63 protein-coding genes and 1 pseudogene (1 of these 64 running past the window's edge) are annotated in these 53,846 nt (G+C 70.3%); 39 read left to right on the forward strand and 25 right to left on the reverse strand.

What is annotated here, in order from left to right:
* Positions 1-84: 84 nt before the first annotated feature.
* The 3 genes from modB to ADK57_RS31760 all read right to left on the reverse strand — a co-directional run bounded on the left by modB (position 85) and on the right by ADK57_RS31760 (position 2,321).
* Positions 85-933 (reverse strand): molybdate ABC transporter permease subunit, encoded by an 849-nt coding sequence (modB, locus tag ADK57_RS31750; RefSeq protein ID WP_053753082.1) that lies wholly within the window; start codon positions 931-933, stop codon positions 85-87.
* Positions 930-1,751 carry a molybdate ABC transporter substrate-binding protein gene (gene modA, locus ADK57_RS31755; protein WP_053753083.1) on the reverse strand — a complete coding sequence of 274 codons (822 nt, stop codon included), beginning with the start codon at positions 1,749-1,751 and terminating at the stop codon, positions 930-932. Before modA ends, modB begins: the two co-directional genes overlap by 4 nt.
* A 174-nt stretch (positions 1,752-1,925) precedes the next feature.
* Positions 1,926-2,321, reverse strand: coding sequence for a TOBE domain-containing protein (locus ADK57_RS31760; protein ID WP_053753084.1), 396 nt, complete (start codon positions 2,319-2,321; stop codon positions 1,926-1,928).
* Positions 2,322-2,424: 103 nt separating this feature from the next.
* Between ADK57_RS31760 and ADK57_RS31765 the strand changes: the two genes are divergently transcribed.
* The gene (locus tag ADK57_RS31765; RefSeq protein WP_053753085.1) at positions 2,425-3,030 is read left to right on the forward strand and encodes a DUF1707 SHOCT-like domain-containing protein; all 606 of its coding nucleotides are present in this window, start codon (positions 2,425-2,427) and stop codon (positions 3,028-3,030) included.
* Between the two features lie 27 nt (positions 3,031-3,057).
* Here the strand turns inward: ADK57_RS31765 and ADK57_RS31770 are convergent, their stop codons facing one another.
* Both ADK57_RS31770 and ADK57_RS52060 read right to left on the reverse strand, forming a co-directional pair.
* Positions 3,058-5,010, reverse strand: a complete 1,953-nt coding sequence (locus ADK57_RS31770) for an APC family permease (protein ID WP_053753086.1) — start codon at positions 5,008-5,010, stop codon at positions 3,058-3,060.
* 245 nt (positions 5,011-5,255) lie between these two features.
* The gene (locus ADK57_RS52060; RefSeq protein WP_267890789.1) at positions 5,256-5,387 is read right to left on the reverse strand and encodes a hypothetical protein; all 132 of its coding nucleotides are present in this window, start codon (positions 5,385-5,387) and stop codon (positions 5,256-5,258) included.
* Positions 5,388-5,538: 151 nt separating this feature from the next.
* Here ADK57_RS52060 and ADK57_RS31775 point away from each other — a divergent pair, with 151 nt between their 5' ends.
* From ADK57_RS31775 to ADK57_RS31795, 5 genes are all read left to right on the forward strand, one after another.
* Positions 5,539-7,044 carry a glycoside hydrolase family 43 protein gene (locus tag ADK57_RS31775; protein WP_078973450.1) on the forward strand — a complete coding sequence of 502 codons (1,506 nt, stop codon included), beginning with the start codon at positions 5,539-5,541 and terminating at the stop codon, positions 7,042-7,044.
* Positions 7,045-7,228: 184 nt separating this feature from the next.
* Positions 7,229-8,521 carry an extracellular solute-binding protein gene (locus ADK57_RS31780; RefSeq protein WP_053753087.1) on the forward strand — a complete coding sequence of 431 codons (1,293 nt, stop codon included), beginning with the start codon at positions 7,229-7,231 and terminating at the stop codon, positions 8,519-8,521.
* A gap of 6 nt (positions 8,522-8,527) precedes the next feature.
* Positions 8,528-9,526 (forward strand): carbohydrate ABC transporter permease, encoded by a 999-nt coding sequence (locus ADK57_RS31785; protein WP_053753088.1) that lies wholly within the window; start codon positions 8,528-8,530, stop codon positions 9,524-9,526.
* Between the two features lie 17 nt (positions 9,527-9,543).
* Entirely contained in the window at positions 9,544-10,395 is an 852-nt protein-coding gene (locus ADK57_RS31790) for a carbohydrate ABC transporter permease (RefSeq protein WP_053753152.1), read from the forward strand.
* Between the two features lie 58 nt (positions 10,396-10,453).
* Positions 10,454-11,521, forward strand: coding sequence for an endo-1,4-beta-xylanase (locus tag ADK57_RS31795; RefSeq protein ID WP_053753089.1), 1,068 nt, complete (start codon positions 10,454-10,456; stop codon positions 11,519-11,521).
* A gap of 808 nt (positions 11,522-12,329) precedes the next feature.
* Here the strand turns inward: ADK57_RS31795 and ADK57_RS31800 are convergent.
* The 3 genes from ADK57_RS31800 to ADK57_RS31810 form a co-directional block, all read right to left on the reverse strand.
* Complete coding sequence (locus ADK57_RS31800; protein WP_053753090.1) at positions 12,330-13,382, reverse strand: LacI family DNA-binding transcriptional regulator; 1,053 nt, start codon at positions 13,380-13,382, stop codon at positions 12,330-12,332.
* Between the two features lie 225 nt (positions 13,383-13,607).
* Positions 13,608-13,814 carry a DUF5999 family protein gene (locus ADK57_RS31805; RefSeq protein WP_030044060.1) on the reverse strand — a complete coding sequence of 69 codons (207 nt, stop codon included), beginning with the start codon at positions 13,812-13,814 and terminating at the stop codon, positions 13,608-13,610.
* A gap of 416 nt (positions 13,815-14,230) precedes the next feature.
* Positions 14,231-14,815, reverse strand: a complete 585-nt coding sequence (locus ADK57_RS31810; RefSeq protein ID WP_053753091.1) for a hypothetical protein — start codon at positions 14,813-14,815, stop codon at positions 14,231-14,233.
* Positions 14,816-15,374: 559 nt separating this feature from the next.
* Here ADK57_RS31810 and ADK57_RS31815 point away from each other — a divergent pair.
* Positions 15,375-16,892: a glutamate-cysteine ligase family protein gene (locus ADK57_RS31815; protein WP_053753092.1), complete on the forward strand. Its 1,518-nt coding sequence runs from the start codon at positions 15,375-15,377 to the stop codon at positions 16,890-16,892.
* Positions 16,893-16,904: 12 nt separating this feature from the next.
* Here ADK57_RS31815 and ADK57_RS31820 read toward each other — a convergent pair whose 3' ends face one another.
* The gene (locus tag ADK57_RS31820; protein WP_053753093.1) at positions 16,905-18,671 is read right to left on the reverse strand and encodes a substrate-binding and VWA domain-containing protein; all 1,767 of its coding nucleotides are present in this window, start codon (positions 18,669-18,671) and stop codon (positions 16,905-16,907) included.
* 185 nt (positions 18,672-18,856) lie between these two features.
* On the opposite strand from ADK57_RS31820, the gene ADK57_RS31825 reads away from it, so the two are divergent.
* The gene (locus tag ADK57_RS31825) at positions 18,857-19,657 is read left to right on the forward strand and encodes a CPBP family intramembrane glutamic endopeptidase (protein ID WP_053753094.1); all 801 of its coding nucleotides are present in this window, start codon (positions 18,857-18,859) and stop codon (positions 19,655-19,657) included.
* A gap of 37 nt (positions 19,658-19,694) precedes the next feature.
* Here ADK57_RS31825 and ADK57_RS31830 read toward each other — a convergent pair whose 3' ends face one another.
* Positions 19,695-20,504 (reverse strand): PhzF family phenazine biosynthesis protein, encoded by an 810-nt coding sequence (locus ADK57_RS31830; RefSeq protein ID WP_053753095.1) that lies wholly within the window; start codon positions 20,502-20,504, stop codon positions 19,695-19,697.
* A 295-nt stretch (positions 20,505-20,799) separates the two neighbouring features.
* On the opposite strand from ADK57_RS31830, the gene ADK57_RS31835 reads away from it, so the two are divergent.
* Positions 20,800-21,426 (forward strand): PadR family transcriptional regulator, encoded by a 627-nt coding sequence (locus ADK57_RS31835; protein WP_078973451.1) that lies wholly within the window; start codon positions 20,800-20,802, stop codon positions 21,424-21,426.
* 74 nt (positions 21,427-21,500) lie between these two features.
* Here ADK57_RS31835 and ADK57_RS31840 read toward each other — a convergent pair whose 3' ends face one another.
* A complete protein-coding gene (locus ADK57_RS31840) occupies positions 21,501-21,929 on the reverse strand; it encodes an SRPBCC family protein (RefSeq protein WP_053753097.1) in 429 nt (142 codons plus the stop codon).
* A 275-nt stretch (positions 21,930-22,204) separates the two neighbouring features.
* Between ADK57_RS31840 and ADK57_RS31845 the strand changes: the two genes are divergently transcribed.
* The 3 genes from ADK57_RS31845 (at position 22,205) to ADK57_RS31855 (ending at position 24,983) form a co-directional block, all read left to right on the forward strand.
* Positions 22,205-22,744: a Clp protease N-terminal domain-containing protein gene (locus ADK57_RS31845; RefSeq protein WP_107091692.1), complete on the forward strand. Its 540-nt coding sequence runs from the start codon at positions 22,205-22,207 to the stop codon at positions 22,742-22,744.
* A 75-nt stretch (positions 22,745-22,819) separates the two neighbouring features.
* Complete coding sequence (locus ADK57_RS31850; protein WP_053753099.1) at positions 22,820-23,824, forward strand: EamA family transporter; 1,005 nt, start codon at positions 22,820-22,822, stop codon at positions 23,822-23,824.
* Between the two features lie 211 nt (positions 23,825-24,035).
* Complete coding sequence (locus ADK57_RS31855) at positions 24,036-24,983, forward strand: DMT family transporter (RefSeq protein ID WP_053753100.1); 948 nt, start codon at positions 24,036-24,038, stop codon at positions 24,981-24,983.
* Positions 24,984-25,022: 39 nt separating this feature from the next.
* Here the strand turns inward: ADK57_RS31855 and ADK57_RS31860 are convergent, their stop codons facing one another.
* Positions 25,023-25,655, reverse strand: a complete 633-nt coding sequence (locus ADK57_RS31860; protein WP_053753101.1) for an FMN-binding negative transcriptional regulator — start codon at positions 25,653-25,655, stop codon at positions 25,023-25,025.
* Positions 25,655-26,338: a pyridoxamine 5'-phosphate oxidase family protein gene (locus ADK57_RS31865; RefSeq protein ID WP_053753102.1), complete on the reverse strand. Its 684-nt coding sequence runs from the start codon at positions 26,336-26,338 to the stop codon at positions 25,655-25,657. The genes ADK57_RS31860 and ADK57_RS31865 overlap by 1 nt, the downstream gene beginning before the upstream one ends.
* A 35-nt stretch (positions 26,339-26,373) precedes the next feature.
* Between ADK57_RS31865 and ADK57_RS31870 the strand changes: the two genes are divergently transcribed.
* Positions 26,374-27,705, forward strand: coding sequence for an aminotransferase class I/II-fold pyridoxal phosphate-dependent enzyme (locus ADK57_RS31870; protein ID WP_053753103.1), 1,332 nt, complete (start codon positions 26,374-26,376; stop codon positions 27,703-27,705).
* Positions 27,706-27,848: 143 nt separating this feature from the next.
* Here the strand turns inward: ADK57_RS31870 and ADK57_RS31875 are convergent, their stop codons facing one another.
* Positions 27,849-28,784, reverse strand: coding sequence for a DMT family transporter (locus ADK57_RS31875; protein ID WP_234390473.1), 936 nt, complete (start codon positions 28,782-28,784; stop codon positions 27,849-27,851).
* Positions 28,785-28,858: 74 nt separating this feature from the next.
* Here ADK57_RS31875 and ADK57_RS31880 point away from each other — a divergent pair, with 74 nt between their 5' ends.
* Entirely contained in the window at positions 28,859-29,761 is a 903-nt protein-coding gene (locus tag ADK57_RS31880; RefSeq protein WP_053753105.1) for a LysR family transcriptional regulator, read from the forward strand.
* 6 nt (positions 29,762-29,767) lie between these two features.
* Here the strand turns inward: ADK57_RS31880 and ADK57_RS31885 are convergent, their stop codons facing one another.
* Positions 29,768-30,229 (reverse strand): pyridoxamine 5'-phosphate oxidase family protein, encoded by a 462-nt coding sequence (locus ADK57_RS31885; protein ID WP_053753106.1) that lies wholly within the window; start codon positions 30,227-30,229, stop codon positions 29,768-29,770.
* 136 nt (positions 30,230-30,365) lie between these two features.
* Between ADK57_RS31885 and ADK57_RS31890 the strand changes: the two genes are divergently transcribed.
* On the forward strand, positions 30,366-31,016 hold the full coding sequence (locus ADK57_RS31890) for a cysteine hydrolase (RefSeq protein ID WP_053753107.1): 651 nt from the start codon (positions 30,366-30,368) through the stop codon (positions 31,014-31,016).
* Positions 31,017-31,020: 4 nt separating this feature from the next.
* Here ADK57_RS31890 and ADK57_RS31895 read toward each other — a convergent pair whose 3' ends face one another.
* Entirely contained in the window at positions 31,021-31,437 is a 417-nt protein-coding gene (locus ADK57_RS31895) for a Rieske (2Fe-2S) protein (protein ID WP_053753108.1), read from the reverse strand.
* A gap of 95 nt (positions 31,438-31,532) precedes the next feature.
* Here ADK57_RS31895 and ADK57_RS31900 point away from each other — a divergent pair, with 95 nt between their 5' ends.
* The 7 genes from ADK57_RS31900 (at position 31,533) to ADK57_RS31930 (ending at position 37,513) form a co-directional block, all read left to right on the forward strand.
* Positions 31,533-32,288: a HipA family kinase gene (locus ADK57_RS31900; RefSeq protein ID WP_053753109.1), complete on the forward strand. Its 756-nt coding sequence runs from the start codon at positions 31,533-31,535 to the stop codon at positions 32,286-32,288.
* Positions 32,285-32,668, forward strand: a complete 384-nt coding sequence (locus tag ADK57_RS31905) for a DUF3037 domain-containing protein (protein WP_053753110.1) — start codon at positions 32,285-32,287, stop codon at positions 32,666-32,668. Before ADK57_RS31900 ends, ADK57_RS31905 begins: the two co-directional genes overlap by 4 nt.
* A gap of 125 nt (positions 32,669-32,793) precedes the next feature.
* Complete coding sequence (fabG, locus tag ADK57_RS31910; RefSeq protein WP_030041431.1) at positions 32,794-33,555, forward strand: 3-oxoacyl-ACP reductase FabG; 762 nt, start codon at positions 32,794-32,796, stop codon at positions 33,553-33,555.
* A gap of 12 nt (positions 33,556-33,567) precedes the next feature.
* On the forward strand, positions 33,568-34,323 hold the full coding sequence (locus ADK57_RS31915; protein WP_053753111.1) for an SDR family oxidoreductase: 756 nt from the start codon (positions 33,568-33,570) through the stop codon (positions 34,321-34,323).
* Positions 34,324-34,516: 193 nt separating this feature from the next.
* Positions 34,517-36,097 carry an ABC transporter substrate-binding protein gene (locus ADK57_RS31920; protein ID WP_053753112.1) on the forward strand — a complete coding sequence of 527 codons (1,581 nt, stop codon included), beginning with the start codon at positions 34,517-34,519 and terminating at the stop codon, positions 36,095-36,097.
* A gap of 129 nt (positions 36,098-36,226) precedes the next feature.
* The gene (locus tag ADK57_RS31925) at positions 36,227-36,910 is read left to right on the forward strand and encodes a uracil-DNA glycosylase (RefSeq protein ID WP_053753113.1); all 684 of its coding nucleotides are present in this window, start codon (positions 36,227-36,229) and stop codon (positions 36,908-36,910) included.
* A gap of 111 nt (positions 36,911-37,021) precedes the next feature.
* Positions 37,022-37,513: a tetratricopeptide repeat protein gene (locus ADK57_RS31930; protein WP_053753114.1), complete on the forward strand. Its 492-nt coding sequence runs from the start codon at positions 37,022-37,024 to the stop codon at positions 37,511-37,513.
* Positions 37,514-37,556: 43 nt separating this feature from the next.
* Here ADK57_RS31930 and ADK57_RS31935 read toward each other — a convergent pair whose 3' ends face one another.
* Together ADK57_RS31935 and ADK57_RS31940 are read right to left on the reverse strand one after the other, a co-directional pair.
* Entirely contained in the window at positions 37,557-38,042 is a 486-nt protein-coding gene (locus tag ADK57_RS31935) for a hypothetical protein (RefSeq protein ID WP_053753115.1), read from the reverse strand.
* A 133-nt stretch (positions 38,043-38,175) separates the two neighbouring features.
* Complete coding sequence (locus tag ADK57_RS31940; RefSeq protein WP_053753153.1) at positions 38,176-38,688, reverse strand: DinB family protein; 513 nt, start codon at positions 38,686-38,688, stop codon at positions 38,176-38,178.
* Positions 38,689-38,817: 129 nt separating this feature from the next.
* Between ADK57_RS31940 and ADK57_RS31945 the strand changes: the two genes are divergently transcribed.
* Positions 38,818-39,723 (forward strand): Gfo/Idh/MocA family protein, encoded by a 906-nt coding sequence (locus ADK57_RS31945; protein WP_053753116.1) that lies wholly within the window; start codon positions 38,818-38,820, stop codon positions 39,721-39,723.
* On the opposite strand, the gene lnt is transcribed toward ADK57_RS31945, so the two are convergent.
* The 3 genes from lnt to ADK57_RS31960 all read right to left on the reverse strand — a co-directional run bounded on the left by lnt (position 39,647) and on the right by ADK57_RS31960 (position 43,097).
* Positions 39,647-41,212: an apolipoprotein N-acyltransferase gene (lnt, locus tag ADK57_RS31950; protein ID WP_053753117.1), complete on the reverse strand. Its 1,566-nt coding sequence runs from the start codon at positions 41,210-41,212 to the stop codon at positions 39,647-39,649. The two genes, ADK57_RS31945 and lnt, sit on opposite strands and share 77 nt — an antisense overlap.
* A gap of 71 nt (positions 41,213-41,283) precedes the next feature.
* Complete coding sequence (locus ADK57_RS31955; RefSeq protein ID WP_053753154.1) at positions 41,284-41,775, reverse strand: nuclear transport factor 2 family protein; 492 nt, start codon at positions 41,773-41,775, stop codon at positions 41,284-41,286.
* A gap of 146 nt (positions 41,776-41,921) precedes the next feature.
* Entirely contained in the window at positions 41,922-43,097 is a 1,176-nt protein-coding gene (locus ADK57_RS31960) for an FAD-dependent monooxygenase (RefSeq protein ID WP_053753118.1), read from the reverse strand.
* 242 nt (positions 43,098-43,339) lie between these two features.
* Between ADK57_RS31960 and ADK57_RS31965 the strand changes: the two genes are divergently transcribed.
* A complete protein-coding gene (locus ADK57_RS31965) occupies positions 43,340-44,455 on the forward strand; it encodes an AI-2E family transporter (protein ID WP_053753119.1) in 1,116 nt (371 codons plus the stop codon).
* Positions 44,456-44,578: 123 nt separating this feature from the next.
* On the opposite strand, the gene ADK57_RS31970 is transcribed toward ADK57_RS31965, so the two are convergent.
* The 4 genes and pseudogenes from ADK57_RS31970 to ADK57_RS31980 all read right to left on the reverse strand — a co-directional run bounded on the left by ADK57_RS31970 (position 44,579) and on the right by ADK57_RS31980 (position 47,158).
* The gene (locus ADK57_RS31970) at positions 44,579-44,758 is read right to left on the reverse strand and encodes a hypothetical protein (RefSeq protein ID WP_053753120.1); all 180 of its coding nucleotides are present in this window, start codon (positions 44,756-44,758) and stop codon (positions 44,579-44,581) included.
* Positions 44,759-44,839: 81 nt separating this feature from the next.
* Positions 44,840-44,974, reverse strand: a pseudogene (locus tag ADK57_RS48020) (undecaprenyl-diphosphatase); the annotation flags it as partial.
* A gap of 2 nt (positions 44,975-44,976) precedes the next feature.
* Positions 44,977-46,371, reverse strand: coding sequence for a hypothetical protein (locus ADK57_RS31975; RefSeq protein ID WP_053753121.1), 1,395 nt, complete (start codon positions 46,369-46,371; stop codon positions 44,977-44,979).
* Between the two features lie 418 nt (positions 46,372-46,789).
* Entirely contained in the window at positions 46,790-47,158 is a 369-nt protein-coding gene (locus ADK57_RS31980; RefSeq protein WP_053753122.1) for a hypothetical protein, read from the reverse strand.
* Positions 47,159-47,408: 250 nt separating this feature from the next.
* Here ADK57_RS31980 and ADK57_RS48025 point away from each other — a divergent pair, with 250 nt between their 5' ends.
* The 15 genes from ADK57_RS48025 to ADK57_RS32040 form a co-directional block, all read left to right on the forward strand.
* Entirely contained in the window at positions 47,409-47,654 is a 246-nt protein-coding gene (locus ADK57_RS48025) for a helix-turn-helix domain-containing protein (RefSeq protein WP_078973453.1), read from the forward strand.
* A gap of 2 nt (positions 47,655-47,656) precedes the next feature.
* Positions 47,657-47,938, forward strand: coding sequence for a hypothetical protein (locus tag ADK57_RS31985; protein WP_053753123.1), 282 nt, complete (start codon positions 47,657-47,659; stop codon positions 47,936-47,938).
* A 172-nt stretch (positions 47,939-48,110) separates the two neighbouring features.
* Positions 48,111-48,380: a hypothetical protein gene (locus ADK57_RS31990; protein ID WP_053753124.1), complete on the forward strand. Its 270-nt coding sequence runs from the start codon at positions 48,111-48,113 to the stop codon at positions 48,378-48,380.
* Positions 48,377-48,715 (forward strand): hypothetical protein, encoded by a 339-nt coding sequence (locus tag ADK57_RS31995; protein WP_053753125.1) that lies wholly within the window; start codon positions 48,377-48,379, stop codon positions 48,713-48,715. The genes ADK57_RS31990 and ADK57_RS31995 overlap by 4 nt, the downstream gene beginning before the upstream one ends.
* Complete coding sequence (locus tag ADK57_RS32000; protein ID WP_053753126.1) at positions 48,712-48,960, forward strand: hypothetical protein; 249 nt, start codon at positions 48,712-48,714, stop codon at positions 48,958-48,960. Before ADK57_RS31995 ends, ADK57_RS32000 begins: the two co-directional genes overlap by 4 nt.
* A complete protein-coding gene (locus ADK57_RS32005; protein WP_053753127.1) occupies positions 48,960-49,310 on the forward strand; it encodes a hypothetical protein in 351 nt (116 codons plus the stop codon). The genes ADK57_RS32000 and ADK57_RS32005 overlap by 1 nt, the downstream gene beginning before the upstream one ends.
* Positions 49,310-49,624, forward strand: a complete 315-nt coding sequence (locus tag ADK57_RS32010; RefSeq protein WP_053753128.1) for a hypothetical protein — start codon at positions 49,310-49,312, stop codon at positions 49,622-49,624. The genes ADK57_RS32005 and ADK57_RS32010 overlap by 1 nt, the downstream gene beginning before the upstream one ends.
* A gap of 115 nt (positions 49,625-49,739) precedes the next feature.
* Positions 49,740-50,105, forward strand: a complete 366-nt coding sequence (locus ADK57_RS32015) for a DUF6197 family protein (RefSeq protein ID WP_053753129.1) — start codon at positions 49,740-49,742, stop codon at positions 50,103-50,105.
* The gene (locus ADK57_RS32020; RefSeq protein ID WP_053753130.1) at positions 50,102-50,575 is read left to right on the forward strand and encodes a hypothetical protein; all 474 of its coding nucleotides are present in this window, start codon (positions 50,102-50,104) and stop codon (positions 50,573-50,575) included. The genes ADK57_RS32015 and ADK57_RS32020 overlap by 4 nt, the downstream gene beginning before the upstream one ends.
* Before the next feature lie 107 nt (positions 50,576-50,682).
* Positions 50,683-51,864: a hypothetical protein gene (locus ADK57_RS32025; RefSeq protein ID WP_053753131.1), complete on the forward strand. Its 1,182-nt coding sequence runs from the start codon at positions 50,683-50,685 to the stop codon at positions 51,862-51,864.
* Positions 51,861-52,016, forward strand: a complete 156-nt coding sequence (locus ADK57_RS50145) for a hypothetical protein (RefSeq protein WP_159050180.1) — start codon at positions 51,861-51,863, stop codon at positions 52,014-52,016. Before ADK57_RS32025 ends, ADK57_RS50145 begins: the two co-directional genes overlap by 4 nt.
* Before the next feature lie 125 nt (positions 52,017-52,141).
* On the forward strand, positions 52,142-52,294 hold the full coding sequence (locus ADK57_RS50150) for a hypothetical protein (protein ID WP_159050181.1): 153 nt from the start codon (positions 52,142-52,144) through the stop codon (positions 52,292-52,294).
* Complete coding sequence (locus tag ADK57_RS32030; protein ID WP_053753132.1) at positions 52,291-52,794, forward strand: hypothetical protein; 504 nt, start codon at positions 52,291-52,293, stop codon at positions 52,792-52,794. The genes ADK57_RS50150 and ADK57_RS32030 overlap by 4 nt, the downstream gene beginning before the upstream one ends.
* Complete coding sequence (locus ADK57_RS32035; protein ID WP_053753133.1) at positions 52,791-53,672, forward strand: PD-(D/E)XK nuclease-like domain-containing protein; 882 nt, start codon at positions 52,791-52,793, stop codon at positions 53,670-53,672. Before ADK57_RS32030 ends, ADK57_RS32035 begins: the two co-directional genes overlap by 4 nt.
* On the forward strand, positions 53,669-53,846 hold the start of the coding sequence (locus tag ADK57_RS32040) for a hypothetical protein (protein ID WP_053753134.1). 662 nt of this gene lie beyond the right edge of the window; only the first 178 of its 840 coding nucleotides appear in the window; its start codon is at positions 53,669-53,671; its stop codon lies off the right edge, out of view. Before ADK57_RS32035 ends, ADK57_RS32040 begins: the two co-directional genes overlap by 4 nt.

The following is a 53,846-nucleotide window of genomic DNA, read 5'->3' on the forward strand; positions in this document are numbered from 1 at the left end:
GGGTGGGGTGGGGTGGGTGTTTGTGGCTGGGTGGGCTTTGTGGGCTGGCGGTGTTTGTCGGCGGTGGGGTTGTACGGCGGTGCGTCATGACGCTGTCATCCAGCGGTCCCGCAGGCCCGCCAGGACCGCGATCGACACTGCCAGCAGGACCAGGCTGAGGGCGATCGCGGCTGCCGGGTCGTTCTGGAGGGCCAGGTAGACCGCGAGCGGCATGGTCTGGGTTCGGCCCGGGAAGTTGCCCGCGAAGGTGATCGTGGCTCCGAACTCGCCCAGGGCTCGGGCCCAGGCGAGGACGGAGCCCGCCGCGATGCCCGGCATGATCAGCGGCAGCGTGACCCGGCGGAACGCGGTGAAGCGGGAGGCGCCGAGGGTGGTGGCCGCCTCCTCGTAGCGCGGGTCGGCGGCGCGCAGGGTGCCCTCGACGCTGATGACCAGGAACGGCATCGCCACGAAGGTCTCCGCGAGGACCACGCCGGTCGTGGTGAACGGAAGCGTGATCCCGAACCAGGAGTCCAGCCACTGCCCGACCACGCCGTTGCGGCCGAGGGCGAGCAGCAGTGCCACGCCGCCGACCACCGGCGGCAGGACCAGGGGCAGGGTCACCAGAGCGCGGACCAGGCCGCGGCCAGGGAAGTCGGCGCGGGCCAGCAGCCAGGCCAGCGGTACGCCGAGGACCAGGCTCAGCGCGGTCGCCGCAGTGGCGCACACCAGGGACAGGCGGAGGGCCTCCCAGACCTCGGCGCTGGTCAGCTGCTCGGGGAGGCTGCGCCATGGAGCGCGTACGAGCAGGGCGACCAGCGGCAGGAGCAGGAATGCCAGGCCGACGAGGGCGGGGAGCAGGAGGGGCAGCGGCACACCTCGGCCGCCCCGGACACGCCGACGCGGCGGCCCACCCTCCAGGGCGACGGTGCCGGTCGTGTCGGGCCCGGTCATGGCTTGAGGAACCCGGCCCGGGTCAGGACCTTCTGGCCCTCGGCGGACTGCACCAGCTCGATGAATGCCTTGGCCGTGTCCGGGTTGGGGGCGTTCTTGAGGAGGGCGATCGGGTAGTCGTTGATGGCCTCGGCCGACTCGGGGAAGTCAACGCCCTCCACCTTGCCGCCCGCAGCCTTCACGTCCGTCTTGTAGACGACGGCGGCGTCGGCCTCCTTCAGCTCGACCTTCGTCAGGGCGCTCTTGACGTCCTGTTCGTAGGAGACCGGGGTGACCTTGAGGTTGCCGGCCTCCAGGGCCTTCTGGGCCGCGGAGCCGCACGGCACCGTCTTGTCGCACAGCACCACCTTCAGGCCGGACTTGGTGAGGTCCTTCAGGGAGGTGACCTTGTCGGGGTTGCCCGGCAGGGTGGCGATCTCCAGTTGGTTGCGGACGAAGGTGGCGGGCGTGCCGACCGCGTCCTTCTCCTTCGTCACGATCGCCATGGTCTTGGGGCTCGCGGCGGCGAACACGTCGGCCGGGGCGCCGCCCGTGATGTTCGCGGCGAGGGCGTCGCTGCCTGCGAAGCTGAAGGTGATCTTCGTGCCCGGGTGCTCCTTCTCGAACTCCTTGCCCAGGGTCGTGAAGCTCTCCTGGAGGGAGGCCGCGGCGAAGACGGTCACCGTGCCGGACGGTTTCGCCGATGAGCCGGACCCGGTGGCGCCGGAACCCGCGCCGGAGGAGCCGGACGAGGAGCACGCGCTCAGCGCCAGCAACGTGGCGGCTCCCCAGCAGCCCGCCTGCAGGGGCCGTCGGGTCCGGCGCACGGAACGCATCATCTCGGGTCCACTCCCTCGGTCTGCCTGGAGAAGAGCCCGTCGGACCCTTCCGATGCGCCGATCATACTTCCGCATGTGCGAGGTATAAGTCACCTGTCGCATCGCATGAGCCGGGGTGAATCGCGTGTGGAGTGGGCATGTGCGTTTCTGTGCGGGCCATGTCGGCGAGTGGTGTCAGACGCGGTCGATGTGCACGTTCGTCGACTTCACGCGGGCCGTCGCCTCCATGCCCACCTCCAGGCCGAGCTCCTCGACGGCTTCGCGGGTCAGCAGGGAGACGAGCCGGTGCGGGCCGGCCTGGATCTCGACCTGGGCGGCGACGTCGCCCAGCTTGATCGCGGTGACGATGCCGGGGAAGGCGTTGCGGGCGGAGGTGTACGGCGTGTCCTCGTCGGTGTTGCCGGCTTTGGCCAGCTCCACCGAGAACGCGGCCAGATCCCGCCCGTCGACGAGCCGTCGTCCGCTGTCGTCGCGGTGGGTCGCCACCCTGCCCGCGTCCGCCCAGCGGCGCGCGGTGTCGGGGCTCACGCCGAGCAGCCTTGCTGCCTGGCCGATTGTGTAGGACTGCATGCGGGTCACGATAGGGCCGCGAACAGGCAGCCGCGGATGTGGGGTTGGCCCGGAAGTGTGACGCGATATAGCGTTAGTCGTCGCCGTGGATCGGAGTGAGGGTATGTCGGACGAGCTCTCGCGTACCGGTGCGTCGTCGCCCGAGCTGAGGGCCTCGCACGCGGAGCGGGACCGGGTGGTGGACGTACTGCGCATCGCCGCGGGGGACGGCCGGCTGACCGCCGAGGAGCTCGACGAGCGCCTGGAGGCCGCCCTGACCGCGCGCACGATGGGCGAGCTGGCCGTGCTCACGACGGACTTGCCGACGGCCCTCGAAGAGGGCCCGGCGGGCGGGGCCGCGATCGAGGCCAAGGAGGTCGTCCGGATCGAGCAGGAGGGTGCCTCGGCTCGGCGCGACGCGGGCTGGGTGGTGCCGCGGCGGATGGAGATCCACTCCGAGTGGGGCGAGGTGACGCTCGACTTCACCGAGGCCGTGATCACGTACGACACCCTGCGCATCGACCTCGACATGCGGGGCGGCGCTCTGAGACTCGTGACCCGGCCGGGTGTCGTGGTGGACACCGACTCCCTGGTGACGCACTACGGCAAGGTGAAGACGCGGCGGCCGGCCGACTCGGATGCCCCGGTGGTGCTGCGCGTGGAGGTGACCGGAGAGCTGCGTTTCGGGCAGGTCGTGGTGCGCCCGCCGCGGCGCCTGTTCGGCAGGTAGCCGCGTCCGGAACCGGCCCCTCGGAGCTCAGCCGGTGTGGACGCGCGGTCGGCGGGGCCGGTCCGGTTCCGCCTCGCGCAGGACCTCTCGGGTGACCGGGGCGACCTCGCCCTGGCCGAAGAGGAAGAAGCGCAGGAAGTTGGCGAAGGGGTTGCCCTCGGTCCACTCGAAGTAGATGTGCGGGGTGCAGCCGGTCGAGTCGCGGACGTACAGGAGCAGGGCGGCCAGGGCGTTCGGAATGGAGGAGGACTCCAGGGTCAGGACGCGGTAGCGGTTGTGCAGGACCTCGCCGCGTACGGTCAGACTCGCCTCGAACTCGGAGGGGTCGAGGACCGTGACCTCGACGAAGACGAAGTCCTCGCCGGGGATGTCGTTGTCCTCCCGGATCTGTGCGATCTTGTCGCTGTACTCCGCCTTGTCCCGCTGGTCGGGCTCGTTGGCGATGAACCGGATCTTGCGGCTGGCCATGTCTCGGATGAAACGTTCCGCCATGTCGTCCAGCGTCACGCTGGTCACGCGCAGCTCGAAGGCGCGGGCCAGCCGGGACAGCAGCGAGACCAGGATGATGCCGGCGATGAAGCAGGCGCCGATCTTCACGCCGTCGGGGCGTTCGATGACGTTCAGGACGGTCGTGTAGAGGAAGACGGCCGAGATGACCGCGAAGGTGATCGTCCAGTTCCGCTGGCCGGCCTTGCGGGCGGCGATCGTCACGGCGATGGCCGCCGAGGAGATGAGAACCAGGACACCGGTGGCGTAGGCACCGCCCTGCGCGTCGACGTCGGCGTCGAAGATCCACGTGACCAGGAAGCCGATCAGGGTGAAGACGATGACCATCGGGCGTACCGCGCGGGCCCAGTGCGGGGCCATGCCGTAGCGGGGGAGGTAGCGGGGCATCAGGTTGAGCAGGCCGGCCATCGCGGAGGCGCCGGCGAACCAGAGGATGGCGATGGTCGAGACGTCGTAGACCGTGCCGAAGGCGCTACCCAGATAGTCGTGTGCGAGAAACGCCAGTGCGCGTCCGTTCGCCTGGCCGCCCGACTCGAACTCCTTCTCCGGTATCAGCAGGGTGGTGATGAAGCTGGTGGCGATCAGGAAGACGCTCATGATCAGGGCGGCGGTGGTGAGCAGCTTCTTCGTGTCGCGGATCCGGCCGGTCGGCCGCTCGTCCGTGTCGTCGGGGTCGCCCTGGACGTGCGGCATGACCGCGACACCGGTCTCGAAGCCGGAGAGGCCGAGGGCCAGCTTGGGGAAGACCAGCAGGGCCACGCCGACCATGGCGAAGACGTTGCCGTGTTCGGCGGTCAGGGCGCTGGACCAGTCGGTGATCACGTGGCCGGCCGTGATGACGTGCCACAGGCCGACGATCACGACGACGAGGTTCAGCGTGAGGTAGATGCCGACCAGGACGACCGCGACGCCGATCGCCTCCAGGAAGCCCTTCAGGAACACCGCGCCGAGCAGCGCCACGAGGATCAGAGTGACGATCATCTGCTTGTCGTGCAGCGCGCCGGTGAGGTGCGGGTTCTCGATCAGGTGGGTCGAGGCGTCCGCCGCCGACAGGGTGATGGTGATCAGGAAGTCGGTGGCGGCGAAGCCGAGCAGGGTCAGGACGAACAGCTTGCCCTTCCAGAAGGACAGCAGCCGTTCCAGCATCGCGATCGAGCCCTCGCCCCGGGGGCTTTCCTCGGCCACCCGCCGGTACACGGGCAGAGCGCCCGCGAGGGTGACGATCACGAGCACGATGGTCGCCACGGGGGACAGCAGACCGGCCGCGAGTGCCGCGATGCCCGGCTGGTAGCCGAGGGTGGAGAAGTAGTCGACTCCGGTCAGGCACATGACCCGCCACCAGCGCTGACCCTTGTGTGCGGGCTCAGGCGCGGAGTGCGGGCCCTGGGGGCCGCCGCCCTTGCCCATGTCGGCCAGGCCTTCCAGCATCCAGGAGCGCAGGCGACTGGACGGAGGGTGTTCGGTGGTGGCCATCGGGCGTGCTCCTGAGGTGCGGGTCAGCGCGTGGATCCGGCCATCACGCGTGCGGCCGGATCAGCGTAAGCGGAGAGTGATGCCAAGGCCCACGGATGAAGGGGGTGAGCGCGTCAAGCTTCCGTTAAGACTGTCCGTGGGGGCGCCAGTGACGTATCAAGAAGGGAGCTTGCGCAGTATTTCGGGACGGTTTGGTCCCTGCAGGGAGGGGGCGGTCCCTCGGGCAGGGCGGGCACTCAGCGTCATCACGCCGGGCTCCGCACGTCGAGGACCGGGCCTGTACCGCCGACGAGGGCCGCCGGGTTCTGGCCGCCGGTGGTGATGGCCGGCGCAGCGCGTCGCCGAGCCCCGGCGCCGAGGCCGTCGGCGCCCTCCACGCGGAGAGGATGCCCGGCGCGGATGATGCCCGCCCGGAGCCCTCGACGTCTTGCCCGTCTCTCCAGGGCCACCTACAGTGCAGCTCCGTAACGTTCGCCGGATCATCCGAAAGTTTCGCCCCCGCCGCGACGCTCGAAGGGACTGACGCGCATGCGGACGTACGGCAATCCTGTGATCGGTGGCTTCCATCCGGACCCGAGTGTGTGCCGGGTCGGTGAGGACTACTACCTCGTGTGCTCGAGCTTCGAGTACTTCCCCGGCGTACCGCTCTTCCACAGCCGTGACCTCGTGCACTGGCGCCAGATCGGCAACGTCCTCGACCGGCCGGGCCAGTTGGAGCTGCCCGGTGACACCGTGGCCTCCGGTGGGATCTACGCTCCGACGATCCGCCACCACGACGGCCGCTTCTACATGATCACGACCAACGTCTCCGGCAACGGCAACTTCCTTGTCACCGCCGACCGTCCCGAGGGGCCCTGGTCCGACCCGGTGTGGATCGACCTGCAGGGTATCGACCCCGACCTGGCCTGGGACGACGACGGCGCCTGTTGGTGTGCCGTCTCGGGCGTCCGGGTCGCGCGCATCGACCCGGTGACGGGCAAGGTCCTCGAAGGGCCGCTGCCGGTGTGGTCCGGGACGGGACTGCAGCATCCCGAGGCGCCGCACCTCTACCGCATCGGCGACTGGTGGTACCTGATGCTGGCCGAGGGCGGCACCGCACACGGCCACAGCGTCTCGATCGCCCGCGCCCGCGACCCGCGCGGCCCCTACGAGCCTGCGCCGGCCAACCCGGTCCTCTCGCACAGCGGCACCGACCTGCCCATCCAGTGCACCGGCCACGCAGACCTGGTCCAGGCGCCTGACGGCACCTGGTGGATGCTGCTCCTTGCCACCCGCCCGCGCGGCTTCTTCCCGTCCTTCCACGTCCTGGGCCGGGAGACGTTCCTGACCCCGGTTAAGTGGGCGGACGGCTGGCCCCGCGTCGGTCCGGTGCGTGAGCGGCATCCGGCGCCGGCCGGCCCGCACCCCGTCCAACTCCCGCCGGAGCGGGACGACTTCGACGCCGGGCACCTGGCGCCGCTCTGGATCTCCCCACGCAGCAGGCCCGAGGGATCCTGGTCGCTGAGCGAGCGGCCGGGGTGGCTGACCCTGCGGGCGACGGGCGACAGCCTCGACCGGCCGGGCCACACCTTCTTGGGGCGCCGTCAGCAGCACCCGCAGTGCCGGGTGGCGGCACGCCTGGACCCCGGAACCGCCCGCGCGGGCCTGTCCGTTCGCATGGACGAAGCGCACCACTACGACATCGAGGTCGCCGGGGGAGAGGTGAGTGTCGTCGCCCGGATCGGTCCGGTGCGGCAGTGTCTCGTCCGTCGGGCCGTGCCTTCGGGGCCGGTCACGCTCGTCGTCGAGTTCCGTTCCACCTCACCCGTGCCGCCGACCGTCACGAGCTCGCGGGAAGAGGCCCCCGGAGTCAGGCCCGGCGGTCCCGACACGGTCGTCTTCACGGTCGAAGACGGTGAGCCGCTGGCCGAACTCGACGGCCGCTACCTGTCCACACAGGTCGCCGGCGGCTTCACCGGCCGTGTGATCGGCATGTACGTCACCGAGGGCAGCGCGTCCTTCGACTGGTTCGCGTACACGCCGTCGGGTTCCTGAAGCAGCGGCTTTCCGGAACAAGTCGGCGGCGAACTCCCTCAACAATTCCCCGCGTACAAGGGGTTGCCACCGTTTGGGAGCTGTCTCTAGGGTGCGGCAACAACGAACCTTTCTGGATCAACTCCGAAACATTCGGTCCAGCGGACAGGCGTGGACGCGCCGTCCCGTACCCAAGGAGCGCAACATGGGCGACCCGGCACTGTCCCGCCGCGGGTTCCTGGCGGCGTCCGCCGCGGCCGGTCTGAGCATGACGGCACTGAGCGGCTGCGGCGGCGACTCGGACGGAGGGTCGTCGGGGACGACCACGATCGAGTGGTGGAACATCTCGACCACCGAGCCCACGAAGGGCGTCTGGGCCGCACTGGCCAAGAAGTTCGAGGCCCAGAACCCCAAGGTGAAGATAAAGATCGTCCAGCTGGAGAACGACGCCTTCAAGTCGAAGATGACGGCGCTGACCGCCTCCGGGAAGCTCCCGGACATCTTCCACACCTGGGGCGGCGGTGTCCTGAAGCAGCAGGTCGACGCGGGGCTCGTCGAGGACCTCACGGACCGCACCAAGCCGTGGGGCGACGAACTGCTGTCGGTCGCGAAGGAGCCGTACCTGCTCGACGAGAAGGTCTACGGCGTCCCGTTCGACATCGGCATGATCGGCTTCTGGTACAACAAGGCGCTCTTCAAGCAGGCCGGCATCAGCGCGCCCCCCACCACGTGGAGCGGCTTCCTCGACGCCGTGGGCAAGTTGAAGGCCAAGGGCATCACCCCCCTCGCCCTGGCGGGCAAGGAGACGTGGACCGGCATGTACTACTGGGCCTACCTCGCGATGCGCACCGCCGGCGCCGAGGCCCTGCAGAAGGCCAACAACGACAAGGACTTCACGGGGGCCGATTTCGTCGAGGCCGGCGAGCACCTCAAGGAACTCGTCGACCTCCAGCCCTTCCAGAAGGGCTTCCTGGGCGCCGCCTACTCCAGCCCCACCGGCCAGGCCGCCGCGGTCGGCAACGGCAAGGCCGCGATGGAACTCATGGGCCAGTGGGCACCGGTCGTCGAGGCGGACGCCGGCAAGGGACTCGGGGAGGACCTCGGCTTCTTCCCGTTCCCGGCGGTCGAGGGCGGCAAGGGCGCCATCACCGAGGTGTTCGGCGGGGGCGGCGGACACGCCCTGCGCCAGGGCGCGCCCCAGGCCGCCGTCGACTTCCTGAAGTTCTTCGCCTCCGAGACCACCGACCTGGAACTCGTCAAGAAGACCGGCGTCCTCCCGGTGGTCCCGAGCGCCGAGAGCGCCATCGCCGACCCGAACATCAAGGCCGTACAGGCGCAGTTGAAGAGCGCCACCGGCTTCCAGCTCTACCTCGACCAGGCGTACGCGCCCGCCCTCGGCCAGGAGGTCAACGACAGCGTCGGCGCGCTGATCGCCGGCTCCAAGTCCCCCGAACAGGTCACCGAGTCGATCACCAAGGTCGCGAAGGAAGAGCAGTAGCCGGCGATGACCTCCACGTTCCTTCCGGACAAGAGGACCGGCCCCGACATCGACGTTCCGCCCCCGGCCGCAGACAGCGCCCGGGGGCGGGCCCGGCGCCGCGCGCTCAACTGGTTCACCGCGGTCGGCTTCCAGCTGCCGGCCCTCGTGCTGTTCGGCGCACTGGTGCTGCTGCCGATCCTGTTCGCCCTGTACGCCGCCTTCTTCCGCTGGGGCGGCTTCGGCATGCCCTCCGACTACATCGGCGTCGACAACTTCACCCGGCTCTTCGACGACCCGGTCTTCCTGGGTGACCTGTGGCGCTGCCTCGTCCTGGTCCTGCTCTCGCTCGCCCTCCAGCTGCCGTTCGCGCTCGCCATGGCCGTCCTGCTCAACCAGCGGATGCGCGGCCGGGCCGTCTACCGGATGCTGTTCTTCGCGCCGTACGTGCTGTCCGAGGCCATCACCGGCGTGCTGTTCAGCATGATCTTCGCTCCGGACAGCGGTCTCGCCGACCAGGTCCTGAGCAGTGTCGGCCTGGACGGCCTCGGCGGGACCTGGTTCGCCGATCCCTCCACCGTCATGGCGACCCTCTTCCTCGTCATGACCTGGAAGTACTTCGGCTTCCACATGATGCTCTACCTGGCCGGACTCCAGTCCATCCCCGCCGAGTTGACCGAGGCGGCGCTCATCGACGGCGCGAACGCCTGGCAGCGGTTCCGCAACGTCACCCTGCCGCTGCTGGCGCCGACCCTGCGCATCAGCGTCTTCCTCTCCGTCATCGGCTCCATCCAGCTCTTCGACCTGGTGTGGGTGACGACCGCGGGCGGCCCCGACCACCACTCCGAGACCATGGCCGTGACCATGTTCCAGTACGGCTTCAAGCGCTACCAGGTCGGCTACGCCAGCGCGATCAGCGTCGTCATGTTCGGCATCAGCCTCGTCTTCGCCCTCGCCTACCAGCGGTTCGTGCTCCGCCGCGATCTGGAAGGGGCCACCACGACCATGCGAGGGGGCGGGAAGTGACGATCACTCAGAAGGCCATGGCCACGCAGAAATCGGCGACCACTCAGAAACCGCGTGGGAAGTCACTGCCGGTCCACCTCGTTCTCGGCTTCGTCGGCGCGGTGATGGCCGTACCGCTGCTCTATGCGGTGGTCTCCGGCTTCAAGTCCACCGACGAACTCTCCCGCAACCCGATCGGGCTGCCCGACTCGTGGGTGACCTCCAACTACACCGGCATCCTCGGCTCGGGCGCGTTCTGGCAACTCCTCGGCAGCAGCACGGTGATCGCGGTGGGGACGACCGTCATCGTCGTGGCGGTCTCCGCACTCGCCGCCTTCTCCTTCGCGCGGTTCGCCTTCCGCGGGCGGGAGGTGCTGTTCACCGTGTTCACGATGGGGCTGATGTTCCCCTTCGCGGTGGCGGCGCTGCCGCTGTTCCTGCTGCTGCGCTCCATGGGCCTGCTCGACAACCCACTCGGCGTGATCCTCCCGCAGGCCGCCTTCGGACTGCCGATGACGATCATCATCCTGCGCGGCTTCTTCCGGCAGATTCCGGGGGAGTTGGAGGAGGCGGCCACGCTCGACGGGTGCAGCCCGTTCGGATTCTTCTGGCGGGTGCTGCTGCCCATGGCACGGCCCGCGCTCGGGACCGTGTCGGTCCTCGCCGTCGTCACCAGCTGGAACAACTTCTTCCTGCCGCTGCTGGTGTTCACCGACTCCACGTGGTGGACCATCCCGATCGGCGTCCAGCAGTTCCAGGGCCAGTACACGACGGAGACCGCCAAGGTCTTCGCCTACCTGGTGCTGGCCATGGTCCCCGCCCTCGCCTTCTACTCGGTCGCCGAGCGCCAGCTCGTCGGCGGCCTCACCGCCGGCGCCACGAAGGGATGACCGCGCCGGCGGTCGTACGGCTCACCCGCTCCCCCATCCGCACGTGAGGAGTCGCACCATGCGCACCACGACGATCCGCTCCCGCACCCGGCTCAGACTCGCCGGCGCGCTCGCCGCCGTCCTGGTCGGTGCAGGGATCGCCACCGGGCCGACGGCCCAAGCGGAAGGAAAGCCTCCGACGCTGGCCGACCTCGCCCAGCGCCACGGCCGTTACTACGGCAGTGCCACCGACAATCCCGAGCTCGTCGACGAGCCGTACAAGGCCATCCTCGGCAGCGAGTTCGACATGATCACGCCGGGCAACGGCATGAAGTGGTACGCCACCGAGCCCCAGCAGGGGGTCTTCGACTGGTCCAAGGGCGACGAGATCGTGAACCTCGCCCGGGCCAACCACCAGAAGGTGCGCGGCCACACGCTGGTGTGGCACAGCCAGCTGCCCGGCTGGCTCACCGGCCGTGACTGGACGGCGACCGAACTGAGGGCCGTACTGAAGAAGCACATCCAGGCGGAGGTACGGCACTACAAGGGCAAGATCTACGCCTGGGACGTCGTCAACGAGGCGTTCAACGAGGACGGCACCTACCGCGAGACGATCTTCTACAAGACGCTCGGCCCCGGCTACATCGCCGACGCGCTGCGCTGGGCCCACCAGGCGGACCCGAAGGCCAAGCTCTACCTCAACGACTACAACGTCGAGTCCGTCGGGCCGAAGAGCGACGCCTACTACGAGCTGGCCAAGGAACTCCGAGCACAGGGCGTGCCGCTCCACGGCTTCGGCCTCCAGGCACACCTCGCCCTTCAGTACGGCTATCCGGCCACGCTGGAGGACAACCTCCGCCGCTTCTCCCGGCTCGGCCTCGACACCGCGCTCACCGAGGTGGACGTCCGCATGTACGTGCCCGCGGACGAGGCGAAGCTGGCCACGCAGGCCGAGTGGTACCGGGACATGACCGAGGCCTGCCTCGCGGTGCGCCGGTGCGTGGGCATCACGCTGTGGGACTACACGGACAAGTACTCGTGGATCCCCGCCTTCTTCGAGGGCGAGGGCGCGGCGCTCCCCTGGGACGAGCAACTGGCCCCGAAGCCGGCGTACTTCGCGATCCGGGAGGCGCTGGGCGGAAAGTAGCGGTGCTGCTGCCGGGGCCGGCGACCAGGATCGGCCCTGCGCGCACGCCCGGCGGAGAGGAGGGGACCCCGTCGGGGTGACCCGGCCCGGCGGTGCTCGGCACTGCTGGGCCGGGGTGTGCTCGGGGGTGTTGGGGCGGGGTGTGTTCGGGGTGTTGGGCGGGTGTGTTCGGGGCGTCGGTCCGGGGTGGCCGGGGCGTCGGACTGAAAGTGTCCGGGCGTGGTCGGACTGAGGTGTCCCCGGCGGCGTCGGACTGAGGCATGTCCGGATCGGCGGCTCGGGGGAAGAGCTACGGCTGCGCCGGCCCGGGGGAGGAGTTCCGGCGGCGGTGGGCCCGCGCCTGCGGGTCTGCCGAGTCGGTCGGCGCTCCCGGAGCGGGGCGGCTTCGTGCACGGTTGCCGCGACGCGCAGAGTCAGCCGTTCGCTGCCGGTGGTGCCGACCGACTGCGTCAGCTGCCCCCGCAGCCGTGCTTGGCCGACGGAGGTCGGACGGGTCGGTTCGGTCCCTCTGGGCCGGTGGTGGCGATTGCTTGCGTCGGCTGTTCGTTGTCGGGAGCGGCCGGAACGGTGGGAGCGGCGGGAGCGTCAGGGCCGCGCGGCACCGTTTCCTTTGGCTGCTGCTGCTGCTGCTGCTGCTGCGGTCGGACGGGTCGGACGGGTCGGCTGGGTGTCTCCGGGCCGGTGTCGGCGGATGCTTGCGCCGGCTTTCGTCATCGGGAGTGCCCGGACGGCCCGACAGCCGTCCTTCGGCGGTGGCGGTGGCGGTGGCGGTGGCGATGGCGATGGTGGCGGCGGTCGGCGGATCGGCTCAGCCCCTCCTCGCCGGTGGTGCCGTGCTTGCTCGCACCACCAGATCGGTCCCCAGCTCGACCCGCGGTGAGTCCGGCTGTTCGTCGCGGGCCAGGCGGAGGACCGTGCGGACGGCGAGCTTGCCCATGTCGGCGAGGGGCTGGCGGATCGTGGTGAGGGGCGGGGCCGACCAACGGACTTCCGGAAGGTCGTCGAAACCGACCACGCTCATGTCCTCCGGGACGCGCAGACCACGTCGGCGCAGTGCCTCGATGGCGCCGAGTGCCATCTGGTCGCTGGCCGCGAACACGGCGGTCGGCGGCTCGGGCAGGTCGAGGAGGGTGTTGCAGCCGGCGAAGCCGGATTCCGGGTGGAAGTCGCCGGGGGCGACGAGGGAGTCGTCCAGTGCGAGGCCCGCGCCCTCCAGAGCAGCCCGGTAGCCGTCGAAGCGGGCCCGGGAGCAGAGCAGTCGGGGCGGGCCCGCGATCAGGCCGATTCTGCGGTGGCCCAGCGACAGCAGGTGCTCGGTGGCCGCCATGCCGCCCGCCCAGTTGGCGGCGCCGACCGTGGGGACGTCGAGGGCGGGGGAGCCGGCCGGGTCGACGACCACGAGCGGGACGCCGAGGATGCGCAACTCGTCGTGCAGGACCGGCTCCAGCACCGAGGTGACGAGGATGACGCCGTCGGAGGCGCGGGCCCGCAGGTTGCGCATCCATTCACGGGCGTCTCCCGTGCGTCCGTGGATCGCCGACACCACCGTGCCCACGCCGGCCGCGTGCGCGACCTCCTCCACGCCTCGGATGATCTCCACCGCCCAGGGGCTGTCGAGGTCGTTGAAGACGAGGTCGAGCAGGGCGGCACGGGTGCCGGGGGCCGCGGGCCGCTTGCGGTAGCCGTGCCGTTGGAGCAGGTCCTCGACCCGGGCCCGGGTCTGCGGCGAGACGTCGGACCGGCCGTTGACGACCCGGGACACGGTCGGCACCGAGACCCCGGCCCGCCGGGCGATCTCCGTGATCGTGACCTTGCCCCGGGCCTCTGCCGCCGCCCCGGCGTCGGCCTCGCGTGCTGCCACTTCCCCACCTCCGTACCCGACTGCCCTTCGAAACTTCCAGGAGTCTTCCGGAAAGCGGGTGGTCGTGGGAAGAGGCCACGCCCGGAAGGTACGAGGGACCGCATCACACACGAGGGGCTACGGGGAGTGACCGACCCCGGACATGCGTCGGGGCCGGTGCGCAGTAACGCTGCGAGCCGGCCCCTCGGATACTCCGGGCGGTGCGGTGTGCCGCCCGGTGGTGCCTCAGGCGGCCGTCATCACCTGGGCGGTGCCCAGCGGGCGGTGCGGGGCGATGACCCGTCCGTCCGGCAGCAGCTCACCGGTGTCCTCGAAGAGCAGAACGCCGTTGCACAGCAGACTCCACCCCTGTTCCGGGTGGTGCGCCACGAGACGCGCGGATTCCCGGTCGGCGGAGTCGGCTGTCGGACACGGTGTCTGGTGCTGGCACATTGGCGGGATCTTTCGCTCTGTCGTGCTGGGTCGGATGGCTGTGGTGTCTGTCGCGCGGCTTGAAGCTTCGTTCATGGCCGGCCCCCGTTGTGATAAGTCGGTCGGAACCCAGTGTTGCCCCACGGGCGTCATTCCGCAGGGATTTAGCAGCACCGCTTCTCACAGGTTGATGACGCATCACCCGCGCGGACGGTTCATTCCAACTGCACTGTCACTTCGGATGGTTCGTGGTGGCCGGATGGGGCTAGTCCAGGCGGGTACGCGGTCATGTCAGGCTCGTACGAGCCGTAAAGCGCTCGTACGAGCAATATGGTCGGCGGAATTCTCCGTACGAGCGTAAGCCCGCCGAAAACGGCGTCGTACCCCGCTACCCGGAATTCGGGAACGGGGTACGAAGGTCGCCGCGGCGGAGAACGTCAGGCCGGTGAGCTCAACAGGGGCGCCGGAGTCACGCGATGGGTGAGCACCGGCAGCAGGTCGGCCACCTGGTGCGGACGGTGCGCGGCGATTCCGGGCGGTGCCGGCGCCAGCGGGACGAGCAGATCCGCGGCGGCGGGGTCGCCGGTGGCGCCGTCCGCGGCGCAGTCGCCGTGCAGCCAGAGTGTGAGCATGTAGAGGCGGGGTACCGACAAGAGCCGCGGCTGGTAGGGCTGCGTCATGGTCTCGGCCTGACGCAGCGCCCGTTCGGTGGACGCGATGTACGGCCCCTCGAAGAAGCGGGAGAACGCCCAGCCGTCGGGGGTCAGCATGGTCTCCGCCGCGGCCACGGCGCGGTCGCCGCAGCGGATCAGGAAACGCCAGCCGGACAGCCGGGTGGCGGGGACGCCCGAGGCGTCGACGCCGTCCAGGACGTGTACCGGCAGCGGGAGTTCTGGCGTGGCAGGGCCCTGGGTATGCAGCAAGGACGGAGTTCGGGCCTCGCGGACCGCGGTGGGGGAACCCAGCGCGGTGAGGACGGAGCGAAGTGCGGGCGCGGGAGCCGGTGGGACATGCAGCGGCATGGTGGGTCGCCTCTCATTCGACAGGCACAGTGGCGCGAGGGCGGGGTGGGGCGGGGGCGGACGGCGCTGTCAGCTCACGTGGTCAGAGAGGCGGGGGCCGTGGTCCGTGACCAGGGATGCACGCGAGGCCTGCCGTACGTCACCTGGCGGCAGGATCGAGGGCCGCGGGCGCCAGCCTTCTGCCTTGTTCGCGGAGTTTATACGACGCATGTTCAGACGATGTTTCGTCTAGCCGTTTCCGGTGAGGAGAACAAGGATCCATTCGGTCGACGATTCGCGGTAATCATCCCGATTCCGGGCGGGCCGTGCGGCGATGACCTCGGGAAATAGCGCGAGGGCGGACGGCCCATTCTCGTCGGCGTTTTTCACGAGCTCCACTGGGAACTCGAAACTGCACGGTGCATCATGCCTGGCGAATGTGCCAGTGGGCACTTCCGTCAGAGTAGCGGCTGCCGGGCCCGCGCGGGACGTTATCGATCGCCTCGGCTGGGCATCATCCCACCTGACCCGGACATCGGCGGCCGGTCTTCGGCCCGCCCACGCGAGGAGGGACGCTTCGATGGGGGAGAAGGTCGTGGCAGGTCAGTTCGACCTGTCCGATCGCCAGCGCTACCGCGACAAGCTCCGGCGGAACCTGACGGGGCTGGAGCGACTCCTGGCCGAGAAGCGGTTCGACCGCCCGAAGAACCTCATGGGGCTGGAGATCGAACTGAATCTCACCGGGGCCGACGGCATGCCGAAAATGCTGAATGCGCAGGTGCTCGAACGCATCGCAAGCCGAGATTTCCAAACAGAACTCGCCATGTTCAACCTGGAAGTCAACATAGCCCCACACAGATTGGGAGGGCGAGTATTCGACCGCCTCGCGGAGGAGCTCCGCACCTCGCTGGCATATGCCGAAAGGAAAGCGGGCGAGCTCGACGCGGGAATCGTGATGATCGGCATTCTGCCGACCCTCGACCGGGACGACCTGGTCTCCTCCAACCTCTCCGACGTCGACCGCTACGCCCTGCTCAACGAGCAGATCGTGGCCGCCCGCGGCGAGGACTTCGCGCTCGACATCGACGGCGTGGAGCGCCTGAGCTGCACCTCGAAGTCGATCGCGCCCGAAGCCGCCTGCACCTCGGTGCAGCTCCACCTCCAGGTCACCCCGGGGCGCTTCGCCGACGTGTGGAACGCCGCCCAGGTCGTCGCCGCCGCCCAGATAGCCGTCGGTGCCAACTCGCCGTTCCTGTTCGGCCGCGAGCTGTGGCGCGAGTCCCGCCCGCCGCTGTTCCAGCAGTCCACCGACACCCGCCCGCCCGAACTCCAGGCCCAGGGAGTCCGCCCGCGCACCTGGTTCGGTGAGCGCTGGATCTCCTCCGCGTACGACCTCTTCGAGGAGAACCTGCGCTACTACCCGGCCCTGCTGCCCATCTGCGACGTCGAGGACCCCCTGGACGTCCTCGACGAGGGCGGCGTCCCGAAGCTCGCCGAGCTCGTCCTGCACAACGGCACCGTCTACCGCTGGAACCGCCCGGTCTACGGCATCGCCGACGGCGTCCCGCACCTGCGCGTCGAGAACCGCGTGCTGCCCGCCGGCCCCACCATCACCGACGTCATCGCCAACGCGGCCTTCTACTACGGCGTCGTCCGCGCCCTCGCCGAGGAGTCGCGGCCGGTCTGGAGCCGCATGCCGTTCGAGGCGGCCGCCGCCAACTTCGACGCGGCGTGCAAGCACGGCATCGACGCGCGCCTCATCTGGCCCCGGCGCGGGCGGTACGGCGGTACGACCGAGGTCGACGCCGTCAGCCTCGTACGCGACGAACTGCTGCCGCTGGCCGAGGCCGGCCTCGACGCGTGGGGCGTCGAACCCGCCGACCGGGACTTCTACCTCGGCGTCATCGAGGAGCGGTGCCGACGCCGGGTCAACGGAGCGTCCTGGCAGTCCGCGACCTTCCACCGGGCCCTGGAGACCGGCCTGTCCCGGGAGGCCGCGCTGGCCGCGACGACCCGGCGCTACCGCGAACTGATGCACCAGGGCGAGCCGGTGCACACGTGGCCGGTGGGCTTGCCGGAGCCGGTGCTGCTGGGATGAGCGAGCGGGGCGTCAGCCGGTGCCCTGTGCCCCCGCCGCCACGATCGCCTTCAGGATCACCGAGTGGATCTGGGACGGGTCGCTGACCTCCTGGCCGGAGCCGCCGGTCGCCTTGGCGATCTGCCGGGCCTCCTCACGATCGGCGTCCGGGCCGACGGCGATCATGATGAGGGGGACCCGCCGTTCGGGGTCGGTGAGCTTCTCCAACCGGATGACGAGGTCGGCGCGCGAGATGCTGCCGGGGTCCTGGTTCACGCCGTCGGTGAGCACGACCAGCGCGTTGAACTTGCCCTTGACGTAGGAGGACGTCGCCGCCTTGTACGCGGCGAGCGTGGTGTCGTACAGACCGGTGGCCCCGTTCGGCACCGGCGTCAGGCTGCTGAACGCCGCCGCGAGCCGGTCCCGCTGGGTGCCGGTGCCCGCGCGGTCGCCGAGTCGCTCGGTCGGCACGAGGACGCGGTAGTCCTTGTCGCCGTCCAGCTTCGTGGAGAAGTCCCACAGCCCGATCTCGTCCTCGGGCGTGAACGTGGCGAGGGCCTGCAGCAGCGACGTCTTCGTCACGTCCATGCGCGAGCGGTCCGTGCCCGGCACGGTCTCCGACATCGAGGAGGAGGCGTCCACGACCGTGGTGATCCGGGCGCTCTGCACCGTGATCGTCCACATGCCGAGCGCTTCCTGGAGCGCGACCTGCGAGGCCGGTTTGGCGGCGGGCTCCGCGTACGGCTGCGCAGCGCTGCCGCCGGCTCCCGCGACCAGCTCCTTCGGCACCTCGTCGTCCGAGGTCCTGAAGCCGTGCCGCTCCAGCAGCCGTAACTGCTCCGGCTGCCTCAGGTAGGTCATGAAGCGGATCGCGGCCCGGCTCTGGTCGGTCGTCAGCCCCTGGTCGACCAGGGTGTAGGGGTAGTCGAGCCGGGGCGAACCGTCCTCGGGATAGAAGAAGTCCAGGCTGCCGCCGCTGTCGGCCGACGAGTTGTACCCGAACGCGGCCTGCTCGGTGAGGATCAGCGCCTGGTTGCGCTTCGGGTTGCCCTGCTCGGTGCCCGAGGAGTTGCGCGGCAGCGTGTCAAGGACCTGCCCGTCACTGTCGGAGGTGCGCTGCGACAGCGTCTTCATCATCGCCGCGGCCTGCGTGTCACCGCCCTCGGCCGCGGCGGCCGCCGTGTTCAGACGGGTGAGCGCGAGCAGCCCGGTCGCGCTGCGCGCGGGGTCGGCCGCGCCGAGCTTGAGCGAGTCGTCCCGCTGGGCGGCGCCGGCCAGTTCGATCAAGTCGTACGTCTTCTTCGGCCACCCCAGCGACTTCGCCGCCGTCGGCACCATCGCCACTCCGACCGGCGTGGAGGCGACCTCGCCCACGGGGGACACCTCCGGCGCCTCGCTGGCCACCCTGAGCCGCTGGACCCACAGGTCGGAGTCCGGCACCCACACCTGAACGTCGGTCTTGTCGCCGGCCAGCAGTGTGTCCGTCACCTTGTACGCGTCGCGCGCGGTCACCTCGACGGCGACGCAGCGTCCGTCGGAGGTCAGGTCGTCGTCGCGGGCCCGCTGCGCCGCGGCCGTGAGGGCGGGCGCCAGATCGGGGGAGGCGGCGAGCTTCAGCCGTACCGGGTCGTCCTGGCAGGACGAGCCGAAGGAGAGCAGCCCGCTCCGGACGGCGGCCGCCGTGCCGCCGGCGACGGTCAGGACGAGGACCGTGGCCAGGGCGACCGTACGGCGGCGCGCGCGTGGACGGGGGTCGCTGCCGCCCGCCCCATACTGATCGGGCAAGCTGTGACGTCCCATGACGGTGGTGTCCCTCCCTGTTGAGTCCCGTGCCGGAATCCGGCCGTATGGCATGCAAAGGGGAGGTACGCCCCGTACGGCGTCCGCCCTCCGACGGCCTGTCGCGCACGATCCTCGTAACTTCTTTCGAGACCCTAGCGGCGCGGCGGTGGGGATGAGGCGGGATTACCCAACTGGAGGCAGGCGTGCAGGCGGAGGCGGGCTCGGTGGCCGATTCTTTTCCTGAGGAGCGGCCCTCGCGACGGATCTTCCGGGACGAGACCCTGCTCGTTCTGGGGCTTTCGCTCGGTGCGAGTGGTGTGTCCGCCCTGATCAGCTTTGTCGGATCGGTCACCAAACCGGGAGGTCTCAAGGACCAGGCGGCCACTCTCAACGCCTCTGCCGCCCCCGGCCGACCCTGGCTGGATCTCGCCTGGCAGCTGTTCGGGATCGCCTCGGCGCTCGTGCCCGTCGCGCTCGTCGCGCACTTCCTGCTGCGTGAGGGGCAGGGCCTGCGCACTCTCGGTTTCGACCGTACCCGCCCCTGGCCGGACCTCGGTCGCGGGGCCGCGGTCGCGGCAGTGATCGGCAGCACCGGAATCGCCTTCTACCTGGCCGCACGCGGTCTCGGCTTCAACCTCACCGTGGTGCCCGAGGCGCTGCCCGAGGTGTGGTGGAAGTACCCGGTGCTGATCATGTCCGCGATGCAGAACGCGATCCTCGAAGAGGTCATCGTCGTGGGCTATCTGCTGCGCCGCCTCGGCCAGTTGGGCTGGACGCCCGGCACCGCGCTGGTGGCCAGTTCCGTACTGCGCGGCTCGTACCACCTCTACCAGGGCATCGGCGGCTTCATCGGCAACATGGCGATGGGCGTGGTGTTCGTGTACCTGTACCGCCGCTGGGGCCGTGTGGGCCCCTTGGTGGTGGCGCATTCCCTGCTCGACATCGGGGCGTTCGTGGGCTACGCGCTGCTGGCCGGCAAGGTGGGCTGGCTGCCGACGGCGTGAGCCACCGGCAGCATGCCGTACGCCCTCGGGGGCCCGGCTAGGCCAGGAGCTCGCCCTCGATCACCGTCACCGCGCGGCCCGTCAACAGGGTGCGGTCGCCGCGCAGTCGTGTACGGACACGGCCGGAGCGCGGGGAAGCCTGGAGGCCGGTGAGGTCGGGGCGGCCCAGGCGCTCGGACCAGTAGGGGGCGAGGGCGGTGTGGGCGCTGCCGGTGACCGGGTCCTCGTCGATGCCGATGCGCGGGAAGAAGCAGCGGGAGACGAAGTCGTAGCCGCGGGCCGGGTCCTCGGCGCGGGCGGTGGCGATGATGCCGCGCTCGGAGTGGGCGACGAGGGCCTTGTGGTCGGGCGTGAGGGCGTGCACCGTCTTCTCGTCCGGGAGTTCGACGAGCAGGTCGCCGATGTTCGGGCCGGTGTCGAAGGCTGCGAGCGGCTCGGCGCCGAGTGCCTCGGCGACGCCGTCCGGGAGCTCGACCGCGGTGAGCGGTGCCGTCGGGAAGTCCATGGTGATCGAGCCGTCCTCGCCGGGCGTCGCCACGAGCACGCCGCTGCGGGTGGCGAACCGCACCGGGCCCGCGTGGGCGCCGGTGCTGTGCAGGACGTGCGCCGTGGCGAGCGTGGCGTGACCGCACATGTTGACTTCGGCGACGGGCGTGAACCAGCGCAGCGCCCAGTCGGCCTCGCCGCCCTCGGGCAGCCGGTGCGCGAACGCCGTCTCGGCGTGGTTGACCTCCAGGGCGACGTTCTGGAGCCGGTCGTCCTCCGGGAAGGCGTCGAGGAGCAGGACTCCGGCCGGGTTGCCGGCGAAGGGCCGGTCGGTGAAAGCGTCGACTATTCGGATGCGCATGCCCCGACGCTAGGGGGTGCGCAGAGGCGTGGGCCAAGGCCAATTCCGGAGTATTGGACCGAGTTCGGAGGGCCGGTGGCGGTGGCGCCGTGCCGTATCCGCCGATTCCGCTCCAACTCGAGGCCGCTCGGCTGACGTTGCGCCCGTGGGCCTGGTCCGAGGTCGACGCCCGTCGCGCGATGCGACCGGATACGTGGCCCGCTGGGCGACGCTCGGGCAGGGGCTTGCCATGCCGACTCTTCCGATATATCGTTGACGCATCGCGACAGATCAACGATGGAATGGAGTGATTGCGATGCGTTCCCACGGATTCGAACGTGGACATGGTGGTGCCGGTCGTCAGGGCGGCCGAGGCGGTGACGGTCGGCGTGGTGCCTTCGGGCCCTTCGGGCCGGGCGGCCCCGGTGGCGGTCCCGGCTTCGGCGGACCTGGCTTCGGGCCGGGGCCCTGGGGGCCCCGGGGTCGAGGCGGACCGCGGGGGAGGGCGCGGCGCGGTGACGTGCGCGCGTCGATCCTGGCCCTGCTGAAGGACCGGCCCATGCACGGGTACGAGATGATCCAGGAGATCGCCGAGCGCAGTGGCGGGGCGTGGAAGCCCAGCCCCGGTTCGGTGTACCCCACCCTCCAGATGCTGGAGGACGAGGGGCTGATCGCCAGTGAGTCCGAGGGCGGCAAGAAGCTGTTCTCGCTCACCGATGCCGGCCGCACCGCGGCCGACGAAGGCCCCGACGCGCCCTGGGAGGAAGCCTCCCGCGGTGTGGACTGGGAGGCCCTCGGCGAGATCCGCCAGGCCGGCTTCGGTCTGATGGAGGCCTTCGGGCAGGTCTGGAAGACCGGCAGCAAGGAGCAGCGCGAGAAAGCGGTCGCCGTCATCAACGACGCCCGCAAGAGGCTGTACCTGATCCTCGCCGATGAGGACTGACCGCCGTACGGCTGTGAAGAGGCGCCCCGCGGAGTGATCCGCGGGGCGCCTTCGCGTGGGCGGCCGTACGGCCGTCAGCCCACCAGGCCGGCCAGCTTGCGCAGTGACTCGTTGAGCGCCGCCGTCGCCGAGTCCTTGAGCTTGCCCGCCATCAGCGAGACGGCGGCGCCGGTGAACTCGCCGTCGATGCGGACCGTCGTGGCGTCACCGTCGGGGGCGAGGGTGTACCGCGTGGCGACGGTCACGGCCATCGGGCCCTTGCCGCGGATCGCGAGGACCCGGGCCGGCTCCAGTTCCTCGATGGTCCACTCGACCTCGGCCGGGAACCCCATGAGCTTCATGTTCTCCTGGAACGTCCCGCCGACGGCGAGGCTCTCCGGCCCGCCCTTCGGAAAGCTCGTGTGCGTCGCGTTCCACTCGCCGTACCCGGACCAGTCGGTCAGTCGGGCCCAGACCTTCTCCGGAGGTGCCTCGATACGTGCCTCCGCGTTGACTTCGGCCATGCGGCCACCTCTTCGTCTCGGGCTACGGTGTCGCGGAACGTAGCCGCAGGGCCCGGAACATTCAATACTGATGAACCGTCAGAAAGGCTGGGGTGCTGTGGCGTCCCGGTTGCGTCCGGGGTGCATGGCAAGGCGGCGCGCGCCACGCAGGGCAGTAGGGCGTGATCTCATCCGTAAGGAGGAGATTCCGGCCCACCGAGTCCGCTTCCCGTGGGACGCGAGAATGCTTCCTTTCGCGGATGACCCGAGAGAGCGGGACTGATGGGGTAGGGGGTGTGCAAGCCCGTATCCCCCGGCAGTCGGCCCAAGAGCCCGGCGGTCGGCCCCCGTTCCTCACGGACAACGATGCCAGGCTCAGTGCCGAGTTGGCAGCGGTGGTCTCCGGTGCCCGCAGGCGGGCGGTCCGGGACGGGGACCGGCAGATCGACACGGCCCATCTGCTGCACTCGCTCCTGGAGAGCGACCCCGAGGTGCGGGACCTCTTCGCCGCCGAACCGCAGTTCTCCCGTCTCCTCGGCTACCTCGTGCAGCGCAGCATCGGTTACGGGCTGCGCTGGCAGGGCACCGTCGAGGACTCCGGTGCCGTACCGGTGGTGACCGAGACCGAGGGCTTCTCGCCGCTGGCCGCCGGGGCGATGGAGTACGCCTGTGCGCGTGCCGCCCGGCGCGGTGGCGGCCCGGCCCGTGGCATCGACCTGCTCGCGGCGATCGTCGTGGACCCGCAGGCGCGGGCCGTCGAAGTACTCGGGCGCGCCGGGATCGACGCGGGCGGGGTCTTCACACAGGTCGACCGCCGCCTCCACAGGAGCATCTGACCGAAGGCGTACGGCGGTCCAGACGCTGAGACAGGTGTCAATGGGGGTGACGCTCATGTCATCGCCTGTCATCATGTGCCGGTGCATACGTCTGAGAGCAGTCAGGGCCACCGTGGAAGGGGCATCGGGCTCGGCCTCGCGCTCGGGTCCGCGCTTGCCTTCGGCGGATCCGGAGTCGCGGCGAAGCCGCTGATCGAGGCGGGCCTCGACCCGCTCCACGTGGTGTGGCTGCGCGTGGCGGGGGCGGCCCTGGTGATGCTGCCGGTCGCCGTGCGCAACCGCGCGCTGCTGCGCCGCCGCCCCGCGCTGCTCGCCGGGTTCGGTCTGCTCGCCGTCGCGGGTGTCCAGGCCTGCTACTTCGCCGCGATCTCCCGGATACCCGTCGGGGTCGCGCTGCTCGTCGAGTACCTCGCGCCCGCCCTCGTCCTCGGCTGGGTGCGGTTCGTGCAGCGGCGTCCGGTGACCCGTGCCGCCGCGCTCGGCGTGGTCCTCGCGGTCGGCGGGCTCGCCTGTGTCGTCGAGGTCTGGTCGGGCCTGAGCTTCGACGCGCTCGGTCTGCTCCTCGCGCTCGGCGCCGCCTGCTGCCAGGTCGGTTACTTCGTCCTGTCCGACCAGGGCAGCGATTCCGGCGAGGACGCACCCGACCCGCTCGGGGTCATCGCGTACGGCCTCCTCGTCGGCACCGCCGTGCTCACCGTCGTGGCCCGCCCCTGGAACATGGACTGGTCCCTGCTCGCCCACAGCGCGGACATGGACGGCACACCGGTCGCCGCCGGTCTGCTGCTCGGCTGGATCGTGCTCGTCGCCACGGTCCTCGCCTATGTCACCGGCGTGGTCTCGGTGCGCCGGCTCTCCCCGCAGGTCGCCGGGGTCGTCGCCTGCCTCGAAGCGGTCGTCGCCACGGTCCTCGCCTGGGTGCTGCTCGGCGAGCACCTCTCGGCACCGCAGATCATCGGCGGCGCGGTCGTCCTGGTCGGCGCGTTCATCGCGCAGTCCTCGGCGCCGGCCAAGGGTTCCCCGGAACCGGTGGCCAGTGGCGGCACGGAAAGGGAGTTGTCGGCCCGCGGAACCTCCGCCTAGGCTCCCGATCATGCATCCCCACCGCATCGTTCTTCCGCCGCCGGCCGCCTGAGGCGGGCCATCCGGCGAACCAGGAGTGTCCTGAGACACCTCTGAGCCCGGCACACCGCCGGGCGGAACGGTGCTGCCCGCAGAAGAAGTCCGAGGACCCCGCCGAGCGGGCGTCCTTTCCCGAACTTCAGCGCATGTTGCGCATCTGCGGAGAGAACGCGTGTCGAATGCTGCTTCCGGCCTGCCCATCGGGCGAGGCCTTCTCTACCTGATCGTCGCCGGTGTCGCCTGGGGCACCGCTGGCGCGGCGGCCGCCCTGGCCTACGGGGCCAGTGACATCGGGCCCGTCGCCCTGTCCTTCTGGCGCTGCGCCGCCGGGCTCGTGCTGTTGCTCGTCGCCCGTCGCCTGCGTCCGGGCGGCGCGCGGACCGCCGTACGCGAACCGCTCCGTCGCAAGGCGCGGCGGGCCGCTGTCACGGGGGTCGGTCTGGCCGTGTTCCAGACGGCCTATTTCGCGTCCGTCGAGGCCACCGGCCTTGCCGTGGCCACCGTCGTCACCCTCGGCGCGGGTCCCGTCCTCATCGCGCTCGGCGCGCGGCTGACGCTGGGGGAGCGGCTGGGGCGGGTCGGGGCGCTGGCCGTCGGCGGGGCGCTCGCCGGGCTCGGGGTGCTGATGCTCGGGGGCGAGGACGCCTCCGTACGCCCGTGGGGTGTCCTGTTCGGGCTGATGTCGGCGGCCGGGTGCTGTGTGATGACCCTGGTCACGCGGGGGCGGGGCCGTGACGGGGGTGCGGATGCCGCGAGTACGTCCGTGTGGACGTTCGCGGTGACCAGCCTGTGCCTGCTGCCGTTCGCGCTGGCCGAGGGGCTGGTGCCGCAGACCACCCAACCGGGTCTGCTGCTGTGGCTGTTGGCGTACATCGCGGCCGTCCCCACGGCCCTCGCGTACGCCCTGTACTTCGCGGCCGCTGCCGTCGTCCGTTCCACCACCGTGTCCGTGATCATGCTGCTGGAACCGGTGGGAGCCGCGGTGCTCGCCGTGGCGCTGCTCGGTGAACGGCTCACCCCGACCACGCTGGCCGGCACCCTCCTGATGCTCGGGTCGGTCACCGGGCTCGCGGTGGCGGAGGCGCGGGGCGCGGCGGACGGGCAACCGGTGCTCGTGTGACGACGAGTGGCCCTTCCCGAGGGAAGGGCCACTCGGGGCTCACGTTCCGCGCCGGTCCAGCAGCTGCTCGCGCGCCGCGGCGTCCCGCGGACCGCTCCGGTCCGCGAGCCCGGCCGCGATCCGGTCCCGGACCTCCGCGGGCCGGTGTCCCGCGTACTTGAACTTCGCCCGTACGGCGACCACGTCGAGCCGCAGACCTCGGATCCCGGACAGCAGCCGCCCGTACGGAGCCTCGCCCACCGCGGCCCGTGCGGACCCGCCCTCCGGTTGGAAGTGGCCGACCTGCCGGTTGAGGAGGGCGGCCTTCTCGGCCGGGTCGTCCACGACATGGGCCGTGCACCGGAGTTGGACCGCCGCGTACAGGCTCGTGGGCGTGCCGTGCTCGGACGGGCCGTCCGGTGGCGCCTGCCAGGGGCCGGGGACGTACGCATAGTCGTCGACCACGCTCAGCAGGACCTCCGGGTTCGCCTCCAGGGCGGGCCACAGGGGGTTGGGGCGGGCCAGATGTGTGAGCACCTCGGCGCGCTCGGCGTCGTAGGCGAAGTGCAGCGGCTGGACGTACGGCGGTTCGCCCGCGAGGCCGCCCACGGCGAGCTGTCCGAAGTCGTGGACGGACAGCCACTGTTGCCATTCGGCGTCGTCGCGGGGCGCGTCCCACGGGTGGATCAGCATCACAGGGCCGCCAGGTAGTCAGGGACTTCGGTGCCGGGGGCCAGGTCGGCGTCGGCGACCGGGGCCTCGTAGCCCTTGCGCAGCGGGACGACTCCGGCCCAGTGCGGGAGGGCGAGGTCCTCGGGCTCGTCGTTGACGCCGCCGGTGCGGAGCTTGGCCGAGACCTCGTTCAGGTCGAGGCGGATCACGGCGGTGGCTGCGAACTCCTTCTTGTTGGCCGGCCGCGAGTCGCGGGACCGGCCCGGTACGACGTGGTCGACCAGCGCGTCCAGGGCCACCCGCTTCTCCTCGGGATCCGTCACGTCGTGGGCGATGCCGTGCACGACGACCGACCGGTAGTTGATCGAGTGATGGAAGGCCGAGCGGGCCAGGATCAGCGCGTCTACGTGCGTGACGGTCAGGCACACCGGGAGCCCCGGGTCGGCCTCTCCGCTCATCCGCAGTGGGCGCGAACCCGTCGAGCCGTGGACGTAGAGCCGCTCGCCGACCCGGCCGTACAGCGTGGGCAGCACGACCGGTGCGCCGTCACGGACGAAACCCAGGTGGCAGACGTAGGCCTCGTCGAGTATCGCGTGCACCAACTCCTTGTCGTACGAAGCCTTGTGCGCGGCGCGCGTGGGGACGGTGCGGTCGGTCGGGGCGTAGGCGGCGGGCTGCGTCGTCGTCTGCTGGGTCCCCTGCATTGCGCTCTCCATTGCACTAGTGCATAATTGGCTTTGTGCTAGGAGATTACCCGATCAGCGGTCGGCGCGCAGTGGAGATTTCGGCGAGCGTCGAGCAGGCGGTGGGCACCGGTGAGCTGGCGCCCGGCCAACTGCTGCCTCCGATGCGGGAGTTGGCCCTCGAACTGGGCGTGAATCCCAATACCGTCGCGGCCGCCTACCGCACCCTGCGCGAGCGCGGGGTCATCGAGACCGCCGGGCGTCGGGGCAGCAGGGTGCGGCCCAAGCCGGCCACCACCGGGCGCGAGCACATCCGCGTGGAGGTGCCCGAGGGAGTGCGGGACGTGTCGAACGGCAACCCGGACCCGGCGCTGCTGCCCTCCCTGGCGCAGGCCTTCGCGGCGGCCGCCGAGCAGAGCGACAGACAGCCGGTCATGTACGGAGAGGCTCCCGTCGAGCCGGAGTTGGCGCGACTCGCGCGGGCCGCACTGGACGCCGACGGAGTGCCGGACGGGCCCCTCGCCGTCGCGTCCGGATCGCTGGACGCCATCGAGCGGGTCCTCGCCGTCCACCTCAAGCCGGGGGACACCGTCGCCGTGGAGGATCCGGGGTGGGGCAGCCTGCTCGACCTCGTGCCGGCGCTCGGGCTGCGCATCGCGCCCGTGGGTGTCGACGACGAGGGGCCGCTCCCGGACGACGTGCGCGGTGCCCTGGCGGCCGGCGCGCGCGCCCTGATCGTCACCGACCGGGCGCAGAACCCGACGGGTGCCGTGGTGAGCGCCACGCGCGCGCGTGCCCTGCGCTCCGTCCTCCGGGCGCATCCGGAGACCCTGCTGATCGAGGACGACCACGGCCACGGAATCGTCGACCTGCCCCTGCATCCTCTCGCGGGCGTGACCCGCGGCTGGGCCTTCGTGCGCTCGGTCGCCAAGGCGTACGGCCCCGATCTGCGGCTCGCCGTGCTCACCGGGGACGCCGTCACCGTCGACCGGGTGCGCGGGCGGCAGCGGCTCGGGCCCGGCTGGGTCAGCCGGATCACCCAGGGGGCCGTACTGCGGCTGTGGGCCGACGGCGCGCTGGACACACCGGCGGTGGCGACGGCGTACCGGGCACGCCGCGACCTGCTGATCGACGCGCTCGCGGCCCGCGGCGTCGAGGCCCACGGGCACTCCGGCCTGAACGTGTGGATCCCGGTGCCCGACGAGACCGGTGCCGTCGCCCGCCTGCTGCACTCCGGCTGGGCCGTCGCACCCGGCGCCCGCTTCCGGTTGAGCGCACCGCCCGGCATCCGCATCACCGTCTCGACGCTCGACGCCGAGGAGACCGGACCGCTGGCGGACGCGGTCGCCTCCGCCATCGGTCCGGCCCCGGTCCGAAGTTACGTCTAGGGCGCTCTGGCCAGGGGCCCTGGCCAGAGCTAGGGCCAGGGCCAGAGCCAGGGCCAGAGCCGGGGCCAGAGCCGGGGCCAGAGCCAGAGCTAGGGCTAGAGCCGGGGCCAGGGCCAGAGCCGGGGCCGGGGCCATAGCCACGGCTAGAGCTTGGGCTTCGGCCTGACCTGCGTCAGCGCCGCCCCCGCCAGCACGATCGCCGCCCCGACCGGCGTGGACCAGCGCAGCGACTCGCCGAGGATCGCGACGCCGGCGGCCGTGGCGATGACCGGGATGAAGTAGGTGACCATCTGGGCCGTCGTCGGACCGACCTCGGCGACCAGGCCGTACTGGAGGAGGACCGCAAGGCCCGTGCCGAGGGCGCCCAGGGCGGCGATCGCCAGCAGGGGAGTGATCGCGAAGTGGCCCGGGAGGCTGGTGAACAGCGGGGTGACCACTGCCAGTTGGAGCGTGGCCAGCAGCAACTGGGCCCCGGTCAGTGACAGGTTCGAGTGGCTGGAGCCGGCCAGGGTGCGACGCACGTATATCCAGCCGATCGGGTAGCTGAGCGACGCCAGCAGGGCCATCGCCGTGCCCGTGGCGTCCAGGCCGTGGAAGCCCTGCCAGGCTCCGAGGACCGTCAGGACACCGAGGAAGCCCAGGCCGAGGCCCGCGACCCTGACCCGGGTCGGCCGGTCCTCGGAGAGGGCGACCAGGGACAGGGCCATGCCCCACAGCGGCGAGGTCGCGTTGCAGATGCCGGCGAGCGTGGACGGGATCGTCAGCTCGGAGTAGGCGAAGAGCGAGAACGGCAGCGCGTTCAGGAAGAACGCGGCGACCGTGAGATGCGCCCAGGTGCGCGTGCCGCGCGGGAGCCGTTCCCGGCGCACGGCCATCGCGGCGGCGAGCACCGCCGTGCCGAAGGCCAGGCGGCCGAGCGTGACCTGGAAGGGGGCGTAGCCCTCGGTGCCCACCTTGATGAGCAGGAAGCTGAAGCCCCAGATCAGTGAGAGGGCGCCGAAGCGCAGGCGCCAGTCGAGGGCGGGGCGGGGTCGGGAGTCGGTCGGGACCGCGGTGCGGGCGGCTGTGACGGTGCTCATGGGGACAACCATGGCTCGCACAACCTCGTAGCACAATCGAGATTTCGAATGCGGTATCTCGTAGTATTGCTTATATGTTGAACCTGGAGCGCCTGCGCACCCTCGACGCCCTCGCCCGGCACGGCTCGGTCAGCGGCGCGGCCGAGGGTCTGCACGTCACGACGTCGGCCGTCTCGCAGCAGATGTCCAAGCTGGAGCGGGAGGTCGGCCAGCAGCTCCTCGCCAAGAACGGGCGGGGGGTGCGGCTCACGGACGCGGGCCGACTGCTCGCCGAGCACGCGGCGCGCATCCTGTCGCAGGTCGAACTCGCCCAGTCCGACCTGGAGGCGCAGCGCGGACAGGTCGTCGGCGAGCTCAGACTCTCGGCGTTCCCGACGGCCGCGCGCGGCCTGTTCCCCACCGCGCTCGCCGCCCTGCGCACACAGCACCCGGCGCTGCGGATCCGCTCCTGCGAGCTGGAACCCGAGAGCGGCATCGCCGGGGTGATCCGCGGCGACCTCGACCTCGCGGTCGTCCTCGACTGGTACAACAAGCCGATGCCGCTGCCCGACGGCCTGGTCAAGGCGCATATCCTGGACGACCCCGCCGACGTGGCGCTGCCGGCCGGCCACCGGCTCGCGGACCGCGACGAGGTGGACCTCGCCGAGTTCGCCGAGGACGAGTGGATCACCTGGGGCGAGGGCGAGTTCTGCCACGAGTGGCTCATGTTCACGCTGCGCTCCAAGGGCATCGAGCCGATCGTCGGCCACCGCGCCGCCGAGACGCACACCCAACTCGGTCTGGTCGCGGCCGGGTTGGGGGTGTGCGTCGCCCCCTTGCTGGGACGGCACCCGATGCCCTCGGAAGTCGTCACCGTCCCGCTGAAGCAGCGGGTGCGCCGGCATGTGTACGTCGTCTGGCGCGCGGACGCCGACCGCCGCCCGTCGATCCGGGCGGCGGTGAAGGCACTCAAGTCGGCGGGCGAGAAGCTGGACTGACCACAGCTACCCCAGCTTGCGGAAGTCCCAGGAGACGATCTTCTCCGGGGTCAGCCGGATCCACGCGTGCCGGCCGTCGTGCGGCATCTCGTCCAGCCGGAAGTTCTTGCGGGCGAACAGGGTCTCGGGCAGGTCGAGTTCCGCGCGCAGCTCCCCGGTGCGGGGAGCCTCGCCCACGAACTCCACGGTGCCGGACAGCTCGACGCCGCGCAGTTCGTCGTACTCCTCGCCCGTGTCCACCACGATCGCGACCCGCGGATCGCGCCGCAGATCGGTCCACCGCTTGCTGCGCACCACCGAGTAGAGCCACATCGACGTGCCGTCCCAGGCGAACCAGAGCGTGCTCACGTGCGGGGCGCCGTCCGCGGACACGGTGGCGACCCGGCAGGTGCGCTGGCTGGTGAGGAACTCGTCCAGCTCACCCGGTGTCATCATGATCTTCCGGCCCCGGCGCTGAGTGACGGTCATGCGGCCCCCTCTTTCTCCCACGTCGTGTCAGAGGAGATCCTCTGACATCACGTCAGAAAAGGATGAGACGTCTTCCGTCCCCGCGCAATGGTGGCTAGTCTCACCCGCCCGACACCGTCGGTGACAAGGGGGATTCATGCCGTCGTACGACCGGCTCCGCGAGCTCCTCGACCCCGCGACCACCGTCCTGCTCACCGTCGAGTGCCAGCAGGGCGTGGTCGGCCCCGACGGCGCCCTGCCCGAACTGGCCGACGAGGCACGCTCGTCGGGCGCCCTCGCCAACGTCGCCCGGCTGGTCGCCGCCGCGCACGAGGGCGGCGTCCAGGTGATCCACGCGATCGCCGAGCGCCGCCCCGACGGCCGCGGCGCCGGCCGCAACGCCCGCCTGTTCCGCGCCGCCGAACGGCTGCCCGTCCAGCAGCTGTCCGGCACCACCGCGGTGCGCCCGGCGGCGCCGATCGAGGTCGCCGAGGAGGACTTCGTCGTACGACGGCTGCACGGGCTGTCGCCGATCCAGGGCACCGAGGTCGACGCCCTGCTGCGCAACCTGGGCTGCCGCACGCTGATCGTGACCGGGGTCTCGGCCAACGTGGCCATCCCCAACACCGTCTTCGACGCCGTGAACCGCGGCTACACCGCCGTCGTGCCGACGGATGCCATCGCGGGGGTGCCCTCCGACTACACCCCCGCGATGATCCGCCACACGCTCGCCCTGGTTGCCACGCTCGCGACCACCGACGAGGTGCTGTCCTGCATGAAGCGGCCACGCCGTACCGGACGCGCCTGACGGCTCACGCGAGTTCGATGGAGTCCCCGCTCACGGTGATCTTCTCGGCGGGCAGCGCCTGGGTCGCCGGCCCCTTCTGCACACTGCCGTCGTTGACGGAGAACTCGCTCTTGTGGCACGGACAGGTGATGACACCGTTGGCGATGCCCGTCACCGCGCAGCCCTGATGGGTGCACTTGGACGAGAACGCCTTGAAGGTGCCCGCCGACGGCTGGGTGACCACCACGCCCTGCTCCTTGTAGATCTTGCCCCCACCCTCCGGAATGTCCGACGTCTTCCCGAGGACGGTGCCCGACGACGACTCGGACTCGTCGTCCGACCCGCACGAGCTCAGCGCGACGGAGATCCCTGCCGCGCCGACCGCCGCCACGACGGTTCGACGGGAGGGTGCCCCAACGGGCGGAAGCGGTTCGCTGGTCATCCTGACGTCCCTTCCACGGATGCCTCGTGATCTGCACAGAGGTACGGTCCGGGGGCAGGCGCCGTTCAGGGGTCGCGGAGATCTAATCTGGGGCGATGCTCAAGGAAGTCATCGCGACCCGCTACATCACGCCCCTGCGTGAGGGCGGCTCGCTGCCGGGGCTCGTCGAGGCCGACGACCGCGGGACCTACGTCATGAAGTTCACCGGCGCCGGGCAGGGCCGCAAGACACTGGTCGCCGAGGTCGTGTGCGGGGAACTCGCCCGGCGGCTCGGCTTCCGGGTGCCGCGCCTCGTGACGATCGGGCTCGACCCGGTACTGGGACTCGCCGAGCCCGATCAGGAGGTGCAACAACTCCTCAGATCCAGCGGAGGGTGCAACCTCGGGATGGACTTCCTCTCCGGCGCCCTCGGCTTCGACCCCCTCGCTTTCACGGTGAGCCCCGAGGAGGCCGGCCGGATCGTCTGGTTCGACGCACTGGTCAACAACGTCGACCGCTCCTGGCGCAACCCCAACCTGCTGATGTGGCACGGTGAGTTGTGGCTCATCGACCACGGCGCGACCATGATCTGGCACCACAACTGGCCCGGCGCCGAGGCGTCCGCCGCGCGGCCCTACGACATCTCGGACCACGCCCTGAAGCCCTTCGCCCCGGATGTCGCCGAGGCGGCCGCGCAACTGGCACCGCTGGTCACCGAGGAACTCCTCGCCGAGGTCACCGCCGAGATCCCGGACGTCTGGCTGACCGACGAGCCAGGCTTCGACACGCCCGACGACCTCCGCCAGGCCTACGCGCGGCCCCTTCTCGCGCGCGCGGCCACCGTCCACGAGCGCATCCAGGGGGACAAGTGAGCGAGCGGGACGTCTTCGAGTACGCGCTGCTGCGGGTCGTACCCCGGATCGAGCGCGGCGAGTGCATCAACGCCGGGGTGCTCGTGTACTGCCGTGCCAAGTCGTACGTCGGCGTGCGCACCCACCTCGACGAGGCGAAGCTGCTGGTCCTCGACCCGGACGCGGACGTGGCCGGCGTGCGGGCCGCCCTCCGGGCCGTCGAGGGTGTCTGCACGGGCGGCGAAGCGGCAGGTCAGGCCGCCCGCGACGACGCCGGACGGCGCTTTCGCTGGCTGATCGCGCCGCGCTCGACGGTCGTCCAGCCCGGTCCGGTGCACACCGGGCTCACCGCCGATCCGGCGGCCGAGCCGGAGCGGTTGCTGAATCTCCTGGTGAGGTAATGGATCACACCCGGCTCGTATGACGTTGACACCGGGTGCCAGGGCTTCTAGCGTCACGTCTGCTGAAGGTACTAAGCGGTCGCTCACCAGATGGGCGTCCTTCTCGAGGGCGAGGAGAACCAGCAATGTCCACCACTGAGCAGCGGGTCGCCGTGGTCACCGGCGGAGCGCGCGGCATCGGCGCCGCCACCGCCGTACGACTGGCCGCCGAGGGTCGCGCGGTCGCCGTGATCGACCTGGACGAGGCCGCCTGCAAGGACACCGTGGAGAAGATCACCGCGGCCGGCGGCAAGGCGATCGCGGTCGGCGCGGACGTCTCCGACGAGGCCCAGGTCGAGGCGGCCGTCGCGCGCGTCGTCGCGGAGCTCGGCGCCCCGACGATCCTCGTCAACAACGCGGGCGTGCTCCGCGACAACCTGCTGTTCAAGATGAGCGTCTCCGACTGGGACACCGTCCTGAACGTGCACCTGCGCGGCTCGTTCCTGATGACCAAGGCCGTCCAGAAGCACATGGTGGACGCAGGCTTCGGCCGGGTCGTCAACCTCTCCTCGTCCTCCGCGCTCGGCAACCGCGGCCAGGCCAACTACTCCGCCGCCAAGGCCGGTCTGCAGGGCTTCACCAAGACCCTCGCCATCGAGCTCGGCAAGTTCGGCATCACCGCCAACGCCGTCGCCCCCGGCTTCATCGCCACCGACATGACCGCCGCGACGGCCGCCCGGGTCGGCATGGGCTTCGAGGAGTTCAAGGCCGCGGCCGCCACCCAGATCCCCGTGGCCCGCGTCGGCGAGCCCGACGACATCGCCAACGCCATCGCCTTCTTCACGAACGAGGCCGCAGGCTTCGTCTCCGGCCAGGTGCTGTACGTCGCCGGCGGACCGCTCGACTAGGGGATCAGGAACATGACTTCGGAACTCTCCGGCAAGGTCGCGCTCGTCACGGGCGCCAGCCGCGGCATCGGTTACGGCGTCGCCGAGGCGCTCATCGCGCGCGGCGACCGCGTCTGCATCACCGGGCGCAACGAGGACGCCCTCAAGGAGGCCGTCGAGCAGCTCGGCGCCGACCGGGTCATCGGCGTCGCGGGCAAGGCCCACGACGAGGCCCACCAGGCCGTCGCCGTCGAGCGCACGATGGAGGCCTTCGGCCGCGTCGACTACCTGGTCAACAACGCCGGTACCAACCCGGTGTTCGGGCCGATCGCCGACCTCGACCTGGACGTCGCCCGCAAGGTGTTCGAGACCAACGTGGTCTCGGCCCTCGGCTTCGCGCAGAAGACCTGGCACGCCTGGCAGAAGGACAACGGCGGCGCGATCGTCAACATCGCCTCCGTCGCGGGCGTCTCCGCCTCGCCCTTCATCGGCGCCTACGGCATCAGCAAGGCCGCGATGATCAACCTGACCCTCCAGCTGGCGCACGAGTACGCGCCCAAGGTGCGGGTCAACGCGATCGCTCCGGCCGTCGTGAAGACCAAGTTCGCGCAGGCCCTGTACGAGGGCCGCGAAGCGGAGGCCGCCGCGGCCTACCCGCTGGCCCGCCTCGGCGTGCCTTCCGACATCGGCGGCGCCGCCGCGTTCCTCACGTCGGAACAGTCCGACTGGATCACCGGCCAGACGCTCGTCGTCGACGGCGGCATCTTCTTGAACGCCGGCGTGGGCTGACGTCCAGGTGATCTCGGCACGGGCGCCCGTTGACGGAAACGGCGCCCGTGCCGACATACAGAACCCTCACAGAGCCATGACAACGTCGTCATAAGCGAATCGATCAAGAGAGCGATTCCCCGGGAGGTTCAGTCGGCGGAGCGCTGCGGTATGGTCTGCCGACATTTGGTACGGCATTTCGAGGAGCAAGCGCGTGTTCATCCGGAACCGATACCTGCCGCCGCTCGCGGCCCTGGCGTCCATATCCATGGTGGCCGGATGTGGTGTGTTCTCCTCGGACGCCTCCGGAGACGAGGCGCCGGTCGTGGTGGGAACCACCAGTGCTCCGGCCACGCTGGATCCCGCGGCTTCCTGGGACAACTCCTGGGAACTGTTCCGCAATGTGTACCAAACACTCCTGAACTACTCTCCCGGTGGGGCCGAGCCCGAGCCCGACGCCGCCGAGAGCTGTGGTTTCACGGACGGGTCGAGCACCGTGTACAGCTGCAAGCTGCGCAAGGGCCTGAAGTTCTCCGACGGGCACGCCCTGGACGCCAAGGCCGTCAAGTACTCGATCGACCGGATCAAGAAGATCAACGTCAACGGCGGTCCCGCGGGTCTGCTGGGAACTCTCTCCCGGGTGCAGGTGAAGAGTGACCGTGAGGTCGTCTTCCACCTCAGCCAGCCCGACGCCACCTTCCCCCTGGTGCTGACCACGCCCGCCATGTCGATCGTGGATCCCGAGGAGTACCCCGCGGACGCGCTCCGCAAGGACGGAAAGATCAGCGGCTCGGGGCCCTACAGCCTTGCTTCCTTCGAGGAGGGCAAGAAGGCCGAGCTCGTCCGCAACGACAACTACAAGGGCATAGCGGACCGCAAGAACAGCGCCGTCACCATCCGCTACTTCCAGAAGTCGGACGAGATGGTCAAGGCCCTCAAGGACAAGGAGATCGCGGTCATCTATCGCGGTCTCGGCGCCTCGGACACCGTGGACCTCCAGACCAACCAGAAGGCGGAGGGGCTCCAGCTCGTCGAGAACCCCACCACCGAGATCAGTTACCTGGTTTTCAACCCCAGCGACCCGTGGGCCGCTAAGCCCGCGGTCCGCAAGGCGGTCGCCCAGGTCATCGACCGCCCGGCGCTCGCGCACAACGTCTACAAGGACACCGTCGAGCCGCTGTACTCCATGGTCCCCAGGGGGCTGGTGGGCCACACCACGGGCTTCTTCGACGACTTCGGGGCCCCCAGCGTGCCCAAGGCCGAGCAGATCCTCAAGGAAGCGGGCATCACCGATCGCGTCCCGCTGACGCTCTGGTACACGAGCGACCGCTACGGCTCGACGACCAAGCCCGCCTTCGAGGAGCTGAAGCGACAGCTGGAGGCCTCCGACCTGTTCAAGGTCACCCTCAAGAGCCGCCCCTGGAAGAGCTACGTGGAGGGGTACCAGAAGGGCGAGTACCCGGTGTTCGGGCGCGGCTGGTTCCCCGACTTCAACGACGCCGACAACTTCATCGCGCCCTTCGTGGGTGAGCAGAACGCGCTCGGTACCCCGTACGAAGCGCCGGAGATCACCAACAAGCTGCTGCCGGAGTCGCGCGCGGAGAGTGACCGTGGGGCCGTGGCCGAGCAGGTCAAGGAGGCCCAGCAGATCTTCGTGGACGACGTGCGGCTGCTGCCCCTGTGGCAGGGCAAGCAGTACGTGGCCGCGAACGAGGAGATCGCCGGTCTGGAGAAGGTCATCGACCCGGCGACGATGATGGACATGTGGGAGCTGTACTGGAAGGCCAGCTGGTAGGGGGCCGGTTGCGCGGTCCGCGGGGCCGGCTGTCAGTGGCCGCCTGTAGGTTCTGAGACCTGGAGGCGACCGCGCACCGCACACCGGTGCGGCCGCACCACAGTGACCGCACACCGTAAGGAAGTTGACGTGACCGACATCGCCATGCTGCCCGAGTCCTGGCGCGGGGTCCTGGGCGACGAACTGCAGCAGCCCTACTTCAAGGAACTGACGGAGTTCGTCGAGGAGGAGCGGGTGAAGGGTCCCGTCCATCCTCCGCGCGAGGAGGTCTTCGCCGCGCTGGACGCGACACCGTACGAGCGGGTGAAGGTCCTCGTCCTCGGCCAGGATCCGTACCACGGCGAGGGCCAGGGCCACGGCCTGTGCTTCTCGGTCCGTCCCGGGGTGAAGACCCCGCCTTCGCTGCGCAACATCTACAAGGAGATGAAGGAGGAGCTCGGGCTGGAGGTCCCGGACAACGGCTATCTGATGCCGTGGGCCCGGCAGGGCGTCCTGCTGCTCAATGCGGTCCTCACGGTCCGGGGCGGCGAGGCCAACTCGCACAAGGGCCGGGGTTGGGAGAAGTTCACCGACGCGGTGATCCGCGCGGTGGCCGACCGGCCCGACCCGGCGGTCTTCGTGCTGTGGGGCAACTACGCACAGAAGAAGCTCCCCCTGATCGACGAGACCCGCCACGTGGTGATCAAGGGCGCCCACCCTTCCCCGCTGTCCGCCAAGAAGTTCTTCGGCTCCCGCCCGTTCACGCAGATCAACGAGGCGGTCGCCCGCCAGGGGCACGAGCCCGTCGACTGGACCATCCCGAACCTGGGCTGACCCCCCGCCGGGCCGGTTCCCCGCCGAACCGGCCCGGTGCCGCCTGACCGGGATTGTCGGTGGCGGCGGTTAGCGTCGGCAGGGACAGTCGGCGAGGGTGCGGAGGACACGGTGGCGGAGCAGCAGGAGCAGGCGAGCGCGGATGCCGTGATGACGCGGATCGGGCAGGTCGTGATGCTGCATCACGCGGGGGACCGCGAGGAGGCCCGGCAGCGGTTCCTGGGCCTGTGGGCGGAGATCGGTGAGGACGGCGACCCGTTGCACCGCTGCACGCTGGCCCACTACATGGCCGACACCCAGGACGACCCGTTCGACGAACTCGCCTGGGACCTGAGAGCCCTGACGGCCGCGGAGGAGCTGACCGAGGACCGGCTCCGTGAGCACGAGGGAGCGCTCGCCGTGCGGGCGCTGTACCCGTCGCTGCATCTGAACCTGGCCGCCGACTATGTGAAGCTCGGCCGCACGGAGGCCGCCCGCACCCATCTGCGCCGGGCGCGGGGAGCGTCCGACGCCCTGGGCGACGACGGCTACGGGGACGGGGTGCGGGGGGCGATCAGCCGGCTGGCGCTGCGGCTCGGCGAAGGGGGCGCCTCCCGCGAGTGAGCGTGCGGGCCGCCCCGGCACCGGTCGGAGCGCGGCTGTCGGCTCAACGCCGGTACGTCTGCTCGCAGATCACCGACTCCGGGCTGTCCGCCCGCCAGCCGCCGTACTGCTTGCCGAGTGCGCAGACGTCCTTCGCGTCCTTGGGGATCGGCTTGGCCACGTCGGGGATCTCGACGGGCGGTTTCCCGGGGCGCCCGACCTGGGGACGGCGGGGTTCGGGATGCGCAGGGTGTGCCGGGTGGGAGCGCCCAGGCGGCTCCTGTGCCTGCGGCGGGGCCGCGGGAGCGGCAGCGCGCGACGCCGACGATGACGGGTCCGGCCGACGGGACGGCTCGATCATCTCCAGGGCCTCGCGGGCCGGCGCCTGCACGATCTGCGGCTCGGTCTCCCCGTCCGGCCGGGGAGCCGACGGCTGGGCCGGTGCCGCCGACGGGCCGGTCACGGGCGGGCGCTGGACCGTCACACAGCCGGAGAGGGCCGAGACAGCCACGGTGACCAGGAGCGTTGCGGTGGTCGTCGTTCGGTGCACCCGCGCAACTCTGCTGGGTCGGAGGGCCTTTGGACAGCGGACAGGCGCAGGATGCCCCGCACGGGTGATCTCCGGCCCCGTACGAGGGGCCGGGGCGGCAGCGGCTGACCGGCGCCGGTCCCCGCGGCCGGCCTCAGTCTCCCGTCGCGCCGTCGATGCGCTCGCGGATCAGATCGGCGTGGCCGTTGTGGCGGGCGTACTCCTCGATCATGTGCGTGTAGATCCAGCGCAGGTTGAACGGCTCGTCGGTGAACCGGCTCCTGCCGCGGGAGAGTTCGTCCAGGCCGAACTCGCCGGCATTGCGCCGGGCGATCTCGATCTCGGCCTGCCAGGTGCCGTACGCCTCCGCCCAGGTGTCCGCCTCGGTGAGATGGAACTCGCCGTCCCGGTCCTCCTCGGTGTAGTAGATGGGCCCCGGGTCGTCGGCCGCCAGCACCTTGCGGAACCAGCTCCGCTCCACCTCCGCCATGTGGCGCACCAGGCCCATCAGGGACAGCTCGGACGGCTCCACCGAGGCGGTCCTGAGCTGGGCGTCGGTCAGGCCCTCGCACTTCCACGCCAGGGTCTGCCGGTGGTAGTCCAGCCAGCCCTCCAGCATGGTGCGTTCGCCGGCGTTCAGGGCGGGTTCACTGCGCTGCGTCGTCATGCCCGCATCGTCGCCCACCGTGCCCGGCCCCACCATGCGTTTTCCACGGCTTCGCCGACCGACGGCGCCCACGGCGGCCGTATGCTTCCGGCATGGCCCCGGCAGGCAACAACCGCTGAAGGAGACCCCGTGAAGGTCGGCTGCATCGGACTCGGTGACATCGCGCAGAAGGCGTATCTGCCGGTGCTCGGCGTCCGCCCCGGGGTCGAGCTGCACCTCCAGACCCGCACCCCGGCGACGCTCGCCAGGGTCGCCGACGGCCTCCACCTTCCCGACGGACAGCGCCACACCGACCTGGACTCCCTCCTCGGCCAGGACCTCGACGCCGCCTTCGTGCACGCGCCGACCGCCGTGCACCCCGAGATCGTGACGCGGCTCCTGGAGGCGGGCGTACCCACGTACGTCGACAAGCCGCTGGCGTACGAACTCGCCGACTCCGCACGGCTGGTGGAGCTCGCCGAGCGGCGGAGCGTGAGCCTGGCCGTCGGCTTCAACCGGCGCTACGCCCCCGGGTACGCGCAGTGCGCCGATCACCCGCGCGAGCTGATCCTGATGCAGAAGAACCGGATCGGGCTCCCGGAGGAGCCGCGGGCGATGATCCTCGACGACTTCATCCACGTCGTGGACACCCTGCGCTTCCTCGTGCCCGGCCCGGTGGACGACGTGACCGTGCGCGCCCGCGTGGAGAGCGGCCTGTTGCACCACGTCGTGCTCCAGCTCGCCGGGGACGGTTTCACCGCGCTCGGCGTGATGAACCGGCTGAGCGGATCGGCGGAGGAGATCCTGGAGGTGTCCGGGCAGGACACCAAGCGTCAGGTGGTCAACCTCGCGGAGGTGATCGACCACAAGGGCCAGCCGACCGTGCGGCGGCGCGGTGACTGGGTGCCGGTGGCCCGGCAGCGCGGCATCGAACAGGTGGCGGGCGCCTTCCTCGACGCCGTGCGCGCGGGCAAGGTGCTCAGCGCCCGGGACGCGCTGGCGACTCACGAACTGTGCGAGCGGGTGGTACGTGCGGTTCAGGAGAAGGCCGCCTGATCCGCAGCGTCCGTACCCCCTCGGTGAGGCCCCACGCCGCGAGAATCAACAGCGCCGCCTGCACCGCCCAGTCGCCGAAGCGGACGTACGGTGTGACACCGTCGGCCAGCGGCACCTCGTACACCTCGCTCGTGCTCGCGCTCGTGCCGAGCCACGGTCCGATGCGCTGCCCGCTCGCGCCGTAGACGGCGGACACGCCCGTCAGCGTCGCGTGGACCATCGGGCGGCCCGTCTCGGCGGCTCGCAGTGCGGCCAGCGAGGCGTGCTGTTCGGGGGCCCAGCTGTGCTGGAACGTCGAGGTCGAGGACTGGCCGACGAGTATGTCGGCGCCGTCCTCGGTGAGATGGCGGGTCATGTCGGGGAAGGCGGTCTCGAAGCACACCATGGGGCCGATGCGCAGCCCGTTCCCGGCGTTCATCACCACCTGCCCGGAACCCTGCCTGCGGTCCTCGCCCGCCGCCTTGCCGACGGAGGTCGCCCAGCCGAGCAGCGAACGGGCCGGGATGTACTCGCCGAAGGGCACGAGCCGCATCTTGTCGTAGCGGTCGCCGGTGCGGCCGTCGGGTCCGACCAGGATCGAACTCTTGTAGATGCCGGGCTTGTCGGAGCGCCGGGCGTCCACGTTGACCAGGATGTCCGCACCGGTGTCGCGCGACAGCCCGGCGATCCTCGCCGCGAGGCCGGGCCGGTCGCCGAGGTCGTGGCCGACGCTGCTCTCGCCCCAGACGATCAGGTCGACGTCCTGTCCCACGAGCTCGCGCGTGAGCTGTTCCTCCCGTGCGAAGCGCCTGTCGGCGCCCTCGACGACCCCCGGCTGGACGACCGCGATCCTGACCCGCTCGTCGACCCCCGGGCGAGGCGACCACACCCAGGCCGCCGAGGTGGCCGCCGCCGTGGCGACGAGCCCGGCCACGGCCGGCACCCGGGACTCACGGACCGCGACCAGCACGGCGACGGCGACATTGACGGCCACCACCAGGAAGCTCAGCAGCCACACGCCTCCCACCGAGGCCAGCCGCAGCGCCGGTTCCACCTGCCACTGGCTCGCGCCGAGCACCCCCCAGGGGCCGCCCAGCCCCTGCCAGGAGCGGACGAGCTCGACGGCCAGCCAGCCCGGCGGCAGGACGAGCAGGGCGGCCGAGATCCCGGCGCGGGAGGGCTTTCCGGCGAGGCAGCGGCGCACCAGCCCACCCCACGGGGCCCACAGGGCTCCCAGCAGCGCCGCGATGACGAACGTGAACACGTGCAGGCTCGGCAGCAGCCAGTGGTGCATCGCCAGCATGAAGCCGAACCCGCCGCACCAGCCGTCGTACGCCGCCCGTTTCCCGGTCGGCGCCGAGCGGATCAGCACGATCCAGGGGACGAGGGCGATGTACGCCCACCACCACAGGGACGGGGCGGGGAAGGAGAGCACGGGGAGGGCGCCCGCGGCCGCGGCGACGGCCGAGCGCCGCCACGGGGAGGTGAGCCAGTGGCCGAACGACTTCATACGGCACCTCCTACCCCGTGGGTCTCTCCAGTGTGCGTGCCGCGGACGACTCCGGGACAGTGGGCGTCGGCTCAGTTGATCACAGGTGCCGGGTGCGGGTCTGGCAGGCGCCGCCACTTCTCCTGGACGAGCACCTCGCGCAGCCGCCAGCCGTCGTACGTGCGCAGCAGCCCGAAGTCGTACCGGCCGCCGCACACGAAGTCGGGGACGGCCGGGCCGCCGTCGGCGCTGGCTGCGGCGAGGCGCATCGGATTGACGTAGTCGGCCTGGAGCCGGGCGGTGTCTCCGGTGTCCTGCTCCAGGAGGCCGAAGCGGACCCTGCGGTTGACGATCAGATGCTGCCGCATCGCGAACAGCCGCATGCTCTCCGCGAGCCATGCGGCGACCTTCTCGGGGTCTCCCTCGATGCCGCCGGCCGAGCGGTAGTCCGCGCGCCCGTCCGGTGTGAACAGCCCTCGGTACGCCTCCCAGTCGCCGTCGTCCACCGCCGCCGCGTAGTCGGTGATCAATTCGTCGACGGCCAGGCGGTCCAATACGGTCGCGAGCTCCACACGCTGCGTCATCGGCTCAGTGTTGGGCATGGCGGGGGCGCCGCCAAGGGGGACGCGGTGATATTCGGCGGCTGTGCCGGGGGATTCGGAGTCGACGGGCACCGTCCACCGGCCGTACCGCGCGGAGTTCGGCCGTCCGCCGACCCCGCGGCCACTGGTCATGGCGCCTGTTCGTCGAGGACGTCGGCCGCCCACACGGTCGCTTGAGGCATGAACCGGTGCTGGGCCGCGTATGCCGCCATGCCCGCGTTCCGTGCCTGGGCCGCCGGGCCGTCCGGGAGGTGGAAGTCCTCGCCCGCCCGCGCGGAATCGGCCTGCATGCTCGTGGCGTCGGCCAGTCGCCGGCGCACGTACCGGTCGAGCGCGTCGGGTACTTCGGCCGGTGTCGCACCCGCGAGGGCGTCGCCGAGAACGGCCGCGTCCAGAATCGCCTGCGCCGCGCCCTGGGCCTGGAACGGCACCATCGCGTGGGCGCTGTCGCCCAGCAGGGTCACCCGCCCGATGTTCCACCGCGCGAGCGGATCACGTGTGTAGATGCCGTAGCGGTACACCTGTCCCGCGCGTTCAAGGACGTCGAGCACCCGGGAGTCCCACCCGCCGAACTCGCGCAGTTGCTCTCCCGGCTCCGCCCGAGCGGTCCACGACTCCTGCGCCGCCTCCGCCCCGAACACGGCCACGACGTTGAGCAGTTCCCCACGGCGCACCCGGTAGTGGACGAAGTGCCGACCCGGACCGAGCCAGACGGCGAGGTCCGGCAGGTTCAGATCGGCCACCTCCTCGGCCGGGAGCAGTGCCCGGTAGGCAGCGGTTTTCGAGAAGACCGTCTCGTCCGCGCCGAAGAGCCACTGCCGGGCCGCGGACCGTATCCCGTCGGCGGCCACGACCACGTCCGCCCCCAGGCGCTCGCCGCTTGCCGTGGTCACGTAGGCGGACTCGTCGTCCTGGTCGATTCCCACGACCACGGTGTTCAGACGCACCGACCGGGGCGGCACCCCCGCGGCCAGGGCCTGGTGCAGATCGGCCCGGTGGAGCAGCAGATAGGGCGCACCGAACTCGTCCTCGGCCGCGCGTCCCAGCGCGTAGCGGCAGATCTCGGCGCCGTCGGACCAGGTGCGGAAGCTCACGTGGGAGGGGCGGGTGGCCCGCGCGGCGACCGCGTCGAGCAGGCCCAGTCCGCGCAACACGCGTGTGGCGTTGGGCGCGAGCTGGATCCCGGCACCGACCTCGGTGAACCGCGGCGTCTGCTCGACCAGCGTGACCTCATGACCGGCGCGGCGCAGGCTCAGCGTCGACGCCAGCCCCCCGATGCCCGCCCCCACGACGATCGCCCTCATGCCACGACCTCACCTCGGCACCCTCGCGCGCCCAAGTACCGGAACGTCAGATCGGGCAGCGTACCGAACACAACTCTCCTGCCGTACGGGGTGTTTCGGCCCACGTCGTGTGCCGCGACCACGGGCGTCGCCCCGGCCGGGCCGTACCGACGTGAGCAACGAAGCGGGGAAGTTGTGTGGACAGCACGTCTGTGACCAGTGCTGATGGCGAAGTGTGACGTGAGCGCCAATAGAGTGACCCCATGTCTGACACGTTGAGTTCCAGGAGAGCCCGCGCCGCGCTCCGCACATCGGCGCGGATCTCGGTTGAGTTGCTGCTGGTACTCGTGATGCTCGCGGTGTTTCTCTGGCTCCTGGGTCGGATGTGGTCGGTCGTCTGGCCGCTCATAGTCGGCCTGCTCCTCACCACGCTGACCTGGCCCCTGACACGGTTCCTGCTTCGTCGCGGGTGGCGCCCCGCTCTGGCCGCGTCGGTGGTGACCGTACTGTTCCTCCTGGTCGCCCTGGGGGTGGTGGCGCTGATCGCGGTGCCGGTGGCGTCACAGTCGGGCGAGCTGACCGACGGCGTGGTCGAAGGCGTCCAGAGGCTGCGCGAGTGGGCCTCGGGGCCGCCGTTGAACATCGGCGACGACCAGATCACCAAGGCCTTCGACACCGCGGCCGCCCGGGCTCAGGACGGCCTCGGCAGCATGGTCACCGCTGTTGTCACGGGAGTGAGTACCGTGGTCAACGGTGTGGTCACTGCCGTTCTGGCGCTCTTCCTGATGTTCTTCTTCCTCAAGGACGGACCGCGGTTCCTGCCGTGGCTCGCTCGTCAGCTGCCCGGCCGGCTCGCCATCGACGTCCCGACCGTGGCCGCTCGCAGTTGGGACACCCTTGGCGCGTTCGTGCGTTCCCAGGCGGCCGTGGGTCTGCTCGACGCCGTCCTGATCGGCCTCGGTCTGTGGATCGTGGGGGTACCGCTGGTGCTTCCGCTGGCGGTGCTGACCTTTGTCTCGGCGTTCGTGCCGATCGTGGGCGCCCTGTTCGCCGGCTTCGTCGCGGTTCTCATCGCGCTGGTCTCGAACGGCCTGACGGACGCGCTGCTCGTGCTCGCCATCATCGTCGTGGTGCAGCAACTCGAGGGCAACGTGTTCCAGCCCATGATCCAAAGTCGTGGGCTCGGCCTCCACGCAGCGGTGATCCTTCTGGCGGTGACGCTGGGCGGCAGTCTGGCCGGCATCGTGGGCAGTCTGCTCGCCGTTCCCGTCGCCGCAATGATTGCGGTGGCCTGGAACTATGTGCGCGAGCAACTCAGCGACTCGGCAGAGGAGTTGGGGCTCGACGAGGCACACTCGGGTGACGTCGCCCCGTCGTAGAAGGCCGCTTGCGTTTGGTCGTCCGGTCCGGCGGCTGCGGGCATGCCGCCCGATGGGCGCCCCGGACCGGGACCGGCGCGGCGTCGGCGCGATGCACTCGACTCGCGGCGGAGAGCGGGGTGTTCAGGCGGCCTCGACGACGGCACCGCGGATCGCGGCCGCCCATTCGACCACCAACAGCTCGTACTCCGCGCGCTCCTGGGCCGAGAGGGTGCCGCCCGCGCGCAGCCAGAGCGCCCGGATCTGCTCGTTCACCTCGGCGGCGGACCGCACGGAGGCAGGGGCCATGGAATCGGGGGACATGCGCACAAGCCTAGGGGCAAGCACTGACAGTCCGCTACCGGATGGCTACTCAACTCCTATGTCATTGGTCACGGATGAGGGTCAGCCCGCCGATTCCGCCGCGTGCGGGCTGAGTACGCCCATCGTGACAAGGATGACGATCACGATGCCGAGGGCGATGCGGTAGTACACGAACGGCATGAAGCTCTTGGTCGAGATGAACTTCATGAACCAGTGCATCAACCAGCACCCTCAGCGGCTCTGACCTGCCGGTTCCACCACTCGGACAGGCCATTTGGGAGAAGACTGGGAGAAGCTGATGCCATCTCCCAAACCGTCTCCCGCACGAAGCACTCGAAGCGCTCCTGCAACGAATCCATCATCCGCCGCTCCATCGCCGTTGTCACGTTCGCGTACAGACCCTCCACGCCCGCGACCTCGTGGCCCATCCGCGTCTCGACCGCGATACGCGAATGCTCCCCGCCCGCCTCGTCGATCCACTCCTTGTGACCGTGCCGCAGCAGATACAGCCGCTTGCCGGAGTAGGCGGTCGCCGGGATCGCGGGGACCGGGCGGCGTGAGGTGACCTTCTGCCTCTGGCCAAGGCGGATCCGCTCGAACTCCGGTGAGGCGTCCCGGCCGTCCGCAATCGGCCGCCAGTAGTGGTAGGTGAAGTTGGCGTTCGCCAGCAGCCCGCCGGCGATCGAGCGGAACACGAACTCGCTGTCGTGGCTCGCCAGTAGCAGCTCCAGCAGCTCCGCCAGGAACGGGGGGACGACGAGCGTGCGCCGCGACTCGTACTTCGGCGGGAACAGCTTCAGCACGCCCTCTTCTCGCTGGTGCTGCCACTGCACGCGGATCGCGGGCATCAGGTCGGGGCCGTAGCGCTCGAGGTCCTCCTCGTGCCGCTCCTCGCGATCCCGCTCCTCCGGATCGTCGAGCGGGTCGGAAGCCGGCCAGGTCGGGTGCGAGTACACACGGCGCAGGGCGTAGAGCTCGGCCGGGCGCATGCCGGTTGTAGCGATCGTCCACACGAACACGAAGCCGTCCAGGCCCCAGAAGGCGAGCGCGTTGCAAGCCAGCTGGTGGACGTCCTCGATGCGCATCTCCCGCTTACGCTCGCGCGGTTTCTTCTTGTACCGGCCGCGGCGCTGCTTCTTGCCCTTCGGTACGGGGGAGGTTTTGCGCAGCTCGTCGTCGACGGCGTCGTCCATGAGCATGGAGAAGACGGTGAGGATCTCCTCCCCGTACTTCTCGCCCACGTTGGGCAGATCCTTCAGCTGCTTTTTCCATGCCCGGTAGGTGGACGGCTGGATGTCCGCGATCGCCGTCTCGCCCCAACGCGGGACGACGTACAGCCGCAGCATGGACCGGATCGCCTTGTCCCGCAGGTGCCCGACATCGAGCGTGTCGACCCACGTTTTGGCGTACTCGCCGATGGTGACGGAGCCGTCGCGGCGGGAGATGTAGTCGTCGTTGCGGATCTCTGCTTCGCGGTCGAGGCCGTAGTTCTTTGCCTCTACCTCGTCAGTGAAGCCGCCCTGCTGGTCGTAGATCCACTTGCCGCGGTCGTCCTTCTTGCGGGTGTTCCAGACGACTCTGCAGGTGTTTCCGCGCCACTCGACGTAGGCCATGTGCTGCCCCTTGGGTGCTGATGCGGGTGGCCGGCTGACACCCCTGCCGCCGGCCCCTCCGCCGCTTCTGCGCTACTCGTGCCGGCCGATGATGCAGGCCTGGCAAGCGGCGCAGTCGCCTCCTTGACGCCTGATCAGGTCCTTCACGTTGCGTCTTGCTTCTGCATCGTGTTCGACCCGGGGCGTCGCAACACACACGAGTTTCCCAGCTATCCGACCTTGGAAGCCGTTGAAGTCGGGCCCCAGGTCAACTGTGAGCAGTTCGTGCATGGGCTCCCCCTTTCGGGTGAGAGGGAACCTCCCAAGTACTAGTAGATGCTGCCACGTTCACGCACCGATGTGACCGGTATCGACTCAAGTGGCGGCGGGTGAGTAGGTAACGAAAGAGTTAAGTCAAAAGGTTGTACTAGTAACCCGATCAATCTCGATCAACTTGGGGGATTTTCCCTTGCCGGATCAGCTCATCCAGTACGCGCCGTTTCATCTCGCGGATCTCCGCGGCCGTCAGTGAGTCACTGACGGAGACTGCAGCGTTCTGTACGGCGTTGGCGATGTCTGCGGCAAGGTCTCCGGCCTGGACGTCGGAGACGACCGCGCCGCCCGGTTGCTTCTCGACGATGGTGGCGGCGGTCGCCCCGTCGAGGATGTCGCTGCAACTGCCCCGCGCCCAGCCGAGGATGGGTTCGATCTTCGCGTAAGTCGTGAGACGTACCTGCTTGCCGTCTTCGACCTTGCTGTACGTGTTGATCTGCAGTTGTGCAGCACGGGCTACGTCGATCTTGTTCATGCCGAGGTCTGCGCGTCGCCTGGTAACAAGAGTGGCGAGCCTCTGAAGTGCGCGTTCGTCCTGTGGGGGTGCCATGGCCCAAATCATCGCAGGACCGCGTAGGAACATCTAGGAACACCCGCGTTTCTGTCCTGAACCGCAACGCCAGCGGCTACAGACGCGATCTTGCAGCTACGCAAATCTACGAGTCTCTGCATGTTACTGCGCGGTATCGGTAGCGAAGACTCGTAGAAACACGTAGATTCTCTGCATGGAAAGACCCCCAGCCACCTACCAGGTGCACGGGCCATCGCTCCGCAAGAAGCGCAAGAGCCTCGGCCTCACAGTCCAGGAAGCCGCCGACAAGGCCGGCATCTCCCGCAGCTACCTCCAGCGGCTGGAAACAGGCATCCGGGAGCGGATGGGGCCCAAGCGCTACACGCGGCTCCGCACAGCCCTCAACGCAACAGACGAACAGATCTCGCCCCCACCCGAGATACCCCCAGAAGGAAGGTGAACATGTCCACCCCCGCCCCCACCCCCGACACCGAGACCATGATGCGCCGCGACGGCTACCTGCCGCCCGACGAAGCCGCAGCGGACCTCGGTTGCGGCAAGCGCTGGCTCCTCGACGGACTCAACCGCCACGGCTTCCCCCACACCCGCATGGGTCGGGCGAAGTGGCTCAGCCGCGAAGACCGCGAAGAGATCCGCAAGCTCTGCCAGATCCCCGCCGAGCCCGCCAAGATCTCGCGACTCCGGCGCTCCATGAAGACCAAGCCGGCCCGCGCCGCCGCTTAGCGGCCAAGGCCCCAACCGCCGGTCGACACACCGGCAGCCGGGGCCCCGCGGCCTAGCCGCGCGATCCACCCACACCATCCATGAACAGAAGGGCAGATCGGTGCCTCCATCATCTCAGAATTCAGCCCTCGGGGGCGTCGGCCCCTACGGGCCTCGCTACCAGGTCGGGGACTTGATCCGGAACGGCCACGGAGACCTGGAAGAGATCGTCGAGATTAGCCGCGCGCGGGCCGATGACGGCTGCTCGACGACTTGGGCGATCCGGGTCGGCTTCGCGACGTACCGGACCCGCAGCGTCCTGGACGGCGAGGAGTGCCTGACCAACACGCGTCACCTGCACGAAATGGTCGACGCCGGTTTCCGGAAGTGGGCCTACCTCGGCCCGGCTTCAGAGGTGGCCCGCGCTGGGCAGTTCACGCATCCGCAGGTGGTGACGGCATGACCGCCGCCGATGACCTGTCCCGTGCCCGCGAGTTGATGGGTGGCGCGCTGCCGATGCCGTTGGGTTCCGACCGCTGCTACCGGCCGGCCCCGAAGCCCGGGGACGCCGACGCGCCGTTGACCCGCCTGCAGTCGGATCTGCGGAAGCTCGTCGCCCAGCAGCGGGCCGCCGCCCTGGCCGAGCGCCTGCGGTGGCTGATGGCGCACCCGGATGAGGCCCCGCACACGCCTGCCACGGCCGGGGAGCTCGCCGAGCAGAGGCATCTCCTCTACGACGCCGACCCCGACGCGACCGTGCCCGCTTTCCCCTACCCGACCTCGCTGGAGGCGTCGTGACTGCCCAGTTGTACGGCCCGATCAACCTGGACCTGAACGACGGCCCCATCGAAGTCAAGATCGGTCTCGACGGTCAGGGACGGCCGTTCGCCCGGCTCGTCCTCGGCGACCTCACTCAGGCCGTCGCGATCTCCGTCACGAACTCCAACCCGGAGACGCTGGCCGACCTGCAGAGCGCGGTCGCCGAACTCGCCTCTTGGGTGCAGCAGGCGCAGAAGCTGCACGGCCTCCCGGCGGTGGCGTGATGGCGACCGTCGTTGAGGCTCTGCCGCTGCATCCGCGTAAGGCGTCCGCGTCACGGCGCCGGCGCCATCAGGCGAAGCTCGCCCACCGCATCCACCAGATCGCCCCGGGCGCCGCCACCGTGCTGGTCACGCCACTTTGGACGGACCCGAGCGGCACCGGCCACAGGTCGTTCGTGGCCCGCGCCCTCACCGCCGACGGACGGTTCCTCAAGTTCGAGGCAGGGGGCTCCCGGCAGATCACCGCACTCCTGCAAGGCGCCTACCCGGGCGTCAACTGGGACCACCCGCAGACCTGGACCGCGGCCTCGAACACGCTCACCGACCGGATCAACCGGAAGACGGTGGCGTGATGCCTGAGCTGATGGTCCAGATCGACGGGAAGACCTTCCCGCTGTCGAACTGCACGTGGATCACGTGGGCGCCGTGCGGCTGCCCCTGTGGAGCACTTACCGCCGCCTACGGCGACCGGGCGCACGCCACCGAAGAGCAGGCGTGGCGGGAGCACTACCCGCTCAAGCGGGACCGCGACAAGTACCAGCGGCAGGGCTACCGCATGGAGCTCATGAGCTGGGACCGCTACCGCGCCGAAGTCGACCTCGCCGCCAAGTGCCCGCATGTGAAGGCGAAGACGTCCCAGCAGAGCCTCGACGCGGCGGCCTCCTGATGGGCCCCGCCATCTGGATCTTCTTCGCGCTGATCTGCAGCGGCTGGCTCCTCTTCGTCATCCGCGAAATCCGCACCCTGTCCCAACCGGCCCCGGCCGACGTCGAGGAGAGCCCGTGAGCATCGACACCATCACAGACGCCCCCACCGATGTGGAGATCGCCGACGTCTGCGACAAGGCCGCCGACCATATCGAAACCGTCGGCTACTGCAAGAAATACCTGTACTCGGTCCGCCAGGCCGAGAACGGGCTCCCGCTCGACAAGTGCGAGGTCGATGTGATCGGCGCGATCAACGTGGCCGTGCACGGCACACCACGGCACGTCGGCGGTAACCCGCTCACCCACGCCACGGAGAAGGCCCTCGAGGCCCGCATCGACGCACCGTCGATCGCCGCCTGGTGCGACCACCGAGGCAACGGCAAGGCGAAGGCGATCGCCCTCCTCCGCGACACCGCGGCCAGCCTGTGGGAGGTGTCGTGACCACCGCCATCCGCACCCCGGCCGGCCGCCACACCGCCGCCCACCGCATTGCTGAACTCCGCCGCGAGCTTCGGGACCTGGAGGCCGCGAACAGCTTCCTCGCCCGTGACGGCGACGCCAAGGCGGCCGATCTCCACACCGCGCTGATCCGCGGCTGCCAGGACTCGATGCGCATCGCCCAACTGCAGGCCGAGCGTGACGCCCTGGTGAAGGCCAACGAGGACCTGCGGCACGCCACGATCCGCGCGAAGGCCGAGCAGGAGCGCCTGCGCCGCGCCGTCATCAACGCCCGGCCCCGCATCACGGTCGCCTACCAGAACCTCGACCGGCCCTACATCTCCCACGTGCAGATCCCGTACCCGGTGCCCGTCGGACAGTCCACCGCCAACGACGAAACACAGCAACTGCCGATCGTCGACCAGCCGGAGCCCGGACCGTGGCCCGCGTACCGGATGCGCACCGCCCACTGACCGCCGGCCGGGCGGTGACCAGCTCCCGCCACGGCCGGCGCCCAACGCACGAAGCCCCGCCCGGTGCTAGCGGACGGGGATCCACCACCACTCTCTCAGGAGAACTCGTGTCCGTCACGATCAACGCCCACCAGCTGAAGCTCCTCCTCGACAAGACCGCCAACCACATGGGCGGCGAACACATCGAGATGCTGCACGGCATCCGCCTCGACGTCGACGCCCGCCACCTGCACGCCGTCGCCTCCGACCGCTACACCATGGCCGTCGCCCGCTACGCCCTCACCGACAACGAGGACGAGCCGTGGGCCCGCACCATCCCCGCCGAGTACCTGCCCGCCCTCCGCGAGTGGGCCAGCAGCCACCAGGGCGACCAGTGGATCACCATCGAAGCGGGCGAGGACCGGCTCGTCTTCGACTCGGCGCGCACCACGTACAGCGTCGCCGTCAACCGCGGCCTGGAATTCCCGGACTGGCGGGGCATCCTCCGCACGCTCACCGAGAACACCATCGACGGCGAGCCGTTCCCTCGCCTCAACTCCACCTACCTTGCCCGCTTCGACGACTGCGGCATCGTCCGCGTCCGCCTCACCGCCGACGCCAAGGCAGCTCTCCTGTTCGGTGAGGAGTTCATCGGCGCCGTGATGCCCGTCCGCTACGCCGGGCTGGAGCCGGGCGAGCAGGAGTCCTTCGCGACCGCCTTCAAGGCCTGGTGCTGGACACTCGCCGCCGGCTCCAAGGACGCCGACATGGACGCAATGCCGCTGCCGAAGTACTCACGCTACGAGGCTTCCACCGACGTCCATGACACAGGCGAGGGACTCCTGCGCAGCGTCCTGCAGTCGACGTCCAACGCCGTCGACACCAGCTACTACGACGACGACAGCGAGGCCTGGTACGCGCACATCCATGCCAGCGTCGCGAACTGGAGGGCGTTCCGCTACCTCGACGCCCTCGACAAGGTCGATCCGCGCGTAGCGGCCCAGGTCGTAGCCGACACCGCCGAGGAACTGGACGACGGCGCGCTGGGCGAGTGGGCGTGGGATGTCGCCGAGAAGGCCGGCCACAACCCGAAGAAGTGGGACGAGGACTACGCGAACGCCCTGCGGCAGCGAGCCGCTGGGAAGCCGCCCCTGTGGGCGACCCGTCTGGCGGCCGGACTGAACGCGGCACGGCTCGCAGGGATCGACTTCCGCGTCGAGGACAACCCGCACGTCGCCTACGACGCCGAGGCCGAGGAGTGGAAGGCCACCGCCCCGCAGCCGGCCGAGACCACGGCAGGTGCCGCGTGAAGGCCCGCTTCACGGCCGGCCTCCTCCTCGGGGCGTCCGCCTCCGGCATCGCCTACGCCTGCTCGGCGCCCCCGCTGTGGGTGTTCCTGATCGGCCTGATCGTCGCATTCCTCGTCTGGTTCGGCGAGTTCATCCTCGACGACCTCCTCTGACCAACAACCCCCATACCGGCGGCGTGTCGAGCCCCCCACTCCGCGCCGCCACCCAGGGCCAGCTCCCTGGCACCTCCCCCCGCCGGGGAGCTGGCCCTCCTAAACGACACCCGAAAGCAGGTCCCATGAGCACCAACAGCCCCGCGAAGCCCGCAACGCCGCTGCGGTGCACCCGCTGCGGCGACGAAGACGGGCCGTTCACCACCGGCGGCCTGTGCGAGAACTGCGAGACCGAGACCGCCTCCGCACTCCGCGGCGCATCGGAGAACGTCGCATGACCGCCACCGTCGCCGTCAAGGGCGGCCTGGACGTGACCGCCCGCCGCGACAGCCTGCTCGCCCTCATCAAGGTCGGGCCGAGTCGGGCCGTCACCACGCGCCGCGCCCAAGACCTCTACAGCGTCACCCCGTGGTCCGGCATCGGCCGCAACGCAGCCCGACGGGACCTGCGCGATCTCGCCCACCGCGGACACCTCCTCCCCGTCACCATCCACGGCCAGCAGGCCTATCTGCTGAACCCGAAGACGGTCGACCGCCATCCGGCCTGGGGCACCCGGCGGGCGGAGCTCGCGCTCCTCCAGGCCGTCGCCAACGAGGGCGGCGAGTGGACGCCGGGCCGGGCCAAGGTCGTGCTCCGCCGCGCCATCGGCACCAACGTCTACCGCTCGGTTGCACGCCGCCGCCTCGAAGACCTCCACCGCGCGGGCCTCGTCGCACTGCACAGCGAGCGGCCCGGCCACTGCTACTACACGTCCCTCATCGAAGGCGGCGCCGCATGACCACCACCATCGAGGCGCCGGTCGTCACCGAGCCGGGCGTGTACCCGGACATGCCGATCGACGTCTACCACGCCGACCCCGTACCCGGCGGCAGCCTCTCCTCCTCTGGCGCCCGCAAGCTCCTCGACCCCGGCTGCCCCGCCCAGTTCAAGCACGACCGCGACCACCAGCAACCGCACAAGCGGGAGTTCGATCTCGGTCACGCCGCCCACCTGCTGGTGTTGCGCGACGGCCCGGAACTGGAGGTCATCGACTTCCCCGACTGGAAGAAGGTTGCCGCCCGGGAACTCCGCGACCTGGCCTACGCCGAGGGGAAGACACCCCTGCTTCGTAAGGAGCACGAGCAGGTGCAGGCGATGGCCGAGGCGATCCGCCAGCACCCCACCGCCGGGGCCCTGTTCGCCCCCGGCAACGGGATCGCCGAGCAGTCCCTGTTCTGGCAGGACCCCCGCCACGGCGTGTGGCGCCGGGCCCGCCCCGACTGGATGCCCCACCGCCAGGACGACGGCCGGCTCGTCGTCGTCGACTACAAGACCGCCCGCGCCGTCGACCCCAGCGCCCTGCAGCGAGCCGTGTACGAGCACGGCTACCACGCACAGGCCGCCTGGTACCTCGACGCCGTCAAAGCCCTCGACCTGCACGGCGACCAGGAGCCCGCGTTCATCTTCGTCTTCCAGTCGAAGACCGCGCCCTACCTGGTGCACCTGGTCGAGCTGGACTTCCCGGCCCTCACTCTCGGCGCCGCCCGCAATGAGCGCGCCCTCCGCACCTACGCCGAGTGCGAGCGCACCGGCAACTGGCCCGGCTTCAACGACCGCATCACCTACCTGCCCCTCCCGCCCTACGCGGAGAAGCGCGACCAAGAGGAGTACCTGTGAACCAGCCCGTCCCCCTTCCGTCGAACAACGCCCCGGCCCGCATCGGCCAGGGCACCGCGGTCGAGCAGTCCCGCGCCGCCGCCGAAGTTCAGGCCGCGGTCGTCGTCGCCCAGCAGTGCCCCCGCAACATCCAGGCCGCGGTCGCCGAGATGCGCGAGTCGTGCAAGCAGCAGG

Source organism: Streptomyces sp. MMG1533 (genome assembly GCF_001279775.1).
Classification (GTDB): domain Bacteria; phylum Actinomycetota; class Actinomycetes; order Streptomycetales; family Streptomycetaceae; genus Streptomyces.

Bases quoted from the DNA above. Each gene is read 5' to 3' on its own strand.
- modB (WP_053753082.1), bottom strand. From the start codon at position 933: ATGACCGGGCCCGACACGACCGGCACCGTCGCCCTGGAGGGTGGGCCG.
- modA (WP_053753083.1), bottom strand. From the start codon at position 1,751: ATGATGCGTTCCGTGCGCCGGACCCGACGGCCCCTGCAGGCGGGCTGC.
- ADK57_RS31760 (WP_053753084.1), bottom strand. From the start codon at position 2,321: ATGCAGTCCTACACAATCGGCCAGGCAGCAAGGCTGCTCGGCGTGAGC.
- ADK57_RS31765 (WP_053753085.1), top strand. From the start codon at position 2,425: ATGTCGGACGAGCTCTCGCGTACCGGTGCGTCGTCGCCCGAGCTGAGG.
- ADK57_RS31770 (WP_053753086.1), bottom strand. From the start codon at position 5,010: ATGGCCACCACCGAACACCCTCCGTCCAGTCGCCTGCGCTCCTGGATG.
- ADK57_RS31775 (WP_078973450.1), top strand. From the start codon at position 5,539: ATGCGGACGTACGGCAATCCTGTGATCGGTGGCTTCCATCCGGACCCG.
- ADK57_RS31780 (WP_053753087.1), top strand. From the start codon at position 7,229: ATGGGCGACCCGGCACTGTCCCGCCGCGGGTTCCTGGCGGCGTCCGCC.
- ADK57_RS31785 (WP_053753088.1), top strand. From the start codon at position 8,528: ATGACCTCCACGTTCCTTCCGGACAAGAGGACCGGCCCCGACATCGAC.
- ADK57_RS31790 (WP_053753152.1), top strand. From the start codon at position 9,544: ATGGCCACGCAGAAATCGGCGACCACTCAGAAACCGCGTGGGAAGTCA.
- ADK57_RS31795 (WP_053753089.1), top strand. From the start codon at position 10,454: ATGCGCACCACGACGATCCGCTCCCGCACCCGGCTCAGACTCGCCGGC.
- ADK57_RS31805 (WP_030044060.1), bottom strand. From the start codon at position 13,814: ATGTGCCAGCACCAGACACCGTGTCCGACAGCCGACTCCGCCGACCGG.
- ADK57_RS31810 (WP_053753091.1), bottom strand. From the start codon at position 14,815: ATGCCGCTGCATGTCCCACCGGCTCCCGCGCCCGCACTTCGCTCCGTC.
- ADK57_RS31815 (WP_053753092.1), top strand. From the start codon at position 15,375: ATGGGGGAGAAGGTCGTGGCAGGTCAGTTCGACCTGTCCGATCGCCAG.
- ADK57_RS31820 (WP_053753093.1), bottom strand. From the start codon at position 18,671: ATGGGACGTCACAGCTTGCCCGATCAGTATGGGGCGGGCGGCAGCGAC.
- ADK57_RS31830 (WP_053753095.1), bottom strand. From the start codon at position 20,504: ATGCGCATCCGAATAGTCGACGCTTTCACCGACCGGCCCTTCGCCGGC.
- ADK57_RS31835 (WP_078973451.1), top strand. From the start codon at position 20,800: ATGCGTTCCCACGGATTCGAACGTGGACATGGTGGTGCCGGTCGTCAG.
- ADK57_RS31840 (WP_053753097.1), bottom strand. From the start codon at position 21,929: ATGGCCGAAGTCAACGCGGAGGCACGTATCGAGGCACCTCCGGAGAAG.
- ADK57_RS31860 (WP_053753101.1), bottom strand. From the start codon at position 25,655: ATGCTGATCCACCCGTGGGACGCGCCCCGCGACGACGCCGAATGGCAA.
- ADK57_RS31865 (WP_053753102.1), bottom strand. From the start codon at position 26,338: ATGCAGGGGACCCAGCAGACGACGACGCAGCCCGCCGCCTACGCCCCG.
- ADK57_RS31875 (WP_234390473.1), bottom strand. From the start codon at position 28,784: ATGAGCACCGTCACAGCCGCCCGCACCGCGGTCCCGACCGACTCCCGA.
- ADK57_RS31880 (WP_053753105.1), top strand. From the start codon at position 28,859: ATGTTGAACCTGGAGCGCCTGCGCACCCTCGACGCCCTCGCCCGGCAC.
- ADK57_RS31885 (WP_053753106.1), bottom strand. From the start codon at position 30,229: ATGACCGTCACTCAGCGCCGGGGCCGGAAGATCATGATGACACCGGGT.
- ADK57_RS31890 (WP_053753107.1), top strand. From the start codon at position 30,366: ATGCCGTCGTACGACCGGCTCCGCGAGCTCCTCGACCCCGCGACCACC.
- ADK57_RS31895 (WP_053753108.1), bottom strand. From the start codon at position 31,437: ATGACCAGCGAACCGCTTCCGCCCGTTGGGGCACCCTCCCGTCGAACC.
- ADK57_RS31900 (WP_053753109.1), top strand. From the start codon at position 31,533: ATGCTCAAGGAAGTCATCGCGACCCGCTACATCACGCCCCTGCGTGAG.
- fabG (WP_030041431.1), top strand. From the start codon at position 32,794: ATGTCCACCACTGAGCAGCGGGTCGCCGTGGTCACCGGCGGAGCGCGC.
- ADK57_RS31915 (WP_053753111.1), top strand. From the start codon at position 33,568: ATGACTTCGGAACTCTCCGGCAAGGTCGCGCTCGTCACGGGCGCCAGC.
- ADK57_RS31940 (WP_053753153.1), bottom strand. From the start codon at position 38,688: ATGACGACGCAGCGCAGTGAACCCGCCCTGAACGCCGGCGAACGCACC.
- lnt (WP_053753117.1), bottom strand. From the start codon at position 41,212: ATGAAGTCGTTCGGCCACTGGCTCACCTCCCCGTGGCGGCGCTCGGCC.
- ADK57_RS31955 (WP_053753154.1), bottom strand. From the start codon at position 41,775: ATGACGCAGCGTGTGGAGCTCGCGACCGTATTGGACCGCCTGGCCGTC.
- ADK57_RS31960 (WP_053753118.1), bottom strand. From the start codon at position 43,097: ATGAGGGCGATCGTCGTGGGGGCGGGCATCGGGGGGCTGGCGTCGACG.
- ADK57_RS31965 (WP_053753119.1), top strand. From the start codon at position 43,340: ATGTCTGACACGTTGAGTTCCAGGAGAGCCCGCGCCGCGCTCCGCACA.
- ADK57_RS31970 (WP_053753120.1), bottom strand. From the start codon at position 44,758: ATGTCCCCCGATTCCATGGCCCCTGCCTCCGTGCGGTCCGCCGCCGAG.
- ADK57_RS31975 (WP_053753121.1), bottom strand. From the start codon at position 46,371: ATGGCCTACGTCGAGTGGCGCGGAAACACCTGCAGAGTCGTCTGGAAC.
- ADK57_RS31980 (WP_053753122.1), bottom strand. From the start codon at position 47,158: ATGAACAAGATCGACGTAGCCCGTGCTGCACAACTGCAGATCAACACG.
- ADK57_RS48025 (WP_078973453.1), top strand. From the start codon at position 47,409: ATGGAAAGACCCCCAGCCACCTACCAGGTGCACGGGCCATCGCTCCGC.
- ADK57_RS31985 (WP_053753123.1), top strand. From the start codon at position 47,657: ATGTCCACCCCCGCCCCCACCCCCGACACCGAGACCATGATGCGCCGC.
- ADK57_RS31995 (WP_053753125.1), top strand. From the start codon at position 48,377: ATGACCGCCGCCGATGACCTGTCCCGTGCCCGCGAGTTGATGGGTGGC.
- ADK57_RS32005 (WP_053753127.1), top strand. From the start codon at position 48,960: ATGGCGACCGTCGTTGAGGCTCTGCCGCTGCATCCGCGTAAGGCGTCC.
- ADK57_RS32010 (WP_053753128.1), top strand. From the start codon at position 49,310: ATGCCTGAGCTGATGGTCCAGATCGACGGGAAGACCTTCCCGCTGTCG.
- ADK57_RS50150 (WP_159050181.1), top strand. From the start codon at position 52,142: ATGAGCACCAACAGCCCCGCGAAGCCCGCAACGCCGCTGCGGTGCACC.
- ADK57_RS32030 (WP_053753132.1), top strand. From the start codon at position 52,291: ATGACCGCCACCGTCGCCGTCAAGGGCGGCCTGGACGTGACCGCCCGC.
- ADK57_RS32035 (WP_053753133.1), top strand. From the start codon at position 52,791: ATGACCACCACCATCGAGGCGCCGGTCGTCACCGAGCCGGGCGTGTAC.